50 protein-coding genes (1 of these 50 cut by a window edge) are annotated in these 50,635 nt (G+C 38.1%); all 50 read right to left on the bottom strand.

What is annotated here, in order from left to right; genetic code table 11:
• On the bottom strand, window positions 1-583 hold a 583-nt coding region (locus tag FG382_RS05120), incomplete at its 3' end, for a GntR family transcriptional regulator (protein ID WP_142537812.1).
• Between the two features lie 155 nt (window positions 584-738).
• Window positions 739-2,979 carry a DNA translocase FtsK gene (locus FG382_RS05115; RefSeq protein ID WP_280525882.1) on the bottom strand — a complete coding sequence of 747 codons (2,241 nt, stop codon included), beginning with the start codon at window positions 2,977-2,979 and terminating at the stop codon, window positions 739-741.
• A 215-nt stretch (window positions 2,980-3,194) separates the two neighbouring features.
• The gene (locus FG382_RS05110) at window positions 3,195-4,862 is read right to left on the bottom strand and encodes a ribonuclease J (RefSeq protein ID WP_142537810.1); all 1,668 of its coding nucleotides are present in this window, start codon (window positions 4,860-4,862) and stop codon (window positions 3,195-3,197) included.
• Between the two features lie 155 nt (window positions 4,863-5,017).
• Complete coding sequence (dapA, locus tag FG382_RS05105; RefSeq protein WP_142537809.1) at window positions 5,018-5,899, bottom strand: 4-hydroxy-tetrahydrodipicolinate synthase; 882 nt, start codon at window positions 5,897-5,899, stop codon at window positions 5,018-5,020.
• Window positions 5,900-5,904: 5 nt separating this feature from the next.
• Window positions 5,905-6,951 (bottom strand): aspartate-semialdehyde dehydrogenase, encoded by a 1,047-nt coding sequence (locus FG382_RS05100; protein WP_142537808.1) that lies wholly within the window; start codon window positions 6,949-6,951, stop codon window positions 5,905-5,907.
• Window positions 6,952-7,029: 78 nt separating this feature from the next.
• Window positions 7,030-7,617, bottom strand: coding sequence for a dipicolinate synthase subunit B (locus tag FG382_RS05095; RefSeq protein WP_142537807.1), 588 nt, complete (start codon window positions 7,615-7,617; stop codon window positions 7,030-7,032).
• Entirely contained in the window at window positions 7,601-8,419 is an 819-nt protein-coding gene (locus FG382_RS05090; protein WP_142537806.1) for an NAD(P)-dependent oxidoreductase, read from the bottom strand. The genes FG382_RS05095 and FG382_RS05090 overlap by 17 nt, the downstream gene beginning before the upstream one ends.
• Window positions 8,416-8,688, bottom strand: coding sequence for a YlmC/YmxH family sporulation protein (locus tag FG382_RS05085; protein WP_142537805.1), 273 nt, complete (start codon window positions 8,686-8,688; stop codon window positions 8,416-8,418). Before FG382_RS05085 ends, FG382_RS05090 begins: the two co-directional genes overlap by 4 nt.
• A 426-nt stretch (window positions 8,689-9,114) precedes the next feature.
• Window positions 9,115-10,350 (bottom strand): M16 family metallopeptidase, encoded by a 1,236-nt coding sequence (locus tag FG382_RS05080; RefSeq protein ID WP_142537804.1) that lies wholly within the window; start codon window positions 10,348-10,350, stop codon window positions 9,115-9,117.
• A gap of 108 nt (window positions 10,351-10,458) precedes the next feature.
• Window positions 10,459-12,579, bottom strand: a complete 2,121-nt coding sequence (gene pnp, locus FG382_RS05075) for a polyribonucleotide nucleotidyltransferase (RefSeq protein ID WP_142537803.1) — start codon at window positions 12,577-12,579, stop codon at window positions 10,459-10,461.
• A 298-nt stretch (window positions 12,580-12,877) separates the two neighbouring features.
• Window positions 12,878-13,147: a 30S ribosomal protein S15 gene (gene rpsO / locus FG382_RS05070; protein WP_053589935.1), complete on the bottom strand. Its 270-nt coding sequence runs from the start codon at window positions 13,145-13,147 to the stop codon at window positions 12,878-12,880.
• Between the two features lie 133 nt (window positions 13,148-13,280).
• A complete protein-coding gene (ribF, locus tag FG382_RS05065; RefSeq protein WP_142537802.1) occupies window positions 13,281-14,228 on the bottom strand; it encodes a riboflavin biosynthesis protein RibF in 948 nt (315 codons plus the stop codon).
• A gap of 14 nt (window positions 14,229-14,242) precedes the next feature.
• Window positions 14,243-15,151, bottom strand: a complete 909-nt coding sequence (gene truB / locus FG382_RS05060; RefSeq protein ID WP_142537801.1) for a tRNA pseudouridine(55) synthase TruB — start codon at window positions 15,149-15,151, stop codon at window positions 14,243-14,245.
• A 483-nt stretch (window positions 15,152-15,634) separates the two neighbouring features.
• On the bottom strand, window positions 15,635-15,979 hold the full coding sequence (rbfA, locus tag FG382_RS05055) for a 30S ribosome-binding factor RbfA (RefSeq protein ID WP_142537800.1): 345 nt from the start codon (window positions 15,977-15,979) through the stop codon (window positions 15,635-15,637).
• A gap of 22 nt (window positions 15,980-16,001) precedes the next feature.
• Window positions 16,002-16,280, bottom strand: coding sequence for a DUF503 domain-containing protein (locus FG382_RS05050; protein ID WP_142537799.1), 279 nt, complete (start codon window positions 16,278-16,280; stop codon window positions 16,002-16,004).
• The gene (gene infB / locus FG382_RS05045; protein WP_142537798.1) at window positions 16,280-18,520 is read right to left on the bottom strand and encodes a translation initiation factor IF-2; all 2,241 of its coding nucleotides are present in this window, start codon (window positions 18,518-18,520) and stop codon (window positions 16,280-16,282) included. The genes FG382_RS05050 and infB overlap by 1 nt, the downstream gene beginning before the upstream one ends.
• Before the next feature lie 4 nt (window positions 18,521-18,524).
• Complete coding sequence (locus tag FG382_RS05040) at window positions 18,525-18,845, bottom strand: YlxQ family RNA-binding protein (RefSeq protein ID WP_142537797.1); 321 nt, start codon at window positions 18,843-18,845, stop codon at window positions 18,525-18,527.
• Entirely contained in the window at window positions 18,842-19,120 is a 279-nt protein-coding gene (gene rnpM / locus FG382_RS05035; protein ID WP_142537796.1) for an RNase P modulator RnpM, read from the bottom strand. The genes FG382_RS05040 and rnpM overlap by 4 nt, the downstream gene beginning before the upstream one ends.
• Window positions 19,121-19,145: 25 nt before the next feature.
• Entirely contained in the window at window positions 19,146-20,276 is a 1,131-nt protein-coding gene (gene nusA, locus FG382_RS05030; protein WP_142537795.1) for a transcription termination factor NusA, read from the bottom strand.
• Window positions 20,277-20,298: 22 nt separating this feature from the next.
• On the bottom strand, window positions 20,299-20,778 hold the full coding sequence (gene rimP / locus FG382_RS05025) for a ribosome maturation factor RimP (protein ID WP_142537794.1): 480 nt from the start codon (window positions 20,776-20,778) through the stop codon (window positions 20,299-20,301).
• 326 nt (window positions 20,779-21,104) lie between these two features.
• Window positions 21,105-25,418 (bottom strand): PolC-type DNA polymerase III, encoded by a 4,314-nt coding sequence (locus FG382_RS05020; RefSeq protein ID WP_142537793.1) that lies wholly within the window; start codon window positions 25,416-25,418, stop codon window positions 21,105-21,107.
• Window positions 25,419-25,501: 83 nt separating this feature from the next.
• Window positions 25,502-26,761, bottom strand: a complete 1,260-nt coding sequence (rseP, locus tag FG382_RS05015; protein ID WP_142537792.1) for an RIP metalloprotease RseP — start codon at window positions 26,759-26,761, stop codon at window positions 25,502-25,504.
• A gap of 37 nt (window positions 26,762-26,798) precedes the next feature.
• Window positions 26,799-27,947: a 1-deoxy-D-xylulose-5-phosphate reductoisomerase gene (gene dxr / locus FG382_RS05010; RefSeq protein ID WP_142537791.1), complete on the bottom strand. Its 1,149-nt coding sequence runs from the start codon at window positions 27,945-27,947 to the stop codon at window positions 26,799-26,801.
• Window positions 27,948-27,961: 14 nt separating this feature from the next.
• Window positions 27,962-28,753 (bottom strand): phosphatidate cytidylyltransferase, encoded by a 792-nt coding sequence (locus FG382_RS05005; protein WP_142537790.1) that lies wholly within the window; start codon window positions 28,751-28,753, stop codon window positions 27,962-27,964.
• Entirely contained in the window at window positions 28,750-29,544 is a 795-nt protein-coding gene (locus FG382_RS05000; RefSeq protein ID WP_142537789.1) for an undecaprenyl pyrophosphate synthase, read from the bottom strand. The genes FG382_RS05005 and FG382_RS05000 overlap by 4 nt, the downstream gene beginning before the upstream one ends.
• A gap of 146 nt (window positions 29,545-29,690) precedes the next feature.
• A complete protein-coding gene (gene frr, locus FG382_RS04995; RefSeq protein WP_142537788.1) occupies window positions 29,691-30,248 on the bottom strand; it encodes a ribosome recycling factor in 558 nt (185 codons plus the stop codon).
• The gene (gene pyrH / locus FG382_RS04990; RefSeq protein WP_142537787.1) at window positions 30,248-30,973 is read right to left on the bottom strand and encodes a UMP kinase; all 726 of its coding nucleotides are present in this window, start codon (window positions 30,971-30,973) and stop codon (window positions 30,248-30,250) included. The genes frr and pyrH overlap by 1 nt, the downstream gene beginning before the upstream one ends.
• A 106-nt stretch (window positions 30,974-31,079) precedes the next feature.
• Window positions 31,080-31,964, bottom strand: a complete 885-nt coding sequence (tsf, locus tag FG382_RS04985; protein WP_142537786.1) for a translation elongation factor Ts — start codon at window positions 31,962-31,964, stop codon at window positions 31,080-31,082.
• Window positions 31,965-32,054: 90 nt separating this feature from the next.
• The gene (gene rpsB, locus FG382_RS04980; protein ID WP_093263113.1) at window positions 32,055-32,777 is read right to left on the bottom strand and encodes a 30S ribosomal protein S2; all 723 of its coding nucleotides are present in this window, start codon (window positions 32,775-32,777) and stop codon (window positions 32,055-32,057) included.
• Between the two features lie 157 nt (window positions 32,778-32,934).
• Window positions 32,935-33,417, bottom strand: coding sequence for a DUF6115 domain-containing protein (locus FG382_RS04975; RefSeq protein ID WP_142537785.1), 483 nt, complete (start codon window positions 33,415-33,417; stop codon window positions 32,935-32,937).
• A 9-nt stretch (window positions 33,418-33,426) separates the two neighbouring features.
• Window positions 33,427-33,729 (bottom strand): RNA polymerase subunit sigma, encoded by a 303-nt coding sequence (locus FG382_RS04970; protein ID WP_142537784.1) that lies wholly within the window; start codon window positions 33,727-33,729, stop codon window positions 33,427-33,429.
• Between the two features lie 637 nt (window positions 33,730-34,366).
• Window positions 34,367-35,140 carry a FliA/WhiG family RNA polymerase sigma factor gene (locus tag FG382_RS04960; protein WP_229677259.1) on the bottom strand — a complete coding sequence of 258 codons (774 nt, stop codon included), beginning with the start codon at window positions 35,138-35,140 and terminating at the stop codon, window positions 34,367-34,369.
• A 159-nt stretch (window positions 35,141-35,299) separates the two neighbouring features.
• The gene (locus FG382_RS04955; RefSeq protein ID WP_142537782.1) at window positions 35,300-35,797 is read right to left on the bottom strand and encodes a chemotaxis protein CheD; all 498 of its coding nucleotides are present in this window, start codon (window positions 35,795-35,797) and stop codon (window positions 35,300-35,302) included.
• A gap of 1 nt (window position 35,798) precedes the next feature.
• On the bottom strand, window positions 35,799-36,428 hold the full coding sequence (locus FG382_RS04950) for a chemotaxis protein CheC (protein WP_142537781.1): 630 nt from the start codon (window positions 36,426-36,428) through the stop codon (window positions 35,799-35,801).
• Between the two features lie 3 nt (window positions 36,429-36,431).
• Complete coding sequence (locus FG382_RS04945; RefSeq protein WP_142537780.1) at window positions 36,432-36,887, bottom strand: chemotaxis protein CheW; 456 nt, start codon at window positions 36,885-36,887, stop codon at window positions 36,432-36,434.
• A 256-nt stretch (window positions 36,888-37,143) separates the two neighbouring features.
• Entirely contained in the window at window positions 37,144-39,207 is a 2,064-nt protein-coding gene (locus tag FG382_RS04940; RefSeq protein ID WP_142537779.1) for a chemotaxis protein CheA, read from the bottom strand.
• Between the two features lie 14 nt (window positions 39,208-39,221).
• A complete protein-coding gene (locus tag FG382_RS04935) occupies window positions 39,222-40,328 on the bottom strand; it encodes a protein-glutamate methylesterase/protein-glutamine glutaminase (RefSeq protein WP_142537778.1) in 1,107 nt (368 codons plus the stop codon).
• Between the two features lie 4 nt (window positions 40,329-40,332).
• Window positions 40,333-41,199 carry a MinD/ParA family protein gene (locus FG382_RS04930; protein WP_142537777.1) on the bottom strand — a complete coding sequence of 289 codons (867 nt, stop codon included), beginning with the start codon at window positions 41,197-41,199 and terminating at the stop codon, window positions 40,333-40,335.
• Window positions 41,196-41,894, bottom strand: a complete 699-nt coding sequence (locus FG382_RS23505; protein ID WP_373287549.1) for a flagellar biosynthesis protein FlhF — start codon at window positions 41,892-41,894, stop codon at window positions 41,196-41,198. Before FG382_RS23505 ends, FG382_RS04930 begins: the two co-directional genes overlap by 4 nt.
• A gap of 44 nt (window positions 41,895-41,938) precedes the next feature.
• Window positions 41,939-42,298, bottom strand: a complete 360-nt coding sequence (locus tag FG382_RS23500; protein WP_373287550.1) for a hypothetical protein — start codon at window positions 42,296-42,298, stop codon at window positions 41,939-41,941.
• The gene (gene flhA / locus FG382_RS04920; protein WP_142537776.1) at window positions 42,295-44,328 is read right to left on the bottom strand and encodes a flagellar biosynthesis protein FlhA; all 2,034 of its coding nucleotides are present in this window, start codon (window positions 44,326-44,328) and stop codon (window positions 42,295-42,297) included. The genes FG382_RS23500 and flhA overlap by 4 nt, the downstream gene beginning before the upstream one ends.
• A 24-nt stretch (window positions 44,329-44,352) precedes the next feature.
• Complete coding sequence (flhB, locus tag FG382_RS04915) at window positions 44,353-45,438, bottom strand: flagellar biosynthesis protein FlhB (protein WP_142537775.1); 1,086 nt, start codon at window positions 45,436-45,438, stop codon at window positions 44,353-44,355.
• 1 nt (window position 45,439) lies between these two features.
• Window positions 45,440-46,216, bottom strand: coding sequence for a flagellar biosynthetic protein FliR (gene fliR / locus FG382_RS04910; protein WP_142537774.1), 777 nt, complete (start codon window positions 46,214-46,216; stop codon window positions 45,440-45,442).
• 4 nt (window positions 46,217-46,220) lie between these two features.
• Window positions 46,221-46,490 carry a flagellar biosynthesis protein FliQ gene (gene fliQ / locus FG382_RS04905; protein ID WP_093263173.1) on the bottom strand — a complete coding sequence of 90 codons (270 nt, stop codon included), beginning with the start codon at window positions 46,488-46,490 and terminating at the stop codon, window positions 46,221-46,223.
• A 12-nt stretch (window positions 46,491-46,502) separates the two neighbouring features.
• A complete protein-coding gene (gene fliP / locus FG382_RS04900; protein ID WP_142537773.1) occupies window positions 46,503-47,168 on the bottom strand; it encodes a flagellar type III secretion system pore protein FliP in 666 nt (221 codons plus the stop codon).
• Complete coding sequence (locus FG382_RS04895; RefSeq protein ID WP_194483515.1) at window positions 47,161-47,844, bottom strand: flagellar biosynthetic protein FliO; 684 nt, start codon at window positions 47,842-47,844, stop codon at window positions 47,161-47,163. Before FG382_RS04895 ends, fliP begins: the two co-directional genes overlap by 8 nt.
• 7 nt (window positions 47,845-47,851) lie before the next feature.
• Entirely contained in the window at window positions 47,852-48,214 is a 363-nt protein-coding gene (locus FG382_RS04890; RefSeq protein ID WP_142537771.1) for a response regulator, read from the bottom strand.
• Between the two features lie 19 nt (window positions 48,215-48,233).
• On the bottom strand, window positions 48,234-49,403 hold the full coding sequence (fliY, locus tag FG382_RS04885) for a flagellar motor switch phosphatase FliY (RefSeq protein ID WP_142537829.1): 1,170 nt from the start codon (window positions 49,401-49,403) through the stop codon (window positions 48,234-48,236).
• Complete coding sequence (fliM, locus tag FG382_RS04880) at window positions 49,396-50,394, bottom strand: flagellar motor switch protein FliM (protein ID WP_142537770.1); 999 nt, start codon at window positions 50,392-50,394, stop codon at window positions 49,396-49,398. Before fliM ends, fliY begins: the two co-directional genes overlap by 8 nt.
• A 31-nt stretch (window positions 50,395-50,425) precedes the next feature.
• Window positions 50,426-50,635 carry the 3' end of a flagellar basal body-associated protein FliL gene (fliL, locus tag FG382_RS04875; protein ID WP_142537769.1) on the bottom strand. 222 nt of this gene lie beyond the right edge of the window, so only the last 210 of its 432 coding nucleotides appear in the window; the start codon falls outside the window, past its right edge; it ends in the stop codon at window positions 50,426-50,428.

Below are 50,635 nucleotides of genomic sequence, written 5' to 3'. Positions count from 1 at the left end.
AAGCAACTTCATGGTATCCAACCGGGTCTATAAACGCGACCGCATGAGATACACGTATGTCTCCAGATTCCTCCAAAGCAGTAAAAATTGAGCCTTCTTCCCTAATGAGAAAATCATTAGGCAAGTAATTCTTTGGGACTTTGTCAACACAATACACAACTGGTTCTCCATTTGCGGTACGGACTCGTTCCATTGAAATAATCGATTGCTCTTCTTTACATTGAAAGCGCTTAATGTCTTCTTCAGTTGGAAGCGATTGCATAGAACTCAAATAAATAGTACCTGGTTCCATACCAACGCTCCTAATCATAGAGGAAACACTTGTAAGCTGTTCAATACCCGAAGTAAAAAAAGGCTTTGAATTGACAAATGTTCCTACTCCATGACGTCTGACAATGACATTTTCTTCTTCCAATAAACGTAGAGCTTCTCTTAAAGTTGCCCGACTTACACCGAGTGATTTGGCTAGTTCAAATTCAGAAGGAAGCTTTTCCTTTTCTTTGAATATGCCATTTTCAATGTCTTCTTTGATTCGATCAATCACTCGAAGGTATAAAGGACGATGATCTACTTTTATTGTCATATAAAAACACCACCATTTTTAGAGAGCAGACCTCTGATGTAAAACTTTCCTACTAATCAGTCATACTATAACACTTTAAAAGTTCAAAATAAATACTTTTATAAATATTTTTACTATTGACTTTACATAAAATTCATGTATTTGTAATGCTTTTGTCATATAGTGTCTTGATCTAAAGCGTTTTTCGAAATAAGCACTTGCCGCGGCTTACTTCCTTCATAAGGTCCTACGATTCCACCCATTTCAAGTTGATCGATGATTCTAGCCGCTCTAGAATAGCCCACTCTAAACCTTCTTTGAATAAGGGAAACCGACGCTGTCTGCATTTCTGTCACCAATTGTGCAGCCTCATCATACAGCTCATCTCTATCTACTTGTTCGTGTGATTCTTCCACTTCATCCGGAATCATTTCTTCCTGATAATTTGCTTTTTGTTGTTCAATGACAAAGTCCACCATACGTTCTACTTCTGCATCTGATAAATAAGCCCCTTGTACACGAACGGGTTTAGAGCTACCAGCCGGTAAAAATAGCATATCTCCTCGACCTAGCAGTTTTTCTGCTCCCCCCATATCCAGTATGGTGCGTGAATCGATTGCAGAAGACACAGCAAATGCAATACGAGAAGGAATATTTGCTTTAATAATCCCGGTAATAACGTCTACACTCGGTCTTTGTGTTGCGATGATCAAATGGATACCCGCTGCGCGTGCCATTTGAGCTAATCGCGTAATGGAATCTTCTACATCACTGGATGCAACCATCATTAAATCCGCTAACTCATCTACGATGACAACAATGTAGGGAAGCTTTGGATGTTTTTCCTCGTTTTCTTCGTTCCATTTATCAATATAATCATTATACCCTTCCATATTTCGTGTCCCGGTATGAGAGAACAGATCATATCGTCTTTCCATTTCCGAAACGATTTTTTTCAATGCTTGGGATGCTTTTCTCGGATCTGTAACTACTGGAGCAAGTAAATGCGGTATTCCATTGTATACATTTAACTCTACCATTTTGGGATCGATCATCATCATTTTTACTTCATGCGGTTTTGCACGCATCATAATACTCGTGATGATCCCATTAATGCACACACTTTTCCCACTACCAGTGGATCCTGCAACTAATAAATGGGGCATTTTATTTAACTGTGCAAGTACGGCTTGTCCTGTTACGTCTCGGCCGAATCCTATGAGTAGTTTTAAATTTGGTTTATTATTTTCTTCTGATTCAAGTACTTCTCGCAAGCTTACAATCGCTACTTCCGTGTTCGGCACTTCTATTCCAATAGCCGATTTACCTGGAATTGGCGCTTCAATACGAATATCTCTCGCAGCAAGTGCCAGCGCTAAATCATCATGTAAACTGACAATTCGGCTTACTTTTACCCCAACATCTGGTAGCACTTCATATTTTGTTACCGCAGGACCTAAATGCACTTCCGTTACTTTTGCTTTGACGCCAAAGCTTAAAAACGTCTTCTCTAATTTTTGTGCATTGGCGTGGAGCGCATTTAACTCCCCACTTTGATCATTATGTTCAGGTGCATCTAGCAGAGTGATTGGTGGCAATTGATAATCTTCGTTCTCTAATTCCTCTGCATCCATATTGATCTCGATTGGTTCGGTTACCTCTTCTGGTGGTTCTACTTTTTCTTCTTTTCGCACAATTCGTTCTGTAAAGGCAGAAATAATCGGCGCTGTAACTTGCTCTACCTCTTCTTGATCACGAATTTTCAAAATTTCCTCGTGCACAGTCACTGCTTCTTCTTGTACCTGTTCTTTCTTAGATCGTCGTGATGTCTTTTTAGCCGGTGCTGGTTTTTTCTTTTTCTTTCTATTTAGTAACTTTTCTCTTACTTTCGGTACTAACTCAACAGCCAACGGTACAAGCGCTTTGTCGCTCCATAATATAATTCCTATTAATAGCAACAGCCAGCCGGCAATCCTCGCTCCGGCGGAATCAAATAAAACATGAAACGAAGCAAACAAAATAGCACCTATTATGCCTCCTCCAAGTGAGCTCGTTTGGTTGGTAATACCTCCACTTTCCACAAGCACACGATAACTTTCCCGTAAAACTGAATTTGTCATTAATCCTTTCCCTTCAAATAATTGTTGGAAAAGAGCTAAGTGACTAAATAACAATAAACTACTTAATATAAAGCCGCTTCCCAATAATAGTCGGTGATTCCATGCGGGAAAATTTTGCTTCATCATAATGATAAGTGCATATACTATAAACATAAATGGTATGGCGATATGCCAGTTTCCAAATAGGAAATAACCCATGTAAGCGAGTCCGCGACCTACTAATCCATATTCAAAAAAGGCAATGATGGCTAGTCCTATAATGAGCAATCCGATAATTTCAAACATAAGTGGATGCATGGATTTTTTTTTCGGTGCTGCTTTTTTTGCTGGTTTTCTCTTCTGTTGTGCCAACAATATCACCTGCTTTCTTTAAAAAAATGTATAAGCGCTTTGACAGAACCCCAAGGGGTACTGTTCTTCTCCGACTTGAATAGATAAGCTTATTTTCTCTTCTCTCTTATAAAAAGGGATTTCCCTCCGTAATCGGAAAGGAAATCCCTCTATTATCCATATTAATATTCCATAATAATCGGGATGATCATTGGACGGCGTTTAGTTTGTTGGAATAAATATGAATTTAGCGTATCACGGATTTCTTGTTTTATGTTTGTCCATTCAAACGTTTCTTTATTCACATATTTCTCAACAATTGTTCGAACTAGTCGTGCCGACTCATCCATCAGTTCCTCTGATTCTCGTACATAGACGAAACCTCTTGAAAGAATTTCTGGACCAGACGCTATTTTCTTTTGCGCGCGGTTCAATGTAACGACTACGATAAAAATACCATCTTGGGAAAGAAGCTTACGGTCACGTAAAACGATATTTCCAACGTCTCCTATACCGATTCCATCAATTAGTACGTTACCTGCTTGTACTCTGCCGCTCATTCGCATTTTGCCGTTTTTATATTCGACAATATCCCCTTTATCGGCGATAAATATTTCGGATTTTGTCATACCAATGTCTTGCGCTACTTTCGAGTGAGCCATTAACATACGATACTCCCCTTGAATCGGGATAAAGTATTTTGGCTTCGTTAAGTTTAGCATCATTTTTAAATCTTCCTGGCTACCATGTCCAGATACATGAACATTTTTACTAGCCGTTAAAACTTTTGCACCTACTTTAGCGATTTGGTTCATCGTTTGGTACATGCCAACTTCCATTCCTGGTGAAGGAGTGAAAGTGATTAATACAGTGTCTGTGTCTTTAATTCTAATATCTTTGTGGTGTTTACGAATCATTTTTTCTAGCGCTTCTAACGGTTCTCCTTGATTGCCGGAGACGATGACAACAACGTTTTCATCTTCATGTTTGGAAATTTCTTTGATCGAAATAAGTGTGTCCTCTTGCACCGTGAAATAACCAAGATCCAATCCAATTTGGAAAGTATTTTCTAAAGTTTTTCCAGCAATCGCTACTTTTTTTCCGGTTTCAGCCGCTTTATCTAACACTTGCTGAATACGGATAAAATTAGATGCATATAAAGCTACTAGAATACGACCACGTGCAGCATGGAATGTTTCGGATAACTGGTTTTCAATTACAGCTTCAGAAGTTGTATATCCTGGTCTTTCCGCTTCTGTTGAATCAGATAAAAGAATAAATACTCCTTCTTCTCCTAATCCAGCGATTTTAGCGATATCCGGACGATACTTTCCTTTCGCTGATTGATCAAATTTAAATTCGCCTGTATGAACGATTGCACCTTCCGACGTATGAAAAACAATTCCAAGTGAATCTGGAATGCTATGTGTTGTGTGGAAGAATGTAACATGCGTACTTTGGAAATTCATACGGCTTTTATTTGTGACTTCGAAATATTTTACCGCTTGTTTCGTAGGTAATGCTTTAATATGCGTTTTTGCCAAAGCAATCGTCAATTTAGAACCATAGACAGGTGCTTGTACTTTTTGCAATAAATACGAAATGGATCCGATTGCATCTTCATGCCCATGCGTCAAGAAGATTCCTTTTACACGGTCCTTGTTCTCTTCTAAATACGTAATATCCGGAATGACGATATCAATTCCAAGCATTTCATTTTCAGGGAACATAAGCCCACTGTCTACTACAAATATTTCTTCATCTATTTCTACTACATACATTGCTTTTCCGATTTCTCCAACTCCACCGAGTGGGATAATGCGGATAAGCTCATTTTTTACTTTAACCAAATCTTTTCCTCCTATTATTAACCCGACCAACATCCACTAGATTTTATTATATCGAACGACGACGATTCACACAAATAAAAAAAAGACGGAAAGAAAAATAAAATGCCCCGAGCGAAGGGTACACTTTAACTTTCCTCAGTCTTTTTAGTAAAAAATTATTTATTTTTCAAGTATTCTTCCCAAATAAGGTCGTATGCTTTTTTCTCGTCCTCTGTCATTTCAACTAGTGGCAATCGAAGTGATCCTACTTCCACTCCTACTTTGGAAAGTGCATATTTCACTACTACTGGATTCGGATGTGCAAACAATCCGTTTATAACTGGTAAAATAGCTTGATGAATTTTAGCCGCTTTTTGATGTTCGCCGGCATGGAATGCTTGTATCATTTCTTGCATATCATCCCCAATTACGTGGGAAGCAACAGAAATAACTCCAACTCCTCCTAGAGCAAGCAGCGGTAGAGTTAACGCATCATCTCCACTATAAACCCGGAAACTTTCATCTGTACCAGCTATAATTTTTGTCATTTGATCTAAATTCCCACTCGCCTCTTTTGCGATTTGAATGGATGGAATTTTACTTAGAGCGATCATGGAATCCGCTTCTAAGTTGACGACCGAACGCCCTGGGATATTATAAACAACAATCGGTAATGTTGTCGCATTTGCAACTGCTTCAAAATGCGCAATCATTCCTCGTTGATTTGGTTTATTGTAATACGGTACAACGAGCATCAGCGCATCTACACCAAGCGCTTCTGCTTTTTGTGACAAGTCAATCGATGCTGCTGTATTATTACTTCCCGTCCCTGCAATAACTGGAACTCGTTTGTTTACTTTTTCTACTACAAACTTAAAGAGTTCTAACTTCTCATCCGTTGATAATGTTGGAGACTCTCCAGTTGTTCCACTAACAACGAGTGATTCCGTTCCAGTAGCTAATAAATGTTCGATTAACTTTTCGGTTGCAATAAAGTCAATGGAACCATCTTCTGAAAACGGTGTAACCATCGCTGTAGAAATATAACCTATATTCATTTTTCTTACACCTCTTTTAAAATACCTTCCTCGATTAATGCTTCTGCAATTTGAATGGAGTTAAGTGCTGCCCCTTTTAATAGATTATCAGACACGATCCACATGTGGAAGCCATTGCTATTAGAAGGATCCTTTCTTATACGTCCAACAAACACATCGTCTTTATCTGTTGCAAAATAAGGCATCGGATATTGCTGTTGTTCAGGCGCATCTTGCAAAGTGATACCCTTTGCATTCGATAGTAATTGTTTCAACTCATCCACTGTTACATCCTCTTTATCTATTTCGATATAAACAGATTCAGAATGACCCGTTACGACAGGTACCCTTACACAAGTCGCTGCAATCGATAGATTAGGAAGTGTCATGATCTTTTTCGTTTCATTCATCATTTTATGCTCTTCATAGGTAAATCCATCTTCCTCAAATACATCAATTTGTGGAATGACATTACCAGCGATTGGATAATGCTTCTCAGCACTTTTAACAGGTAAAATGGCTGGATTCGGCTTTTGTTCTTTTATCGCTTCACTTTGTGTTATTAACTCATCAATCGCCGCTGCTCCTGCTCCTGAAACTGCTTGGTAAGTGGAGACAATAACCTTACTTAGACCATATTCTTTACGAATAGGTTCAAGTGCGGCAACCATCTGAATAGTAGAACAATTTGGATTAGCAATAATCCCTTGATGCTCATGTAACGCTTGTTTGTTTACTTCCGGCACGACAAGTGGTGTGTCTTTATCCATTCGAAAAGCACTTGTATTGTCGACAACGATCGCCCCGCGACTAACTGCTTCTTTTGCAAGTGCTTTTGAAATAGAGCCACCTGCCGAGAAAAAGGCAATATCTACTCCTTCAAATGATGCTGGTGTTGCTTCCTCAAGCGTATATGTTAAACCATTAACCTCCACTTCTTTACCTGAAGAACGTTTGGAAGCTAAAAGCTTTAGCTTTGAATATGGAAAGCTTCTTTCTACTAACTTTTCGATAATTTTTTGACCGACAGCACCTGTCGCTCCTACTACTGCTACTGTGTAACCTTGTGACATAAAAGCTCTCCTCCTAAAATCAAAACATATTGGCGATATTGTATCATATTATACATGAAAATACATCTTTATTTATATTTATGATGAATACGTAATGAGTAAAGGCTGCAATTGTTTTTTCTGAATGGCATGCTCCACAGTAGGTACAATCCTTGTGAAATCAGCGATTAGCGAGTTTGGTTTCGAGTGAGGATTGTCTTGACCGAAAGGTATAAAATAAATATTTTTTGTCGATAAAAGTTTCATAATGTTCATACCATTTAATCCTAATGCATCGTTTGTGGAGATTCCAAGGACTACTGGTTTTCCATTTCGTAAGGTTGCTTTTGCCGCCATTAAAACAGGAGAATCTGTTTGTGCATTTGCCAGTTTACTAATTGAATTTCCAGTCATTGGCGCTATAACCATACAATCGAGCGGATTAGTCGGCCCAAAAGGCTCCGCTTCTACAATTTTGGAAATGACTTTACTGCCACTAGCTGCTTCAATTTTTTCAATCCATTCCTCTCCCGTTCCAAAACGGGTAGCTGCTGTTAATACAGAATACGTGATAATCGGCACGACGACCGCGCCTAAATCCGTAAACTGTTTAATCATTGGTATTACTTCCTCATACGTACAATGAGACGCAGTAATACCAAGACCTATTCTAAGATCCTTTACCACTAGATTTTTCCCCCTTCAAAAAAGCCAAATGATTTTGAACCGATTGGGCGATGAGTAAACCAGCATCTTGTGGAAAATACATGCCAGGTAAACTAGTCGCAAGCGCATAATTAGGCGGGATATTTTCCTCTGTATCGAGTAAACATCCAGGATTTGAGGCAAGATCAAAAACTTGTTTAAACAAGGACGCCTGTGTATTTTCTAGCCATTTGGATGGTATCGTATTGATCAAATAAGCTGACTTATTTTTTTGTTTCTCCAAAACATTATCTAGCGTTTCAATATCATAGCCATAACTTTTTGCTTCAAATAATTGATGCTCCGAGCGCACAGAAATGACCACTTTTGCACCTAAATGATGCAAAGCATGCGCAAGTCTTTTCCCTACTCTTCCGTAGCCTGTAATGATAAATTGCTTATTATAGATTGCTTGTTTTTCATGCGTATAAAAATAATTAGTAAATCCTTCGGCCGTCAAATTTGCATTATCCCAAATATACTGCTCATCTTCTAAATAGGAAAAAACTTCAATGTCTTTACGCTCTATCTCTTGCTCGATTTCCTTATTTTTTTTGCCGACAAATAGAACTTCACAGGAGGCTGGGAGGATAAAAGGACATTCCATTTTAAGTGGTTGAATCGGTAGGAATACAATGTGTGGTTCAAATTGATCGATTGCATTTTTTAGTTCATCATCCCACGTCATGGTGGCCACTAATTTTGTATTTAATTCGTTACTAATTGCAGTGTGAAAGTAGGATAAGCGTAGGTCAGTTCCAATAATGACACACTTTTTTTTCATGAGTAATCACTTGCATCACTGGAGGAGTCTGTTTCATTGAATAAAATACGATCTTTTCCAATAAGGATGATTTCTTTCCAAGCAATAAATTCTTTTTTCTTATTTGCTTTGTTCGCTTGGAAAAAAGATGTCGTCTTTTGAAATACTTCAAAGCCTTCTATTTTACCGGTTTTTGGATTAAAGAGTAGTTCTGTGTCCGCTAACTTCCCGTATCTCGCACCGTCTCTCACTTGTATCAACTCTTTTTCTGCCAGTTCCGAAAGTAACAATCATTTCCCTCCTTATTTCTTTCTATTTATGTATATGCGCATTTTTGAGCAAAGTGAATAAGAAATAAAGCAATCCGCCCTTTTCGTGTAACTTGATGTCTAAAGTTTAGCTGGTGAAGATTTGGTTACTCGTTTGAAAGTGGTGGTAAATAGTGTTAGAGGAATTGCTTACTGATCAGATCCACAATATTACGTATTTCCGTCTATTTGATCCAGAAAATGGCTAAGGACAACCAATTGGTCATTGTAAGCAACTAATTCTAGTCGGAAAGCAACCAATTCTTAAAACAACAAGTTTACTTGGTGTGAGACAGAGATGACAGCGGCTCCTTTTTGTGAACGTTGCGCATATGTACTTCAATGTTGCGAATACCGCACGTTATGTTGCGCATTTATCAAATCTACCCGTGAATAAAAAAACGCCGATCACGATTGATCGGCGTTTTTAGGCATGATAATAGATATTGCTGGCTTGTGTGAAAAGATTTCTTTCGCTAAATCCATGACAGACGTTAGCGTAACTTCATCTATTGTTTCACTTACTTCATCAAGTGAACGATGTTTTCCATATAATAACTCGTTTTTCCCATTGCGGCTCATCCGTGCATTGGTACTTTCCAAGCCCAATAACAAATTCCCTTTTAGTTGTTCTTTTGCACTGGATATTTCGGTTTCTGTTAATCCGTTCTGGATAATGGTTTGAATGGTATCGTTAATGGAAGTCTTCAATTCGTTTAATTGATTGCTAGAAGTGCCACCATAAATTGCAAGTATCCCTGTATCCTCATAGGAAGAATGATAGGAGTAAATGGAGTATGCGAGCCCTTTATCTTCTCGGATTTCTTGGAATAATCTAGAGGACATACTTCCGCCTAAAATATTATTAAGGATGACGAGACTATAAATATTGTCCGCCTTTACACCTAATCCTGGGTAAGCTAAACAAAGATGTGCTTGTTCTGTTTCTCTGCTATTTTGTGTAAAAATGGGTTTCATCACTGGAGTAGCAAAATCAGCATTGTCCTGTCGCTTCTCGTACGTAAATTGACCAAATAGCGATTCAATATATTCGGTGAGACCTTCTGGAATATTACCTGCTATGGAAATAACAACGTTTTCTGGAGTGTAGTGCTTTTCCATATATGATAAAATCATTTCTTTCGTAAAGCTATTCAGTGTTTCCTCTGTTCCTAAAATAGGTGCACCTAGTGGATGATCTCCGTACATTTCTTTCCATAAATACTCATGGACGATATCATCTGGTGTGTCTTCTACCATGTTTATTTCTTCTAAAACGACTTGGCGCTCTTTTTCAATTTCAATAGGGTCAAATACAGAATGAAAGAACATGTCTGCAAGTATCTCGACTGCATGTGATGCGTGATGGTCCAATACTTTTGCGTAATAACAAGTATTTTCTTTCGAGGTGAACGCATTAATATTTCCACCAATACGATCAAACTCTTCCGCTATTTGTTTGGCAGTTCTTTTTTTAGTTCCTTTGAACAACATATGTTCAATAAAATGTGTTAAACCGTTCTCTTCTGGAAGTTCAAACCTAGAACCAGCTTGCACCCAAATTCCAACTGCTACGGAACGCACATGAGGAATTTGTTCTGCAACAATTCGAAGCCCGTTATTACAAGTAATTTTCTTTATCAATATTACACCTCTGTCTATGTTATTCATTAAGTTATTCATGTATTAAAAAAAGTTGCCGTAGTTAATAAATGCTACGGTCAACCTATTTTATCACAATGAACTATTTATTTATTGCTGTTCTTTTTGCTCTTCACGTTCTTTTTCTTCTTTTAATACAACTTTACGTGATAAGTTTACGCGACCTTGATTGTCAATTTCGATTACTTTTACTAGAAGTTCGTCTCCTAGCTTAAGAACATCTTCTACATTTTTCGTACGTTCTTCTTGAATTTCTGAAATGTGTAAGAGACCATCTTTTCCGTTGAATATTTCTACGAAAGCACCAAATTTTTCAATTCGTTTAACTTTTCCTAAATAATATTCGCCTACTTGGGCTACTCGAACGATATCTTCAATGATTTGTTTTGCACGTGCAATCATTTCTTCATCTGGAGATGCAATGTAAATTGTACCATCTTGTTCTGTATCAATTTTTACGCCAGTTTCATCGATGATTTTATTGATCTGTTTACCACCAGGTCCGATTACATCACGGATTTTGTCTGGATTGATTTTGATCATTGTAATTTTTGGTGCATATTTAGATAATTTCTCACGTGGCTCTTTAATTGTTGCAAGCATGCTTTCTAAAATCTGCATACGACCAATTTTCGCTTGTTCTAATGCTTCTTCTAAAATGGCTTTAGATAACCCGTCGATTTTAATGTCCATTTGAAGTGCTGTAATCCCTTTAGAAGTACCAGCAACTTTAAAGTCCATATCTCCTAGGTGATCTTCCATCCCCTGAATATCGGTTAAAATCGTGTAATTTTCGCCTTTTTTTACTAGACCCATTGCAATACCTGCAACAGGAGCTTTTAGTGGAACCCCAGCATCCATCATCGCAAGTGTTGATGCACAAATACTTGCTTGAGATGTTGAACCATTCGATTCTAATACTTCTGCTACTAAACGAAGTGTATATGGGAAATCTGATTCGTTTGGAATTACTGCCTCTAATGCACGCTCACCAAGGGCACCATGTCCGATTTCACGACGACCTGGAGCACGAATTGGACCCGTTTCCCCAACGCTGAACTGCGGGAAATTGTAATGATGCATGAAACGTTTTGTTTCTTCTAAACCAAGACCGTCGATAATTTGCACATCGCCAAGTGGCCCTAAAGTACAAATACTCAATGCTTGTGTTTGTCCACGCGTAAATAAGCCTGAACCATGTGTTCTAGGTAAAATGCCAACTTCAGAAGAAAGCGGACGAATTTCTGCTACTCCACGACCATCTGGACGTACTTTTTCTTCTGTGATCAATCGGCGAACTTCTTCTTTCACCATTGCATCTAAAATTTCTTTTACTTGTTTTAACGTTGCTTCATCTGCTTCTTTTTCTGTATATTGCTCTAATACTTCATTTTTTACTTCTGTAATAGCATCTTCGCGTGCATGTTTTTCTTGTACTTGAATAGCTTGTACAAGTTTTGTTTCGCAAATGCCTTTTACTTCTTCAAAAAGCTCTTTGTCTAGCTCAAAAAGAGGAATTTCTTTTTTCTCTTTTCCTATTTCAGCGACTACTTGTTCTTGGAACTCAATCAATTTAATGATTTCGCTATGACCGAACATAATTGCTTCTAATACGACTTCTTCTGAAACTTCTTTTGCTCCAGCTTCTACCATATTAATCGCGTCTTTTGTTCCCGCAACCGTTAAATCGAGCGTACTTTTTTCCATTTGTTCAACCGTTGGATTAATAATGAATTCTTCCCCTATTAATCCCACTTGAACACCTGCAATTGGTCCATCAAATGGAATGTCTGACACACTAAGTGCTAAAGAAGAACCTAGCATAGCTGCCATCTCAGATGAGCAGTTTTGATCAACGGACATAACGATGGAGATTACTTGTACTTCATTACGGAAACCATCTGGAAATAATGGTCGAATTGGACGGTCGATTAAACGACTAGTTAAGATCGCTCTTTCAGAGGGACGTCCTTCACGTTTAATAAATCCACCAGGAATTTTACCAACAGCGTATAATTTTTCCTCATAATTCACTGTTAATGGGAAGAAATCTAAATTTTTCGGTTGTTTAGAAGCTGTTGCAACAGATAATACACTTGTATCCCCGTATCTAACTAGTACTGCTCCATTTGCTTGCTTTGCAAGTTGTCCAATTTCTACTGATAGCGGACGCCCTGCCCATTCGTACGTAAACACTTTCTTTTCACTCATTTAATCAAAACTCCTCTCAACTTCAAAACTGCTTGAAATAGCGTATATAAAAGTTATATGTATCATAAGTAGTGTATCAAAAAAACTCAAACTATGCGAAGTATTTTACGCACAAGCACCTATGTTAGCGGAATACATGCTAAGCTATCGACATTTTGTCGTAACGGCTGTATAACTTACTTCCTATAGGAGCCTTTCACAAGTAAAAAGGTGTGATTTACCCATCCACACAGCACAAGTTTATAGTTTCATAGACAAAAGAAAAAGCGGGATAAATCCCGCTTTCTTAGGTGGTATCTTATCGACGTAAACCAAGTTTTGCGATTAGCTCACGGTAACGTTGTACTTCGTTTTCACGTAAGTATTTTAACAAGTTACGGCGACGTCCAACCATTTTGAATAGACCACGACGTGAGTGGTGATCTTTCTTGTGTGTACGTAAATGTTCGTTTAAAGAATTGATTTCTTCAGTAAGGATTGCGATTTGAATATCTGCAGATCCTGTATCGCTTTCGTGAGTTCTGAACTCAGCGATCAATTCGTTTTTACGTTCTTGAGTAATTGCCATGTTTGTTTCCTCCTAAAATTCATAATATCCCCTGTTCCTGAGCAATCGTTGGAGAATCGAAAAAGCCAAGGAAAGGTTGAGTACAATTTTGTACTTTTACAGAATAACATATTATTTTATACGAAGCAACAAATTATGCTTGCCCAAAATAATCGATTGCTACTAATTTATCCTTTGTAATTTGTGCCTTTAATTCATCTATCCCGTTGAATTTTTGCTCCGAGCGAATTCGCTTATACCAATGTACGACAACTTCTTCTCCGTAAATAGATTGATTAAAATCAAAAATATGTACTTCAATCGACAGCCTTTTTTCATCGGGATTATTAAAAGTCGGCTTATATCCAACATTACAAACTCCATAATACCATTTTTCTTGGACGCGAATTTTTACTGCGTAAACTCCAGTTGCGGGTGTAAATTGCCCTTCCGTCGGTTGGATGTTCGCTGTTGGAAAGTCGATTGTTCTCCCTCGTTTATCACCATGAACAACAACCCCTGATAACATAAAAGGTCGTCCTAGTAATTCTTTTACGTTTTCCATATTTCCTGCTTTTAGCTCTTCTCTTATTCTAGTAGAGCTAATTTTCTCTCCGGATAGTTCTTGTTTGCCGACGACAGTGACGGTATATTTACCCTCTGAAAGCTGTTCCATGTCCTCCATCGTTCCTTTTCCAAATGCTCCAAATGAAAAATCAAAGCCCGCAGTAACATGCTTCACATTTGCTTGTTTGATAAACGATTCAATGAACTCAGCAGGAGTAAGTCTCGCGAAGTCAGATGTAAAACGCACAACGAAAACCGCATCTACTTGCAGCTCTTTTAAAACTTCTATTTTTTGCTCAAGAGGGGTTATATAAAAAATTTGTTCTTTCCTGCCACCAAGAACTAACGATGGATGAGGATCGAAAGTCATGACTGCCGTTTTAATATTTCGCTCTTTTCCTTTATATAAAGCTTCTTGGATAACCGCCTGATGACCAGTATGTACTCCGTCAAAGAAGCCAATAGCTAAAGCATAGGCATCATTTGTTTCGTTTTTAAATAAATGGTTCGGGTAAGATACGTGATATACTTCCATATTAATCTCCTTTTTTAAGCTGAAAACATTTTTTCTGGTTTCATCATACCATCTTTTGTTGGATGTTTAATATAAATAGCAATCGGATTAGCATTTAATGTGTAGATAATTTTATCATTCATTTCTAATAATGGATGAGATTCTACTACTTGACCGTTTGTAATACTCTTTTTAGTATCATCTGTTATTTCTATGGATGGCCAATGTCCCAAGGCCTCTTTTAACGGTAAAATAGCATGATCAAGTAGATTATTTTCGATCGCTTGTTGTACTTCTTGGAGAGTTAAGCATTGTTCTCTCGTAAAATTTCCTGATGTTGTTCGGACTAATGAAGCCATATGGGCTGGATAACCAAGTAACTCTCCAATTTGTACGGCAAGTGTACGAATATATGTCCCTTTGCTGCATCCTATTTCAATTGTGAACGTGACATTTTCTCCAGAAAATTCTTCTTGTTCATCTAGCAAGATCAGCTTGTAAATCGTTACTTGTCTACTCGGACGTTCTACTTCTTTTCCTTCTCTTGCATATTCATATAGTTTTTTACCGTTCACCTTCACGGCGGAAAACATAGGAGGAGTTTGAGTGATTTCACCAGTCAGCTGTTTAAGAACTTCTAAAATTTGTGCTTTGGAAAAGTGTTTGTCTTCCTTATTTTGTTCGATTATTTCTCCGTCTGCATCCTCAGTAGAAGTAGATGAACCAATAGAAACGGTTGCTATATATGTCTTCCCTTCGTTCATAATATATTCCGATACCTTAGTTGCTTGCCCTAAACAAATAGGCAGCACACCTTCTACACTAGGATCTAATGTTCCTGTATGACCGATTCGTTTCATTTTTAATAGTTTGCGTAGTTTAAATACACAATCGTGAGAAGTCATTCCTTTTTCTTTCCATAACGGAAGTATACCTTCGTACATATCGTTCACCTCTTAGATCAATAATAATATCAAATTCGTTATAGTGCGTAACATAAAGTGACCACGAGCCTTCGCGCTTGCCGTACCTTGCATGAGCCAACTCGTACTGCGCCCGAGTGGGTCTCATGACTTCGGCTCATGCGGCCCGGCGCGCTACGGCATAAGTTGCCATTTTCTAAAAAGGTGTCGTCTAATTTAAGCAATTGTAAGCTGCTACACAATTAATTAAACGCTTATTCACACTTATGTGTGCTAAGTTCGAGAGACGATACTAAATAGCTGGCGAGTTCTTGTGGATTGTAGCGAAAGGGCGGCGACTCCAGCGGGAATAGCGTTAGCCGAAGACCCCGTAGTGCAGCGAGGAGGCTAAGGCAACGCCCGCGGAATGCGTCCGCACTGTAGTGGAAATCCCAATTATATCTAATTATGCTCAATAAAGAACAAAGAAGCCTGCTTGTTGTTTTAAGCAGACTTCTTTGTTTTTTACTCTTCAGATGACTTGTTAATCTGTCTTAGTAAATCATCTATTCGATTACCATAAGCTGCAGACTCGTCAAATTCAAATAAAAGTTCAGGCGTGATACGTAATCTAATACGTTGTCCGATTTCCGAACGGATAAATCCTTTTGCTTTTTCTAAAGCTTTTAACGTATCATCTTTGTTTCCATCAAGGACAGTTACATAAATTGTCGCTTGCTGTAAATCACCTGTTACTGCAACATCCGTTACCGTAACAAATCCGATACGAGGATCTTTTAGTTTTCGACCAATAATATCGCCTAACTCTTTTTTCATTTGTTCCGCAACTCGGTTAGCGCGCATCGACATGATGGCTACACCTCATTTTCTATCATAAATGTTCTTGTCTTATATCAATGCATTCCCATTCCGGAAAAGATTCTAAATGGTTGATCGCATGTGTAAGCTCCCGCTTTGCAGCATCCTTCCCAGACGCCACACATACAATCCCAATAGTCGTCCGTTGCCATACATCTTGATGATCAATTTCCGAAATAGAAACATTGAACTTTTGTTTCGTGCGAGAGAGCGTTCGTTGAAGAACTGCTCTTTTTTCTTTCAAGGAATGTGCAGTAGGAATGAGAAAATCACACTCTGCATATACAATCATTATCGTTTAATCTCTTCCATAACGTATGCTTCGATAATGTCGCCTTCTTTTATATCATTGAAGTTTTTAATCGTAATACCACATTCGTATCCTTTAGCCACTTCTTTTGCATCGTCCTTGAAACGTTTTAATGTATCTAATTCCCCTTCAAAAATAACGATAGAGTCACGGATAATACGAACACCGCTATCTCTTGTAATTTTACCGTCAATTACATAAGAACCAGCAATCGTTCCAACTTTCGATACTTTAAATGTTTCACGAACTTCTGCTTGACCAATAATTTTCTCTTGGAATTCAGGATCAAGTAATCCTTTCATCGCAAATTCAATTTCTTCGATTACTTTATAAATAACGCGGTGTAAACGAATATCTACACCTTCTTGGTCTGCTGCACGTTTAGCATTTGTATCTGGACGTACATTGAATCCGATGACGATTGCGTTAGAAGCAGCTGCAAGCGTAATATCTGATTCAGTAATAGCTCCTGCACCAGTGTGAATGATTCGAACATTTACACCTTCTACTTCAATTTTCATAAGAGAAGCAGCCATTGCTTCCACTGTACCTTGTACGTCTGCTTTTACGATTAAGTTAAGCTCTTTCATTTCCCCTTGTTTCATTTGATCAAATAAATTGTCTAATGTCACACGAGCTTTTTCAGAGCGTTGGTTAACTTGCGCATGAGAAGCACGTGTTTCCCCAACTTGTCGAGCAGTTTTCTCGTCTTCAAACACGACAAAACGGTCTCCTGCTTGTGGTACTTCATTTAACCCCGTAATTTCTACCGGTGTAGATGGACCTGCTGATTTAACACGACGTCCTAAATCATTTACCATTGCACGTACACGCCCATATGCATGACCTACAACAATCGGATCTCCAACATTAAGTGTTCCATCTTGTACTAATAGTGTTGCAACTGACCCTCTACCTTTATCAAGTTGAGCTTCAATAACTGAACCTATTGCAAGACGTTTTGGATTTGCAGTTAGTTCTCCAACTTCAGATACTAATAATACCATTTCCAGTAGATTATCAATTCCTTCGCCTTTTAAAGCAGAAATCGGAACGAAAATCGTTTCCCCGCCCCATGCTTCAGGAACTAAACCATGTTCAGTTAGCTCTTGCATTACACGGTCTGGGTTTGCAGCTGGTTTATCCATTTTGTTTACTGCAACGATAATTGGTACTTCCGCAGCTTTGGCGTGATTGATCGCTTCAACTGTTTGTGGCATAACCCCATCATCAGCTGCAACTACAAGAATCGTAATATCCGTTATTTTTGCTCCACGTGCACGCATTGTTGTAAACGCAGCATGTCCTGGTGTATCTAGGAATGTAATTTTTTTGCCGTTTTCTACTACTTGGTAGGCACCGATATGTTGTGTAATACCACCTGCTTCACCAGCCGTAACTTTCGTATGACGGATGGAGTCTAGTAAAGTTGTTTTCCCGTGGTCAACATGTCCCATAATAGTTACAACTGGTGGACGTTCTGATAAGTTTGCTGTGTCTTCTTCAGAATTTTCGAAGTGTACTTCTAAATCAGTAATATCGATTTTAATTTCTTCTTCTACTTCTACCCCGTAGTCTGCACAAATTAACTCAATTGCATCCTTATCCAATTCTTGGTTAATGGTTGCCATTACACCAAGTAAAAATAATTTTTTAATAATTTCAGCTGGTTCACGACCAAGTTTTTTCGCTAACTCCATTACTGTTAATGACTCAGTAAATGTAATTTTTTCAGGAAGTTCTCTTTCTTTCCTTGGAACTGGTGGTTGAACAGGCGTTGTTGGGCCTTTTCTTCTTTTTTGGAATTTTTGGCCTGGTCTGTTTTGTCCACCCGGTCTATTTTGGCCGCCTGGTCGGTTATTCCCGCCTGGGCGATTATTGTTATTAAAAGGTTTTTTATCTTTTGATTGGTTGTTTGAGCCTTGACTAGCATTCCCTTGAGATGGTCTTGCTGCTCCTTGGTTTGCCGGTCTTGATTGGTTTTGGTTTGCTGGTCTTGATTGTGATTGGCCAGCTGGTTTTGCTTGTGATTGATTTTGAGCTGGTTTGCTAGGTTTAGCTGTAGACTTTTTATAAATACCGTCTAGTTTTTGGACAGCATCTCCTTCAAGCATAGCCATATGATTCTTCACTTGAATATTAAGCTTTCCTAGTTGCTCTATAACTTCTTTACTCGATTTATCTATTTGTTTCGCGTATTCATGAACTCTGATTTTAGTCATTCGCTCACCCCCGGTTATATTCGTTGAGAAGGCCGGACAGTTTTTTAGCGAAACCGTCATCCATAATGGCTATTGCCACCCTGGCCTCTTTTCCCGTCGCATGTCCGAGATCGTGCCGGTCTCCAAAGACATGCAGCTCAACGTTAAAAGATGCACATTTATCATTCAATTTTTTCGCTGTATTGCCAGAAGCATCAGATGCTAAAATGACAAGTTTAGCTTTTTTGCTTCTAATTTCTTTGACGACTAACTCTTCACCAGATATCGTTTTTCTTGCGCGAGTTGCAAGTCCAAGTAGTTGGGTAATCTGCTGCTCTATCGTCATTTTAGTTTTTCTCTTTCAATGATCACGATCAATTCATCATATATTTCATTTGGAATTGTAGCTTCTAAATGATTGGCTAGCGAATTTTTCTTTTTCGCTTGGTTTACCGCTTCGATCGTTTTAGATACGTATGCGCCACGACCTGATTTTTTTCCAGTCAAATCGACCGTAACTTCGCCTTCTTTTGAACGAACGATGCGAATCATTTCCTTTTTCGGGAACATTTCACCAGTAGCAACACATTTACGTAATGGTATTTTCTTTTGAATCGCCATACAAGCTCACCATCCTTGCTTATTCTTACTCTTCGTCTTTATAAAAATCGAAGTCATCCATCTCATCATCGAAGCTTTCTAAAACAACTTCGGGAGAGTTTTCATTCGGATAAATCCCTAATTCTCTTGCATCTGTTTCGCTTTTAATATCAATTTTCCAGCCTGTTAATTTGGCTGCAAGTCTAGCATTTTGGCCTCTTTTTCCAATTGCAAGAGAAAGTTGATAATCTGGAACAACGACTGTAGTAGATTTCTCTTCTTCGTTCACTTGTACATCCAATACTTTGGAAGGACTAAGTGCATTAGCAACGAAAACTACTGGATCTTCTGACCATTCTACAATGTCGATTTTTTCTCCACTTAACTCATTTACAATCGTTTGTACTCGAGCACCTTTTGCCCCAACACAAGAACCTACTGGATCGATTTCTTCGTTATGCGCATAAACGGATATTTTAGAGCGATCTCCTGCTTCACGTGCAATCGATTTGATCTCAACGATACCTTCGAAGATTTCTGGAACTTCCATTTCAAACAAGCGGCGAAGGAAGCCCGGGTGTGTTCTTGAAACAAACACTTGAGGTCCTCTAGAAGTTCGTTCCACTTTCGTAATATACACTTTAATACGATCATGTGGACGATACGTTTCCGTTTGAATTTGTTCATTTGCAGGAAGCACTGCTTCTACTTTACCTAAACCAACGTAAATATTACGTGCATCTAAACGCTCAACGATCCCATTGACAATATCGTCTTCACGATCTACATATTCTTCGTAAATAAGCCCTCGTTCCGCTTCGCGTACACGTTGTGTTACAACTTGTTTCGCAGTTTGAGCGGCAATACGACCAAAATTACGAGGAGTCACTTCTTCTTCCACGACATCCCCAATAGTATAATGTGGATTGATCGCTCTTGCGTCCTCTAGTGAAATTTGTAAGCGATCATCTGTTACTTCTTCCACTACATCTTTACGAGAATAAACAAGCATCGTTCCCACTGCCAAATTAATATCTACACGCACATTTTGCGCTTGGTTAAAGTTTCGTTTATACGCAGTTACTAATGCTGCTTCGATTGCTTCAATCAGCACATCTCTTGCAATTCCTTTTTGTTTTTCGAGCGCTGTTAACGCATCTAATAGATCACTACTCATAGCTATCACTCCTCAATATACATTATGCAGAGAAATCGATTGCTAAACGAGCAAGCGCAATTTTCTCTTTATCAATTTGAATTTTTACTCTTCTAGTTTTCACACGAACCTCTATTAATGCGCCTTCTTCTACTGAAAAGGAAAGTAATGTCCCTTCAAATTCCTTTGCACCATTTATAGGTTCATACGTTTTAATGAAAACATATTTTCCGACTGCCGCGATAAAATCAGCGTCTTTTTTAAGCGGTCTCTCTGCTCCTGGTGAAGAAACTTCTAAGAAATAGTTTTCCTTAATCGGGTCGACAACATCTAATGTTTCACTTAGTTTTTCACTAACTTGAGCACATTGTTCAATATCTATACCACCAGTCGGTGTATCTATATAGATTCGTAAAAACCAATCGCGACCTTCTTTTACATATTCAATGTCAATAAGCTCTAGGTTCAACTCTTGTAAAATAGGCGTTACAAGGTTCTCAATTTCACTGGTAATATTACTCATATAAGCCTCCTACACCACAATGATTTTCTATATAACAACAGAAAAGAGCGGGAAATCCCACTCTTTCGTCACAGAACTATGAAACATTGGTAGTTTTATATTACCATACATCCTGCTTTCATGCAAATTGTGAAGAAATGCGCAAGCACCTACGTCTGCTCCGACGGGCAAATGGAGATGTGGTAGGTCTGCAAAGTGCGCCACATCCTGTGGCAAAGCAGACATGACCCGCATCGTGCGGGCCCAGGAGGCAGCTCCTAAGCCACCACAAGCGATTTGGTTTGTGACGACCTTTGCGCAGGAGTAGCTAAGCTTATGTTATTGACTCAAAACAACGATAACTGATTAGCTTCTGGAAGACCTTCTAAACAGCCCATTAAATCCATATATTCAATAATCGTTTTAGAAACTCGCCCTCTTTGCTGCAAGTCCTCTTTCGACAAAAATTCACCATCTAGTCTTGCTTTGGTGATTTGGATCGCAACGTTTGTTCCAAGACCAGGAATCGCATTAAAAGGTGGAATAAGCGTGTTTCCTTCAATTGTAAACTCTGCTGCTTTAGATTTGTATAAATCTACTTTTTGCATTTTAATGCCGCGCTCCGACATTTCCAGTGCAATTTCAAGTACAGTAAGTAAACTTTTTTCTTTTGGAGCGGCATCGAGTCCTTTAGCGTTGATTTCATCTAATTTTGCTCGCATTGTTTGCGATCCATTCACCATGGAGATTAAGTCGAAATCAGAAGCTCGAACCGTAAAGTACGCTGCATAATATAGTATCGGAAAATGTACTTTAAAATATGCGATACGAACTGCCATTAATACATAAGCAGCGGCATGGGCTTTCGGGAACATATACTTGATCTTTTTACAGGATTCAATATACCAATTAGCTACACCTTTTGCTTTCATTTCCGATTCGAACTCTGGTGTTAACCCTTTCCCTTTTCGAACCGATTCCATTATTTTAAATGCTAACGAAGGTTCCAGACCTTGATAGATCAAATAAACCATAATGTCATCCCGACAACCAATTACATCGGATAATTGACATGTTCCATCTTGGATAAGTTCCTGTGCATTTCCAAGCCATACATCGGTTCCATGAGAAAGGCCCGATATTTGGACAAGTTCTGAGAACGTCGATGGTTTCGTCTCTTCTAACATTTGCCGAACGAATCGTGTACCGAACTCCGGAATACCTAGTGTGCCAGTTTTACAATCTATTTGCTCTTCAGTTACACCTAATGATTCAGTTCCGCTAAATATTTTCATCACTTCTGGATCATCCGTAGGAATCGTTTTCGGATCAATTCCAGATAAATCTTGAAGCATCCGAATAACCGTTGGATCATCGTGCCCTAGAATATCGAGCTTCAATAAATTATCATGGATAGAGTGGAAGTCGAAATGGGTTGTTTTCCATTCAGAATCTTGCGCATCTGCTGGGAATTGAATTGGTGAGAAATCAAAAATATCCATATAATCGGGAACTACAATAATTCCCCCTGGATGCTGACCAGTCGTTCGCTTCACTCCAGTACAGCCTTGCACTAACCGATCGATTTCTGCTCCTCGCATCGTTAAATTATTGTCATTCATATACCCTCGAACATATCCGTAAGCCGTTTTTTCCGCAACTGTTCCGATTGTACCTGCCCGGAAGACATAATCTTCTCCGAAAAGCTCTTTCGTGTAGTTATGAGCTACTGGTTGATACTCACCGCTGAAATTCAAATCGATATCTGGAACTTTATCTCCTTTAAATCCAAGGAATGTTTCGAACGGAATATCCTGACCATCTTTAACATACGGTGTATCACATTTTTCACAAGACTTATTCGGCAAGTCAAACCCAGAACCGACGGAACCATCTTGGAAAAACTCCGAATGCTGACATTTCGGACAAACATAATGCGGTGGTAACGGATTTACTTCCGTAATTTCAGTCAATGTAGCGACCAATGAAGATCCAACCGATCCACGAGAACCAACCAAGTATCCATCATCAAGTGATTTTTTCACCAGTTTATGTGAAATTAAATAAATAACCGCAAATCCATGTCCAATAATCGAAGTTAGTTCCTTCTCTATACGAGCCTCTACGATCTCAGGTAATTCTTCTCCATAAATCTCTTTAGCTTTGGAATAAGTTAATGATCTAACCTCATCATCTGCTCCTTCAATTTTCGGAGTATATAAATCATCTTTAATCGGTTTAATCTCTTCAATCGAATCTGCAATCTTATTTGGGTTCGTAATGACAATTTCTTTCGCCAATTCATCTCCAAGGAATGAAAATGCATCTAGCATTTCATTTGTCGTACGAAAATGCACTTTAGGCAGCTTATGACGATTCAATGGATTCGCCCCGCCTTGAGAGTTTATTAAAATCTTTCTGAAAATCGCGTCATTTTCATGCAAGTAATGAACATTACCCGTTGCTACTACTGGGAGGTTTAGCTTTTTACCTAGTTTAATCATCTTACGGATAATATCTTCCAAATTCCATTCATCACGCACGAGCTCAAGTTCTAATAAGTGACTATACACTTCTTTTGGATGTATTTCTAAGTAGTCATAGAACTTTGCAATTTCCTCCACTTGCTCCAACGGTTTTTGCATGAGCCCCTCAAAAACTTCTCCTTTATCACAGCCCGAGCCAATGATTAATCCTCCTCGATGCTTTTGTAATACGGATCGTTTAATTCTTGGTACACGATAAAATGTCGTCGTATGCGAAAGCGAAACTAATTTAAATAAGTTTTTAAGTCCTTCGTCATTCACTGCTAAAATCGTACAATGAGACGGTCTTGCTCTTTTATAGGAATCCCCTTGTCCAATATGCTTGTTGAAATCATCATGATATTCGATATCTTTTTCTTCTGCTTCCTTCAATAAATGAAGGAGTAAATAACCCGTTGCTTCACAGTCAAATATAGCTCGGTGGGCTTGTGTTAACTCAATGTTAAATTTCTTCGCCAGAGAACCGAGTCGATGAGTTTTAAGCTCCGGATGTAAAAATCTTGCCAGCTCCAACGTATCAATAACAGGATGTGTGAAATGATCAATGCCGCAACGACGATAGCCCTCATATAAAAAGCCCATATCAAATGAGGCGTTATGAGCAACAATAATTCCGTCACCAATGAATTCATAAAAATCTTTAATAACATCTTCAATCTCCGGCGCATTTTGAACCATCTCATCCGTTATTCCGGTTAACTCAATAGTTGTAGCGGAAAGAGCATGATGCGGATTTGCAAAGCGTTCAAATTTATCAATGATATTTCCGTTTTTCATTTTGACTGCAGCAAGCTCGATTATTTTATCGTATGTTGCCGATAAACCAGTCGTCTCTACGTCAAAAACAATATACGTGGCATCTTCGAGTCGGGTATGTTGTTCATCATAAGCAATCGGAACACCGTCATGCACTAGATTGGCTTCTAGTCCATATAAAATTTTGATGCCATTCTTTTTACCGGCTGCATATGCTTCCGGAAACGATTGAACGTTTGCATGGTCGGTAATAGCAATCGCCTTATGTCCCCATTTTGCTGCTTGGGACACGATAGAAGAAACAGAGGACACTGCATCCATTGCACTCATCGGGGAGTGCATATGTAACTCTACTCGTTTTTCAGTTGCCGTATCGTGTCGCACTACAGGATTTATCTCTGACATATCTTGAGCCATTATAATTAGATCTCGAACGAATGTGTCATTTTGTACAGATCCTCTTACTTTTATCCACATTCCTTTTTGAAGGCGAGACATCATCTGTGCATCTTCTTTATCACGCGAGAACATCTTTACAAGAATCGAATCTGTATAGTCCGTTACTTTTGCTGTTAGAAGCGAGCGTCCACTTCGCAACTCTTTTACTTCAACGTCAAATACAAAACCTTCGATCGTTACTCTTCTCTCTTCGTCTTGAATCGTTCGTATTTCTAAAATTGGTTCTTCTTTCTTCAGCGGAACACCTAGCTGGAAAGGTCCATCTGCAACGTTGTCTCCAGCTTCTTGACGATTTTGTTCTCGGTTTTGCAAGTCTAACAATGCTTTTTTCCCGAGCGCCTCTTCTTCTATTCGTCGCTGCTCCAAAAATGCCATCTGTGCTTCAGCTACCGCTTCCGTGTTTTCTACTACCCGAAAATCAATCCCTACTTTCGGAAACCCAAAACTCTCGTAAATAGAACTGATCATCTCTATATATTTCTTTTTGAATGTACGTAACTCTAAATCATTCCCACATGTTAGTTGAATCATTTGGCCATTCCACACTGGCTCTTGCTTTTCTAGACAATCTTTTAGTGGCGGTGACATGTCACTTAATTCTTTTAGTACGCTTGTCCAATATTGTTTTACTAATTCATCGGTCACGTCTGTATGATCACTCGAAATCGTTAAAATAACATTCGCTATGCCTGCAAACTTTTCTTGCAAGCGAGTTTGTAAAATAGTGTATATATTAATTGGCAAAATAGTTGGTAATTGAATTTGGAATTGCCACTTTCTTATTTTTTTATGCACTGTAAATCTATTAATGGATGCATGTTCAAAATATTTGACGAAAGAATCCTCTGTTAATTCGAGCTGTTGCAGCAATAAGTGCATTCTCATTTTACCATCTTGCATAGTGATTCCCTCCTTCACTAACCTATAACAGAAAAAGAAAGGAAAGTTCATGGATCAGAACTTTCCCTTCTTCCAGTTCTTCTTTAGAAGAAAAACCTTTGTATATCATTCCACGTGACGACGACCATTAATACCATTAAAAGCATGATTCCCACAAAGTGAACCATTCCTTCTTTTTGTTTATCGACTGGTTTTCCTCGAATTGCTTCAAAGAGGAAAAATAATAATCGACCACCATCTAATGCAGGGAGTGGCAATAAGTTCATGATTCCTAAGTTAATACTTAGTAGCGCTGCCCAGTACATTAAATTAAACACGCCATATTGCGCAACTTCCTCTGTTGCTTTATATATTCCAACAGGACCTGATAAATCATCGATTGAGAAGTTACCTGAAATTAATGTGCCTAATAAAATAAATATTCGTTTGGTCGTTTCATATGTTTGCTCCGCTCCATATGGTATAGCTTTCAATGGATTTTTTTCAACTGGGCTCACATATTGAACTCCAATTTGACCAACTTTTTCTTTGCCCACCACGACTTCATTTGGAGTCATAGACAATTCTAATGTTTTGCCATTTCGATCAATCGTAAAGTTCATATTTTCATTAGGACTAACCTTTACTTCTTCTGAGAACTCATCCCATGTACTAATAGGATTTCCGTTAATTGCTGTTACTAGATCCCCGTCTTTCATCCCTGCCTGTGCTGCTGGGCTATCTGCTACTACTGTAGTGATAACGGGTTCGTATGTCGGAACCCCTTGAAACAAACCGAGCAATAAAAAAATGAAAAACGCCAATATAAAGTTAAAGAGCGGACCTGCAAAAATAGCCATTGATCTTTGTCCTACTGTTTTGGATCCAAATTGTCGATCATATGGAGCAATAAACGTTTCTTTCCCATTCTCATTGATCACAGCATTTCTAGCTACTTTATATCTAACTAATCGTTCCTCTTCATCGTACCCTTCGATGAACATTTCCTTCATCAAATCCGACTTCTCTACCTCTAAAAAAAGCATGTCCGGAAATTGTTTATTTTGATTTAGAACGATTTGGTCGATTTCATTGTCATTATTTACTCGAATCCCTAATCTATATCCGGGTTGAAGTTCGACAGAATCCAAATCTTCTCCTGCCATCCGAACATACCCACCTATCGGTAATAGACGAAGCGTATAAAGTGTTTCACCTTTTGTCATAGCAAAAATCTTCGGACCCATTCCAATCGCAAACTCACGCACCATTATTCCTGCTTTTTTCGCAAAAATAAAATGCCCTAGCTCATGAAAAAATACAATACTACCAAAAATTATTATAAACGCAATGGCTGTCTCCATTATATCCCACCTTCATTGTGTTCCAGCATTTCATGCATTATTTTAACATGTTTCGTACGGTTTTTCTCGTTTGGGCATCTACATGTAAGATAGTTTCTAAATCTGGACTTGAAATGTTCACATGTGCATCCATTGCTCGCTCTATTAGCTCATCAATCGTTAAAAAGCCAATCTTCTCCTGTAAAAATAAAGCTACCGCTGCTTCATTTGCCGCATTTAAAACAGTTGTCATCGTTCCGCCTGCTCGCCCTGCGTCAATTGCAAGCTTTAATGCATAATAACGATTATAATCCATTTCTTCAAAATGTAGCTTACCTATTTCCGCTAAATTCAATCGCTTTGCATGCGGACGCGGCAATCTATCTGGGTAAGAAAGGGCATATTGAATTGGCACTCTCATATCAGGAGTTCCTAGCTGAGCGATCACACTCGTATCTTCAAATTCAACCATGGAGTGAATAATACTTTCTCTATGTAACAATACTTCTATATCATCATAAGAAATATCAAATAGAACACGCGCTTCGATGACTTCTAATCCTTTATTCATCATCGTAGCTGAATCTATCGTAATTTTAGAGCCCATTGACCAGTTAGGATGATTTAACGCATCTTTTACCGTCACATTTTTTAGCTCTTCTCTTGTCCGGTCTCGAAAGCTTCCCCCAGAGGCCGTAATGATTAACTTGGCAATCTCTGATCTTTTTTCTCCGTTCATTGCTTGAAAAAGAGCAGAATGTTCACTATCTACAGGTAAAATAGGAACATTATATTCTTTTGCGGCTTGCATCACGAGATGACCAGCTGTTACCAGTGTTTCTTTGTTCGCAATTGCAATCGTTATTCCTTTTTTGATAGCTTCCAGTGTCGGATTCAACCCAACACTTCCAAGGACAGCATTCACTAACACATCGGCATTTGTATGCGCAGCAACTTGTACTAATCCTGCGTCTCCGTACACGAATTCTACGTGAGAAAATTCGCTTTGTAATTGACTCGCATCTTCTTCATTTATAACAGATACTAATTGCACAGGAAATTCACGCAAGATTTTTCTTGTCTCTGCGATATTTTTTCCGACTGAAAATGCAACCAGCTGAAACTGCTCCGAATGCTCTCTTATAATATCTAATGTTTGAATACCTATTGAACCGGTAGCCCCTAATAAACTTATTCTTTTTCGCATGAAATTATGTCTCCTTAGATGAAATGTAAAAAGTGTAGTAATGGTAAGACGAATAATAGACTATCAAAACGGTCTAAAATACCGCCATGTCCAGGTAAAATCTTACCAGAATCTTTTACATTATAATGCCTTTTGATCGCTGACTCTACTAAATCACCTAGCTGCCCAAAAATAGATGCAGCAATCGTAATTCCAATTAATATAAGATAAGAATCCGTAAGCGGGCTTATAAAGTGCATGATAAATGCTGCTATTATTGCCCATATAATACCGCCGATAAACCCTTCTATCGTTTTATTTGGTGAGATCTCTGGCCATAATTTACGCTTTCCAAGTTTTCTACCTGTAAAATAGGCACCAGAATCTGTTGCCCAAACTACAATAAGCGCAAATATTAAATATGCTAATCCGGCATCTCTTGTCTCTATAAAATAGTAAAATCCAATTCCTACGTATAAAGTTCCTAATAACATAAATGCCGCATCATCGAACGTAAATCGATTTTTCACGAGTACTGTATAGATTAGGAGCAGAAAAACAACGACAAAAACCCATTCGATTTTGGAATGCCCCGTCATAGCAAACACATCATCCGCAATAGACGATGGCAATAAAAGCACAAATAAAAGGAGCAAAGAAATAGCCCCCGCAAATGAAAATATTGGTAACTCTTTCATTCGTAACAACTCATACACGCCTATTGCAGCCAAAATATATATAAGTGCAGTAAAAATAGATCCACCTAACCAAACAATAGGAAGAAAAAGTGCTGCTGCAATAACACCCGTAATTATACGTACCTTCAATTCCCTTCTCCCTCCTTCAATCCACCATATCTCCTATTTCGTTTTTGATAATTTTCAATCGCATCCATTAAACACGATTCATCAAAATCCGGCCATAAAGTGTCTGTAAACCAAAATTCCGTGTAAGCAAGCTGCCAGAGCATAAAATTACTTAAGCGCACTTCTCCGCTCGTACGAATAAGCAAATCTGGTTCACTTAAATTCTTTGTCATTAAGTGATTGCTTAATAACGCCTCTGAAATCTCTTCTAACGCAACATTACCTTCTTGTACATCACGAGCAATTTTACTGACTGCTTGAACAATTTCATCTCTGCTTCCATAATTCAAGGCAAAGTTTAATATTAACCCATCGTTAGTGGCTGTTTGGTCTATTGCTTTTTGTACAGCTCTTTTCGTATGCTCAGGCAATGATTCTATATTACCCATCATTTGTACTTGTACATTTTGCTCAATTAACTCCGGTAAATACGTGCCTAAAAATTCCTCGGGCAAGCGCATCAAAAACTCCACTTCCATTTTAGGCCTTTTCCAATTTTCAGTAGAAAAAGCGTATAAAGTTAACACTTTTATACCAACTTCATTGGCAAACCTAGTTATTTTCTTTACAGTCTTCATGCCCTCGTGATGACCAGCTATGCGGGGTAGTGCTCGCTTTTTAGCCCATCTACCATTTCCGTCCATAATAATTGCAATATGGCCCGGCAATTGTTCTTGTTGGGCATTTTCTTTTCGTTTTCCTAACGGAATACTTATCGATTTTTCACTTTTACGGATAAGTTTATTTAACATTCAAAAAACCCCCACCTTACTAACTAGGAACATATATGACCTATCATATCAAATATAACGCAATATAAAAAGGCGTCCCTACTCTAAAGGACGCCTTTTCCAAACAAAAAGTTCAAACAATTATTTGGATGCATTACTAAATTAGCTTATACTTCTAGAATTTCTTTTTCTTTATCCTTCGTAATTGCATCGATTTTATCAATATTTGAATCCGTAAGTTTTTGGATTTCTTCTGTGTAGTTTCTTAAGTCGTCTTCTGTAATGTCCCCAGATTTTTCGAGTTTCTTAAGATCATCGTTTCCATCACGACGAACATTACGAATATTCACTTTTGCTTCTTCTGCTTCTTTTTTCACTTGTTTTACTAATTCTTTACGGCGTTCTTCTGTAAGAGCAGGAATTGCAAGACGAATGATTGAACCGTCATTCGTAGGTGTAATACCTATATCCGACTTTAAAATTGCCTTTTCAATCTCTCCAAGAATTGACTTATCATAAGGCTGAATCGTGATCAAACGAGCCTCTGGAGTCGAAATACCTGCCATTTGATTAATTGGGGTTGGTGCACCATAATAATCAATTGAAATTTTGTCAAGCAAAGATGCATTTGCACGACCAGCTCGGATAGAAGCAAGTTCTCTCGTGTATACTTGAATCGTTTTAGCCATTTTATCTTTCGTTTGCTCAATTACTTGTTTCGGCATTATGAATTCCTCCTAACGACTGTACCAATCGCTTCTCCAAGTACAGCCCTTTTAATATTTCCATTTTCCATAACTGAGAATACAATAAGTGCGATATCATTGTCCATACATAATGTAGATGCAGTAGAATCCATCACTTGTAAACCTTGTTGAATTACTTCGATAAAGGATAATTCATCGTATTTAATAGCTGTAGTATCGGTTTTTGGATCTGCAGAATATACACCGTCCACATTATTTTTAGCCATTAGGATAACATCCGCTTCTATTTCTGCTGCACGTAAAGCAGCAGTTGTATCAGTAGAGAAGTATGGATTTCCTGTTCCAGCTGCGAATATAACTACACGCTTTTTTTCTAAATGACGAATTGCTCGTCGTCGTATGTACGGCTCTGCAACTTGACGCATTTCGATGGAAGTTTGAACACGAGTCTCAATCCCGCATTTTTCAAGTGAATCTTGTAGTGCAAGTGAATTCATAACCGTAGCAAGCATACCCATATAATCTGCAGTTGCACGATCCATGCCCATTTCGCTTCCTACTTTTCCACGCCAAATATTGCCCCCACCTACTACAACAGCAACTTCGACGCCTAATTCTACTACTTCTTTTACTTGCTCTGCTACAGACTTGATAATTTGAGGTGATAGTCCGAAACCTTGCTCTCCAGCTAATGCTTCGCCACTTAATTTTAAAACGATTCTTTTGTATTGTGGTGTGCTCATAGGTATCCTCCATCTCTTTTCTTGAAAAATAGGGAACACTAATTGCGTGTTCCCTAAAAGTATTGTCTATTTAGCGAAAATACTTATCGTATTTTCCACATTCAAATTAGTTACCTTTTACTTGGTTCATTACTTCTTCAGCGAAGTTATCTTCACGTTTTTCGATTCCTTCACCAACAGCATAGCGAGTGAATGAAACTAGTTTACCACCAGTTGATTCAACGAATACGCCTACTTTTTGATCAGGGTTTTTAACGAAAGATTGATCTAATAAGCAAACTTCTTCGAAATATTTGCCAAGACGACCTTCTACCATTTTCGCAACGATATTTTCTGGTTTACCTTCGTTTAATGCTTGTTCAGTTAATACTTTACGCTCACGCTCTACTTCATCAGCAGATACTGCGTCACGAGAGATGTGTGCAGGGTTAAGTGCTGCAACGTGCATTGCAACATCTTTAGCTGCTTGCTCGTCAGTTGAACCTTCAAGTACAGTTAAAACACCAATGCGTCCACCCATGTGTAGGTAAGGACCGAATGCATCTGCATCTGTTTTAGTTTCTACTACAAAACGGCGAAGTGTAATTTTTTCTCCGATTTTTGCAACTGCGTTAGAAATAGCGTTTTCTACTGTTACACCTTCTTCAAGTGTAGAAGCTAAAGCTTCCTCTACTGAAGCTGGTTCAGTTGCTAATAAATGTGTAGCAACTTGTTGTACTAATTGTTGGAAAGCTTCGTTTTTTGCAACGAAATCTGTTTCTGCATTCATTTCTAAAAGTACAGCTTTGTTTCCATCAATTTGGATGTAAGTAGTACCTTCAGCTGCAATACGGTCAGCTTTTTTAGCTGCAGAAGAAAGACCTTTTTCACGTAAAAAGTCGATTGCTGCTTCTAAATTACCTTCTGTTTGTACTAAAGCTTTTTTACAATCCATCATACCTGCGCCAGTTTTTTCACGCAATTCTTTTACCATTTGTGCTGTAACTGCCATTTAAAATTCCTCCTAGTACGAATAAATTCATCTTCTCAAAAAAAGGTGATAAGAGGTTTGGCCGCTTATCACCTGTTAACTACATGTGTCTTACTCAGCAGCAACTTCAGCTGGAGTTACTTCTTCGTCTTCACCTTGTCTTGCTTCAAGTAATGCATCCGCCATCTTAGCTGTTAATAATTTAACCGCACGAATTGCGTCGTCATTTGCAGGAATTACATAGTCGATTTCATCTGGATCACAGTTTGTATCAACGATTCCTACTAATGGAATGTTCAGTTTACGAGCTTCCGCAACAGCAATACGCTCTTTGCGTGGGTCAACTACGAACATTACATCTGGAATAGCTTTCATATCACGGATACCGCCTAAGAATTTAACAAGACGTTCGTGTTCTTTTTTAAGTTGAACTACTTCTTTTTTAGGAAGTACATCGAATGTACCGTCTTCTTCCATTTTTTCAATCGCTTTTAGACGAGCTACACGTTTTTGAATAGTACCGAAGTTTGTTAAAGTACCACCTAACCAACGTTGGTTGATGTAGTAGTTACCTGAACGTTCAGCTTCTTCTTTAATAGCTTCTTGCGCTTGTTTTTTAGTTCCAACGAATAGAACTTTTCCACCGTCTTGACCTACTTGACGCATGAAATCGTAAGCTTCTTCTAATTTTTTCACCGTTTTTTGAAGATCGATGATGTAGATTCCGTTACGCTCAACAAAAATGTATTTTTTCATTTTTGGGTTCCAACGGCGAGTTTGGTGTCCAAAGTGTACACCAGCCTCAAGTAATTGTTTCATTGAGATTACTGACATGATAATTCCTCCTGGTTTGGTTTAGTCTTCCGCAGTCATCATTTTTCTTTAGCTACTCTTTTATTTTATAAAAGAGCACCTGCTAAATCCATCCGAACTGCGTGTGTATTCATACCGTATTGTAATATACCATACATATTTCATACTTTCAACTATTTTAATGCTTAAACTTTAAGAAAAGCTCTACTTCTGTTTTACCAATTTGAAGCTTTTGGGCAATTTCATCGATGCTTTTTCCCTCATCAGCATAAAAAAAGACTTTTTCTTTTATCGTAACCGGTTCCTTTTTTTCTGTTACCGATGCTGTTTTTAAATAGCTATTTGCGGCAAGTTGTTTGGATACAAATGCTTTTGGAACCTCAAAAACTGGGCTTTCTTCTATTTTACTTTCTTTTTGCTCAACCTGTTCTGTTGTTGCTGCCACAACGCGATCTGTTTGATTTAATTCTCGCAACAGACGATCATTTTCGTCTTTAATTTCGGCAATATATGCACTGAAGGAGTCTTCAATCTCGGCTAAGATTTGCTCTTGCTTTTGCTCCATGTTGTTGAATTTAGTTAGTTTTGCATGTAATAAAGCAATGAAGTAAAAGCTGATTAATTGAAGTAAAAATAATATGACTAGAATAATTGACGTCATTGCCTGCTCCTATCCACTAAAATCCACAAAATTCCCTTTAAAAGGATGTTTTGCCTCTTTCATTTCTTGTTCTTTTTTTTCTCGTTTTTTTCTTTCTTGCTCTGCTTGTTCTTTTTCTTTGTTTTCTAAATCCGCTTCTGCTGTCTTGTTCGATTCTAAAACCGTTTCTCTATTTTTTTCCAGTTGTCTTTCAGAAGCAGCTTGTGCATTCGCCTGGTTCACCGCACTTTGCTGTTGCATTTGTTCTGCGACTTTCCCAGCATCAAATGTTTTCGGAATAGCAATTTGGAGTTCTACACCTTTTAAACTCAACGGACTGCCTCCTTCAACGACTTAAGATAAAGTATTTAGTTGATTAATTAGTAGCATTCTAAAAAAATAGTGCATTATACAGTTATATCATTAGAGACTGCTAGATATTAGATAATCAACATCGTCGTCCTAAATCTCCATTACGTTGGATCTTAGGGAAACTGCGCGGTAAGATACTAAGATGTCCGCCATGATTTCCGCTCCAGGCGGACGCTTTCCGTGGGGCGAGCGGTGAGCCTCCTCCTCCACTAACGCTACGTGCGGGGTCTCACCTGTCTCGCTAATCCCACAGGAGTCGTCGCCTTACACTCCAATCAATAGAACCTACTAATAATCTCTATAAAGTAAGTCTTATTCCATTAATTTTGGGTTTTTCCTATAGAAAAACAATATAGTACTAGATTTAGTGCATCATTTCTTAGTAATGAGCGGACTCTACTGGATTGTAGCGAAAGGGTGGCGACTCCAGCCGGAATAGCTTGAGCTGAAGACCCTGGACTGAGCGTAGAGAAGGAAGCGGCTGAAGCCAAGCCGGCGGAAAGCGTCCACCCTGTAGCAGAAATCCAAGCGTCCACTTCATTTAACTCACTACCGCACAGTTTTCCTAAACTGTAAGCAATCAACTATCATTTTTTTCTTAGACATTCGTCATTTCACTAGCAAGTAGCTTTCGAAGTTTAAAGAGTGCTTTTGAATGGATTTGTGAGATTCTCGATGTCGATAGTCCGAGCATTTCGCCAATTACCGTTAAAGTTAACTCTTCTGTATAGAATAGGCTCAGCACTAATTGCTCGTTTTCGTTTAATTGCTGAATTTTGCCGGCAAGATCACGAAGTAATTCTTCTTTCACCATCTGCTGCTCCGGTGTTTTTTGGGCATCATCTCTAATCACAAAAGACTTTGAATCCGCTTCTTCATTATCTTGTAATTGCTCATCAATAGACAATACGTTAGAAAAAAAATGTTCTTGAACTGTTTGATAAACATCGTCTACCGGCATTTCGACAAAATCTGCTATTTCTTCTGCGGATGCATGCCTTAATAATCGTTGTTCGAGCTCTTCAATTTTAGATTCTAACTTCTTCGCCTTTTCGCGAGAAGATCTTGGAAGCCAATCCTCTTTTCTTAGACCATCGATAATTGCTCCGCGCACCCGAAAAGAAGCATACGTATCAAATTTTAACTCTCTTGAGTAGTCGAATTTATTAAGCGCATCAAATAAGCCCATCATACCTAGGCTTTTCAGTTCGTCTCTTGATATATTTTTGGGGATGCTTGCACCAATACGCTGAACATGATAGGTAACTAGGGGCGTATACTTGCGTATAAGTAAATCTCCGGCCTCTGAATCTTTAGATTCTATCCATTTTTTCCAAAGGAGTTCTTCCTCTGTCGAATTGTCTTTTGCCACTATTACACCCCTTTTCAATATATCTGATGAATATGTATATTATAACAAATTTCTACACAAAAAGGGGAGTCGAAAACATCGACATCCCCTACTTTCCTTGTTCGTTTAACATAGATTTGACATTTTTCTTGCTTTCCTTAGGAGAACGCTCTGCTTCATCTAAATATCTTTTACTCCTTGGTTTACCGTTCGAATATTTAATAGTTTCGTCATGGGATTAAATTCAATTGTTCTCCCGCTACTTCCACCTGTATCTTCCGCAACAATTGGTATGGAAAACTTTTTTAAATATTCCTTCACCGCTTCCACATTGCGAGGACCAATTCGCATGGTGTCTTTACCAGAAGTGAATTGGAACATTTGCGCACCACCCGCTATTTTAGCGCGTAATCTAAAAGGTTGTACCCCTTCTAATTTAAGCTGCTCTATCATAGCAGGTATACCAGTATCAGCAAATTTGGCTATATTAATCGTTTCAGTTCTACCTAAGCTAGAATCTGGGAGCATTACATGAACTAATCCAGCTATTTGTGACCTTTCATCATACAAGACGACCCCTACACATGAGCCCAGACCAGAAGTGCGTATCGTGTCTGGAGCTTTCACTGTATTCATATCCGCAATCCCAACTTTAACTACTTGACCTTGTCCAATCATATTACTGTAATCCTAAAGCAGTGAAAATAGCTTCAAATGAATCAGGGTCAGGCAGCAAGAAGAAATGTCCTTTCACACTACCACCATTCGTTGTATTTTCCTCAGTAATCGCAGTATCAATCACAATAACATAATCACTAATATGAGAAACTTCTACTAATCCAAAACTAACAATAGCTCCAACCATATCTACACTTAAAGCAGGTACGGACGGATAAATTCGAAGACTCGTAAAATCAGATAATGCAGATAGATAGGATCCAGAAAGAATATTACCCAATTCTTGCATAGCCGAGGCTCCTAACTCAGAAACTTCACCGTTTTGAAAATCCACAGTACTATCTTGAACTAACGATTGAATGAAGTGGTTAGCCTGCTCTACAGGTAACACAAAAAACATACTTCCCGTCACATCTCCATCAATTCGAAGATAGATACCTGCGACTACGTTTTCAGCTCCCCCTGCTAAATCCATCATATCGTCGAAAGATACCATCTCAACCTTAGGAACAGTCATCTCTATTTTTTTATTCAATAATGTTGATAGTGCCGTCGCTGCATGGGCAGCACCAATATTTCCTATTTCCTTTAAAACATCTAAATGGATCGAGGTGATATTTTTTTTATACATGTATTAAACACCTGACTTTATGGGATTTAATACGAGATGCATATGGAGCAATATTAATAAACGACTGTCCAGTTTAGCGACACCAGCGATATAATCTTCTTCAAATCCGCCAACTACTTCTGGTTGTGGCTCAATCGAATCTGTGGGAATGTCTAACACATCATTTGCTGAATCTACAATTACACCTACGTTCATCTCTTCTAACGTAATAATGATAATTCTAGAGGCTTCATTTAAGTTACTTTCTCCAAGTCCAAGACGATTTCTTAGATCTATTATTGGTGTTACCACCCCTCTTAAATTGATGACCCCTTTTACATAAGATGGTGTTTTAGGCACTCTTGTAATATGCGTCAGTTTTTCGATTCCTTGTACATGTGTGACCGGAATAACATATTCCTTATCTGCCAATTGAAAAACAACTACTTTTAAATTTGGAACATCTACAGCTTCTGTCATATAGTTTCGCATCCTTCCAGAAAGATCAATTACGCCTCGGGGTAATTGCGTCCAGAGGCTTTATCTTCGTTCAGCAGGTGTTTGAACACCCGCTGAACAGTAAACAAAATCACATTCTTCTCCCGAAGATAAAGTAAAACTTCAATCAGTGGGTGTTTTTCGACGCACAGGACGTGCTAGTGGGGACGTTGCGACACGGACGTCGCGCTTTTAGCCCCCGTCATCCCCCACTGATTGTTAAATGCGGGATAAACTCTTATATTATCAATGCATTACAATCTACGATTAATGCCACTTTACCGTTTCCTAAAATAGTTGCTCCTGAAATAGCAAAGACACTAGTCAAGTATGCTCCTAACGATTTCAATACAACTTCTTGCTGGCCGATAAACGAATCCACAACAAGTCCAGCTAATTTGTCCCCTTTTCGGACTAGGACAACTGAATGGAATTCATCTTTTGTGCTTTCTCTTGGTACATCAAACACATCTTCCAAAAATACTAAAGGCACTACTTTTCCTCGGAAATCGATTACTTTTTGATTGTGTGCATTTAATATATCAGATGAACGAATTATGGCTGTTTCAATAATTGAGGAAAGTGGAATTGCATATATCTCTTCTCCTAGTTCCACTAACATGACAGAAATAATAGACAATGTTAATGGTAATTGGATAGAAAATAAGGATCCTTTCCCTTCTGTTGAAGAGATCTCTATCGTTCCACCTAGCGATTCAATCGTTGTTTTTACTACGTCTAATCCAACGCCTCGCCCAGATACATCTGAAATGACATCCGCTGTAGAAAAACCAGAAGACAAAATAAGTTCTGCCACTTGTTTATCTGTTAAAGTCAAAGCAACTTCTTCACTTACAATACCTCTAGAAATAGCTTTCTTCAGCACTTTTTCCCGATTAATACCTGCTCCATCATCCTCAATTTCGATAAAGACATGATTCCCGCTGTGGTATGCTCGGAGTACAACTGTACCTTCTTCAGGCTTTCCTTTTGATTTTCTCACTTCCGGGCTTTCAATCCCATGATCAAGTGAATTCCGAATAAGATGGACAAGTGGGTCTCCAATTTCATCAATTACTGTACGATCTAATTCTGTTTCTGCTCCAATAACTTCTAAGTTAATCTTTTTATTTAAATCCCTAGCTAATTGTCTTACCATTCGTGGGAAGCGGTTAAATACTGTTTCCACCGGTACCATACGCATATTTAAAATGATATTTTGTAGATCTCCTGTGATTCTAGACATCCGTTCAACAGTCTCATCTAATTCAGCGTTTCGAAGATCCTCTGAAATGGACTGTAATCGACCGCGATCAATCACTAACTCTTCAAATAAATTCATCAGAACATCTAGACGTTCAATATTTACCCGTATTGTTTTGCTGCTAGTAGAGGCATTTCCTTTTGTAGCAGAGGATTTTTCTTTTTTCTCTGACTTCACTTCGGTAGTCTCAATCGTTTGTTCAGGAGTTTCAGCAGCTACTTGCTCCACTTCCTCTGCTTTGCTTAATTCATCCTGTTGACGAGTTTTTAATTGCTCTAAAGTTACAGCATGGACAACCACTTCCGTCACTTCAGAAACTTTCATTAGTTTCTTTTGCACGTCATCTTTTGGTTCATTAGTCACTAAGGCAATATAGAAAACTTCATCAAAATCTTCCTCTTCCAACTTTTCCACGGAAGGCGAGGATTTTATAACATCTCCCATTTTCTCCAATAGTTCAAAAACCATATACACACGCGCTGCTTTTAGCAAACAATCTTCTCGTAATTTAACGGAAATTTCATATGTATGATAATCCTGCTCCAATGATTGTTGGATGACAGTTAATTCGTAATCATCATAGTTTAACCAATTTTGTAAGTTAGAAGAATCCACAGCTACACTTTCTTCAATTGTAGTCGCTGCAACTGGTGCTTCTTCTCCTGTTTCTATTGCATGCAGTTTTTGTACTGTCTCTGCAACATCTAATTTCCCGTTGCCACCTGCCGCAATATCTAAGACCATTTCTTCCAACTGGTCTACCGCTGTAAATACAACATCCAGTAAATCAGCTGTTACATGCAAACGATTATTTCTTATTTCGTCTAGTACGTTTTCCATTTTATGTGTAAGATTTGCAATATCCTCGTATCCCATTGTAGCAGACATACCTTTTAACGTATGCGCTGAACGAAAGACTTCATTTACGATAGCGATATCTTCTGGATTTTTTTCCAATTCTAATAAGTGTTCATTACAAGCTTGTAAATGTTCTTTGCTCTCTTCGATAAACATTTCTAAATATTGACTTGTATCCATTTCTCAACACCCCTTTAAGGTAAATATTGTATGATAGCTTTTGCGATATTTTCTAAATCGACTATTTCGTTTACGGCTTTCGTTTCTACTGCTGCTTTTGGCATCCCATATACGATGCATGTGTCCGCCGATTCAGCAATGGCTACGACATGACCGTTTTTCTTCAGTTCTACGAGACCTTTGGAACCATCTGATCCCATTCCTGTCATAATAACAGCAATTTTATCGAAATCATTATAGTGACTATTATCCTCGAATAAGACATCAACTGACGGTCTATGTCCTGCTCTAGGCGCCTCTTCGTTATCTAAAACAATGCAGTATGTACTACCAACTTTTTGGATTTTCATATGATAGCCGCCAGGAGCAATATAGGCCTGACCATTGCGAATGATATCTCCATTTTCCGCTTCTTTTACTTCTATTTCAGCTAATTGATTGAGTCTTTCAGCTAAAGATTTCGTAAATCCAGCAGGCATATGCTGCACAATGAGCACGGGAGCTTGCATGTTTTTTGGAAGCTTTGTAATTACTTCCTGCAATGCTCTTGGACCTCCTGTAGAGGTGCCGATCAATACCATTTTTTTAGTCGTTTTACTCCAATTGGAAACTCTTTTTGTACTAACTAAGTTGCTCGCTACCGATTTTCTATCTAGTAATTTGGGCGTTGTTCTCGGAAGTTTAGTAGTTTCTTTGTTCAATTTACTAATGGTGACATGTGCAGCATTCTCTACTTTCGCTACTAGTTCATCTTTAATTTTATGTAAATCTAATGAAATCGTCCCACTCGGTTTTGCGACAAAGTCTACTGCCCCATATGCCATAGCCTGTAATGTAATTTCGGTCCCTCTTTGCGTAGTGCTAGATAACATGATAACCGCAACTGGAGTTTCTGCCATAATTCGTTTTAACGCATCTAGCCCATTCATCTCAGGCATCTCCACGTCTAGCGTAACAACATCAGGTTTTAAAGCTTTTATTTTTTGAATAGCATCCTTCCCATTACGTGCAATTCCAACCACTTCTATTACATTACTATCTTTGAAAAAGTCACCTATCAACTTACGCATAAATGCAGAGTCATCAACAATTAATAATTTCTTTTTTGGTAAAAGAACCACTCGCTCATGACCTCCTTGAAAATAAATTTTTCAACCGAGAGATGAATGTACTTTGGTGTGGAATATCTGTTTCTTCTACTTCCATCTTAGTAAAACTATTAACCATTTGTTTAAGCTTTTTGGTAATGGCGGCATTTGGATATAAAATGGAAAAAGGAACTTGTTCTTTTACGGACATACGTACAACTGGATCTTCAGGCAATGAACCAAGCACAACAATTTCTTTTGATAGAAATTTAGACATCGCAAGTTTTAACCTAGCTGTCGTATCAACCCCTTCTTCTTCCGAGAATGCTCGATTGCAAAGCAAAAAGAAGTTTTTATCTGGATCTTTGAAATAGATAAATTTCATCATCGAATAGGCATCTGTTATGGATGTGGGTTCTGCAGTAGTAATGACAATAATATCATCCACAGAAACTAGTAAATCCAAGGTTTGACTTGTTGCACCAGCACCCATATCAAACACGATGTAATCATAATGTTTTTGTAAATATTCAAACGCTTCGATCAGGCGATTGAACATTTTTTCATTCCACTCCATCACTCCTGAAAGGCCAGAACCTCCGGAAATATACTGTAGGTTATTCGGCCCTTCAAACATGACTTCTTCAAGGGTTTTTTCTCCGACTAAATAGTCCTTCAAATTAGTAGGAACTGTTTTTCCAAGCAGTATATGAATATTCCCCATACCGATGTCCATATCTATTAGTACTACTTTTTTCCCTATCTCACTTAAGGTGGTCGTGAAATTCATCGAAAAATTACTTTTCCCAACGCCACCTTTTCCACTGACAACCGCAATAGATCGACCTAGCTTTTGCTGACTTTGAAGCATTCGCAGCCTTAACTCTTCAGCTTGATCTCTCATAACGAGTCCCCTTTAATAAATAAATTAAGTAATTCCTCTAGACTAGTTTCCATGATATCCTCGGGGACTTCTTGACCATCCGTATAGTAAGCAAGTCCCTTCTTATATTTAACCATTAAATTAATAATGGAGCCAATAGAATTTGTTTCATCTACTTTTGTAAAAATAAATTTTTCAATCGGAAATTCCTTGAATTGCTCAATAATCACTTCCATATCCCTCTGTTTAGAAGTAGAAGATAGCACAAGAAATGTTTCTGTATTCTCTTTTAAATCAATTAACTCTTGTAAGTCTTCTACAAATTTCGCTTCTTTGTAATTTCTTCCTGCTGTATCGATAAATACTACATCTAATGCTTCGAATTTCTGCATTGCTTGTTGCAAGTCCTGTTCGTTATAAACAATTTCAATTGGTGCTTGTAATAGTCCTGCATAGGTCTTTAATTGTTCAATTGCTGCAATTCGATATGTATCTGTCGTAATAAATCCCACTTTTTTCTTTTTTTCCAATACAGCACGAGCAGCCATTTTCGCTATGGTAGTTGTTTTTCCGACTCCAGTCGGCCCTAGCACGTTGATATATTTCTTCTTATAGGAAATACCGCCAAATGGAAATGCCTCAAGCTGAGATTTCAAGTAATCTTTCGCCAATTTTTGCTGCATTTCTAGGGAAATATGGTTCTCGTTTTTTTTCATATGCACGAAAAGCTCATCACTGATCGATGTGATAAGCTCTTCTGCTAGTTCTTGCTCCTTGAATGATGAATAAGAGCTTCCAGTTCATCCGGATAAGTCCTATTCGGTTGTTGACGCCCTATCGTCTTAACCATTTGTTTTAAGTCTTCTAATTCTTTTTTGATCGCAATTGAATGAAGATCTTCTTGTACTTGTTGAATGGCCGGCTTTTCTAGGCTAGGCTCTGGACTTTCCATTGAATCCATTCCCGCTAATACTTCAATCGATTTCTTTTTAAACAAACCTAAAAAACCTTTCGAATAGACTACCTTAGAACTTAAAATGACTGCCTCTTCTCCCAATTCTTTTCGGATTAGTTTCATCGCCTCAGGCATCGTATCAGCCGTATATTTTTTCATTTTCACTCTACATTCACCACCCCAACACTTTGTACCTCAATAGATGACTCTAGTTCGTTGTAAGAAAGAATCGGTATTTGAGGGAAATATCGTTCTGTCATTTGTCGCAAGTACATGCGTACCGCAGGAGAACATAGAACAATTGGTGATTGCTCCATTAAAGAAGCTCGTTCTATTTCCCTTGCCATGGATTCTAAAATGGCTTGTGAATCATTTGGATCTATAGATAGATAGTTCCCATGTTCTGTTTGCTGAATACTATCCGCTATTAATTTTTCTACTCTTCCTGAAACGGTTAGCACTTTTAAAACATGATTATTCCCTGCATATTGCGTTGTTATTTGTTTTGCTAATGACTGTCTCGCATACTCGGTTAATATATCGACATCGGACGTCATTTTTGAATAATCGGCAAGTGTTTCAAAAATGATCGGCAAGTTTCGTATGGACACATGCTCACGCAATAAATTCCCTAAAACTTTTTGAATTTCTCCAACAGTTAAAGGTGTAGGCGTAAGTTCATCCACAAGGATTGGGTACGTTTCTCTAATATGGTCAATTAACTGTTTCGTTTCTTGACGACCCAGCAATTCATGTGCATTGTTTCGAATAATTTCCGTCATATGTGTGGATACAACACTTGGTGGATCTACAACTGTATAACCAAGTATTTCGGCTTCCTCTTTTACCGACTCTGTTATCCATTTTGCTGGTAATCCAAAAGAAGGTTCAATTGTATCAATACCCTCAATCGAATCATCATCTCCGGGACTCATGGCTAAATAGTGATCAAGTAATAGTTCTCCTCTTGCCATCTCGTTTCCTTTAATTTTAATCCGATATTCATTTGGTTGTAGCTGAATATTATCTCGAATACGAACGACCGGAATAACCACTCCAAGTTCAAGTGCTAACTGTCTACGAATCATGACTACCCGATCGAGTAAATCGCCGCCCTGTGCCGTATCTACTAACGGGATCAGTCCATAACCGAATTCAAATTCGATCGGATCCACATTTAATAGATTAATAACATTTTCAGGGCTTTTCATCGTATCGGTTGCAACTTCCTCTTCATATTCTTCGATTTCATCTGGACTTTCTTTCGTACTTTTCGACATCATATAAGCCCCTACTGCAAGTGCAATCGAAACTGGAAATGTGAGTATTATTCCAATAGGAGTAATAATACCAAGCAAAGCTATCGTAGCAGCTGCAACGTATAAAAGTTTTGGCTGATTAAATAATTGCCCCGTAATGTCTCCACCTAAATTACCTTTAGACGCTGCTCTTGTAACTACAATACCAGTCGCTGTAGAGATTAATAACGCTGGAATTTGCGAAACAAGACCATCCCCAACAGTTAAGGTAGAAAAAAGAACTGCTGCTTCAGCAAAAGGAAGACCAAATTGAACAACACCAATGATAATCCCAACCAAAAGGTTAATAATGACAATAATTATTCCAGCTATTGCATCCCCTTTTACGAATTTGGTAGCACCATCCATTGCTCCGTAAAAGTCAGCTTCTCCACTAACTTTTTCACGTCTTTCTCTTGCCTCTTTTTCAGAAATCATCCCAGCATTTAAATCAGCGTCAATACTCATTTGTTTACCAGGCATAGCATCTAGCGTAAAACGAGCGGCAACTTCAGATACTCGTTCCGCCCCTTTAGTAATTACAATGAAATTGATAATAACTAAAATAGCAAATACTACTAAACCAACTAATATATTACCTCCCGTTACAAACGTACCGAAAGTTTCAACTACTGTCCCCGCGTCCCCTTCCGCTAAAATCGCTCTTGTAGTGGATACGTTCAATGCGAGTCTAAACAAAGTTACAAGTAATACGACCGTAGGAAAAACGGAAAACTGTAAAGCCTCTTGCATATTCATAGCAGTCATTAATATCAATAAAGCTATGGTAATATTGACTATTATCAGAAAACTTATCAACCAATGAGGAAGAGGTATTACTAGCATAGCCACAATGGAAATTACAGCTGCTAAAACGGATATATCGCGGATTTGCATATACTTCCACCTCAATCTTTGCCTTTAAATTTTTTGTTTAATTCGATATACATAAGCTAGCACTTCAGCGATCGCCTTAAAAAATTCATCTGGAATTCGTTGACCAATTTCTACTTGGTCAAACATCGCTCTGGCAAGTGGCCTATTTTCTACCATCACTACATCGTTTTCTTTTGCAATCAGCTTAATCTTTTGAGCAATAAGATCTGCTCCTTTAGCAACAACTATAGGGGCATCCATCAATTCATCATCGTACTTTAATGCAATGGCAAAATGCGTAGGGTTTGTAATAACCACATCCGCGGTAGGGACTTCTTGCATCATACGTCGCATAGCCATTTCCCTTTGCCTTTGTCTTATACGAGATTTAATGATTGGATCTCCCTCTGAGTTTTTATGTTCATCTTTAATGTCCTGCTTCGACATTTTTAAGTTTTTTTCGTAGTCAAATCGTTGATAAAAGAAATCTAATATCGATATAAATAACAACACGACAGATGCCGCTATTCCCATCATCCCCGTTAACCAGCCGACGGTCGATAATGTATCCCAAGCTGTTTTAAAGGACAAGGACAATACTTGTTCTAAATTCATCCATAAAATAAGCGTTGTTACCGAACCGATAAACGAAATTTTCAATATTGATTTCAATAGCTCGATAATTGCTTTAAGAGAAAAAATACGTTTTAATCCTTTAATCGGATCAATCTTTTTTAGATCAAACTTGAGTGGTTCCGTTGTAAAAAGCAATCCAAATTGAAAAAAGTTTGCAGCGATTGCAGCCACTACAGCTACTAGCATAATCGGCAGTAAGATAACTGCCATTTCCATTAATAAATCCTTATAAATCTCAATGGACGTCTCAATGGTCAATGTTTCAACTAACATATATTTGGTAAACGTCACATCAAAAAAAGAAAAAATTTCTGATCGTAAAAATCCCGAAAAGAAAAATAAAAACAAAAAAACGGCAAGTAACACGATCGCACTTGTAACATCTTGGCTTTTTAATACTTGTCCTTTTTTACGCGAATCTTGCCTCTTTTTAGGGGTCGCTTTTTCTGTTTTTTCTCCAGCAAAAAACTGTAAATCTAATTGGAGTCTGAACATATTAGCCACCTCCTAAAATAATCATTAAATCGCGCATACTGACGACCATAATTTCAAACATTTTCTGAACAACTGCCATTAAAACACCCATCATAACGAGCAGTACTAAGAAACTAACTCCTATTTTAATAGGAAACCCTATTACAAAAATATTTAACTGAGGAACGGTTCTTGCCGTGATACCTAAAGCAATATCTACTAAAAAAAGAGTTGCAACAATTGGAATCGACATTTGAAAGGCTACCGCAAAAATACCCGCAAATGTTCTCATGATAAACTCCACATAATTTTCTTGTCCAAATGCTGGCCACATAAGCTCCATCGGGATAAATTGATAGCTATAAAAAACACCATCTAACAATAAATGATGACCATTTAGAGCAAGCAGCAAAAGAAGTGCTAAGGTATTCAAAAATTGACCGACTAAAGGACTTTGCGCACCAGTTTGTGGATCAATAACATTCGCAATAGCAAACCCCATCTGAAAGTCGATAAACCCTCCAGCGATTTGTACAGCGGACATAATGATATAAGCGAGTAATCCAATAAACAAGCCTACCATTACTTCTTTTATAATTAATAAAAGATAATCCCCATTCACATCAAATGGTTCTACATCCATCGTATAATACATCATCCACGATAGGACAACCGCAAGAGCAATCCGGTGCGATGCAGGTATCGTACGATGGGAAAAAAGAGGCAAAATGACGAAAAAGGCAGAAACTCTTGCAATGATTAGTAATAATACAGTTAAACTAGGTATAATTTCTTCCATGTTCTCAACCAATGTATCGTATTAAATTTTCAAATATATCAGCAGCATAAGATGTCACCTGCGATAACATCCAAGGCCCGAAAAAAACGATGGCAACTAAAACAGCTACAATTTTTGGAACAAAAGCAAGAGTTTGTTCTTGGATTTGTGTAGTTGCCTGAAAAATACTTACCGCAAGACCAGTTATTAAAGCGACCAAAAGAAGAGGACCTGATGCCAGAAGAATGACCCAAATTGCTCTTTCTGCAATTGAAATTACCATTTCATTATTCATAACAATCAGCTCCTAAAAACTTTGTAAAATGGATTTCATGACTAAATACCAACCATCCACTAATACAAACAATAATATTTTAAACGGCAATGAGATCATAACAGGTGGTAACATCATCATACCCATCGACATTAATACACTGGCAACAATCATATCAATTACTAAAAAGGGAATAAATATCATAAACCCTATTTGAAAGGCTGTCTTAATCTCACTTAGAGCAAATGCAGGAACCATAACTGTTAGCGGGATATCCTCAATCGTTTCTGGTCGTTCTGCCTCTGTATAACGTAAAAATAATTCTAAATCTTTTTGCCTCGTATGCTTGCTCATAAACGCTTTAAATGGACCACTTGCATTTTCATACGCCTGCTCTAACGTTATCTCTTCATTGAAAAGAGGAGTTAAAGCCTCTTCATTTACTTGCTGGAATGTGGGCGCCATGATGAAAAATGTTAAAAATAACGCCAGACCAACAATCACCTGGTTCGGAGGCATTTGCTGGGTGGCAAGCGCCGTTCGAACAAAGGACAGAATAATAACGATTCGAGCAAAGCTTGTCATTAATATTAAAATGCTTGGTGCCAAAGATAAAACCGTCAGCAATAGCATTAACTTGATTGAAGTAGAGACATTTGACGGATCACTGTCCGAAAAGAACTGGACAAAATCATTCATTTTTTTCGCTCTCCTTTGCCTTCCAATCCTTTAATACATCACTACGGTCTTTTTTTATTTCTCGCAACTTTTTTTGAAACGTTTCGTTAAATGATGGATTTTTTTGCTCATTATTTTTTGACTTAGAAGATACATTTTCTTTCATACGATGAACTAGCTCGGATATGTATGGAACTGTTTTCCCGATATCTTGTTTTTCTTCGTATATTTTCGTTAGCTTCTCTATTTCTTCTGGATCCTCTATTTCTTTTAATAAAGTAATATCTTCTCCAATACCAACTAAAAATAGAGAATTGCCAACTTGTAATAACTGAACAGACTTACCTTGACTGACGCCAACCCCACCTAGATTTTGTATAAGCTGATTATGTTGAAAGGTTTTATTTCTACTATTTACAAACTTTAATAGGCCAAACAGCAATAACACGACGAATAATAAAGCGAAAATCATTTTTACATAATCCCAGACAGTAACAGACACTGGATTCGTTGAAGCTTCTTCATTTACTTCTTGGTCTTCGTTTGAAGCAGGCTTTTCCTCTTTGCTCTCTGTCTTGGATTTGTTGTTATAAAACTCCTCTATGCTTTCATTCGGATTCACTGCTGCATGCGCACCTTGATCGAATAGTAAAAATAGGGTGGAGATGATACAAAATACGAGGGTGAATTTCCTCATCATTGTATTACCCGATTGCTTTGGAAATTGCTTCAATTACTCTGTCTGCTTGGAAAGGTTTTACGATAAAATCTTTTGCACCAGCTTGAATAGCATCAATAACCATTGCTTGTTGTCCCATAGCGGAACACATAATAATAACTGCATTTGGATCTTTTGCTTTAATTTCTTTTAATGCAGCAATTCCATCCATTTCAGGCATTGTAATATCCATCGTTACCAAATCTGGTTTAAGTTCAGCATATTTCTCAATTGCTTGTACCCCGTCTCCAGCTTCTCCAACTACTTCAAACCCGTTTTTAGACAAAATATCTTTGATCATCATGCGCATAAATGCAGCATCGTCTACTACTAAAATTCTTTTGGACATAGTATGTCTCCCCCATTACTTATTGTAAATTGTTAATACGATCTGCTTGGCTTAGAATATCCGTAATTCGAACACCGAAGTTTTCATCGATTACTACGACTTCCCCTTTAGCAATATGTCTATTATTTACTAAAATATCAACTGGTTCTCCAGCCAATTTGTCTAGTTCAATAATAGAGCCACTTGTTAGTTCCAGAATGTCCTTCACTGTTCTTTTAGTACGACCTAATTCTACTGTTACTTGTAGAGGTATATCAAGTAGTAAATTTAAATTTCTCGATTCATTTTGTGATAGACTTGGTGTCTCAAAACTAGCAAATTGTGCTTGCTGCACTTCTACCTGTGGCTGTACATGACGCGGTTGAGTAAATTGCATTGGCGGTTGCTCTTGTACTTGCTGGCGCGCTTGCCCTGTTTGTGCCACCGGATTTTGTGTTTGTGTTGGAGTAGTTTCTACTCTTTCTTCCATGATCGTTGCAGCGGCTTCTTGTTCCTCTTCTTCTCCCATTAACGATTGTACGATGTTCAATCCGAATTCAAGCGGAAGTAACTGCATAATATTCGAGTCGATTAATTCGCCAATTTTTAAGCGGAACGATACTTTTATCAACATTTCATCGTTTGGAATGGCATCCGTTCCTTCATCGGCCAATAAATTCATCAAATCAATAGAAGGTGGTGAAATATCCACTTTTTTATTGAACACAGTCGACATAGATGTCGCAGCTGAGCCCATCATTTGATTCATCGCTTCTTGCACTGCACTTAACTGAATTTCACTAAGCTCTGGCTTTGGATCAATCCCATCTCCACCAAGCATTAAATCTGCAATGATAGTAGCATCTGATTGTTTAATGACAAGAAGATTCATCCCGGTGAGTCCAGCTGTATAATGAACCTGAACTGCTACGTATGGTTGTGGAAATTCCTCTTTAAGTTTCGAGCGATTAATCATGCTAATATTTGGTGTCGTTATTTCTACTTTTTGCCCTAAAAGAGCAGACAATGCAGTAGCCGAACTACCAAAAGAAATATTTCCGATTTCTCCTAAAGTGTCTTGGGCAAAATCATCCAAATAATCTCCTATTTGAACATCATGAGTAGCTTGTTTACTGTTTTTCTCCTCTTCCAATGTTGTTCCTCTTAGGAGGGCCTCAATTTCTTCTTGGGAGAGCATATCATCACTCATCATCTTCCTCTCCTCCTTTCAATGTTTCCATGACTTGTACAGCCATCCGATTTTTAAGTTTACCCGGTTGCGCTTTAAACTTTGGCATATCCCCAACTTTAACGGTTAAAGGATCATCTATTTTTGCATTTAACTGAATAACATCTCCTAATTGTAAGTACAACAAGTCTTCAATAGAAATATTAGTAGATCCTATTTCTGCTACTATTGGTATTTCTGCTGATTTAACACGTTTTTCAAGTACTTTTAACTGCTCAGGAGATACTTCTTTTTTGTTTGTTTGCATCCAATAACGCACCGATAAGTTAGGTACGATTGGTTCTAAAACAACATGCGGTATACAAATATTAATCATTCCACTTGTTTCTCCAATAATCGTATTAAAGGATATAACAACTACTGTTTCGTTTGGCGAAATCATCTGTAAAAATTGTGGGTTGACTTCGAGCTCTGTAAGAATTGGGTCAATATCTGCAATATTGGTCCAAGCCTCTCTTAGATTATCAAACGAACGTTCAAATAGATTCGTCATTATTTTCGTTTCAATCTCTGTTAAGTTATATGTCTTTGTATGTGTTTCACCTCGACCACCCATTAAAAGATCCAACATCGTGTAAGCGATATTCGGATTAATCTCCATTAAAATATTTCCTTCTAATGGGGGAACTTCAAACACATTGATCAACGTCATATGTGGCACCGAACGAATAAATTCTTCGAACGGAATCTGATCCACAGATACGACAGAAATTTGGACGTACGATCTTAATTGGGCAGAAAAAAATGTTGTTAATAAACGAGCAAAATTTTCATGAATTCGCGTTAAACTACGAATTTGATCTTTTGAGAAACGAAGTGCTCGCTTAAAGTCATATACTCTGACTTTTTTAGCTTCCTGCTCACTTTTCATCTCATCTGCTGTCATTTCGCCTGTTGAAAGAGCACTTAACAACGCATCTATTTCCGATTGAGATAATATATCTCCTGCCAATCTGCCCACCTCCATTCAAAAAAATAGTACATTACTGAATTATATAAGAAGTAATATAAACTTGCTGCACTTCTCCTTCATCCATTAACTCATTAATTTTCGTTTTTAAGGATGATTGAAAATTTGCTTTTCCTTGCTTTCCTTCTAAATCTTCTGGTGTCATTTCAGAAAGCTCTGTAATAACAATATTTTTCACTTGGAAATCTCTTTTCATTAGTTCTTCTGCTGCTTTTGGATTATC

The sequence above is a fragment of the Psychrobacillus lasiicapitis genome, from assembly GCF_006861795.1.
GTDB lineage: Bacteria > Bacillota > Bacilli > Bacillales_A > Planococcaceae > Psychrobacillus > Psychrobacillus lasiicapitis.
This window is presented reverse-complemented; position numbering and strand designations above follow the sequence as displayed.

Bases quoted from the DNA above. Each gene is read 5' to 3' on its own strand.
- FG382_RS05115 (WP_280525882.1), bottom strand. From the start codon at position 2,979: ATGCATCCACTTATGTTTGAAATTATCGGATTGCTCATTATAGGACTA.
- dapA (WP_142537809.1), bottom strand. From the start codon at position 5,899: ATGAATATAGGTTATATTTCTACAGCGATGGTTACACCGTTTTCAGAA.
- FG382_RS05100 (WP_142537808.1), bottom strand. From the start codon at position 6,951: ATGTCACAAGGTTACACAGTAGCAGTAGTAGGAGCGACAGGTGCTGTC.
- FG382_RS05090 (WP_142537806.1), bottom strand. From the start codon at position 8,419: ATGAAAAAAAAGTGTGTCATTATTGGAACTGACCTACGCTTATCCTAC.
- pnp (WP_142537803.1), bottom strand. From the start codon at position 12,579: ATGAGTGAAAAGAAAGTGTTTACGTACGAATGGGCAGGGCGTCCGCTA.
- rpsO (WP_053589935.1), bottom strand. From the start codon at position 13,147: ATGGCAATTACTCAAGAACGTAAAAACGAATTGATCGCTGAGTTCAGA.
- ribF (WP_142537802.1), bottom strand. From the start codon at position 14,228: ATGGAAGTATATCACGTATCTTACCCGAACCATTTATTTAAAAACGAA.
- truB (WP_142537801.1), bottom strand. From the start codon at position 15,151: ATGTACGAAGGTATACTTCCGTTATGGAAAGAAAAAGGAATGACTTCT.
- rbfA (WP_142537800.1), bottom strand. From the start codon at position 15,979: ATGTCGATGCGCGCTAACCGAGTTGCGGAACAAATGAAAAAAGAGTTA.
- FG382_RS05050 (WP_142537799.1), bottom strand. From the start codon at position 16,280: ATGATTGTATATGCAGAGTGTGATTTTCTCATTCCTACTGCACATTCC.
- infB (WP_142537798.1), bottom strand. From the start codon at position 18,520: ATGACTAAAATCAGAGTTCATGAATACGCGAAACAAATAGATAAATCG.
- FG382_RS05040 (WP_142537797.1), bottom strand. From the start codon at position 18,845: ATGACGATAGAGCAGCAGATTACCCAACTACTTGGACTTGCAACTCGC.
- rnpM (WP_142537796.1), bottom strand. From the start codon at position 19,120: ATGGCGATTCAAAAGAAAATACCATTACGTAAATGTGTTGCTACTGGT.
- nusA (WP_142537795.1), bottom strand. From the start codon at position 20,276: ATGAGTAGTGATCTATTAGATGCGTTAACAGCGCTCGAAAAACAAAAA.
- rimP (WP_142537794.1), bottom strand. From the start codon at position 20,778: ATGAGTAATATTACCAGTGAAATTGAGAACCTTGTAACGCCTATTTTA.
- FG382_RS05020 (WP_142537793.1), bottom strand. From the start codon at position 25,418: ATGCAAGATGGTAAAATGAGAATGCACTTATTGCTGCAACAGCTCGAA.
- rseP (WP_142537792.1), bottom strand. From the start codon at position 26,761: ATGGAGACAGCCATTGCGTTTATAATAATTTTTGGTAGTATTGTATTT.
- dxr (WP_142537791.1), bottom strand. From the start codon at position 27,947: ATGCGAAAAAGAATAAGTTTATTAGGGGCTACCGGTTCAATAGGTATT.
- FG382_RS05000 (WP_142537789.1), bottom strand. From the start codon at position 29,544: ATGTTAAATAAACTTATCCGTAAAAGTGAAAAATCGATAAGTATTCCG.
- frr (WP_142537788.1), bottom strand. From the start codon at position 30,248: ATGCCGAAACAAGTAATTGAGCAAACGAAAGATAAAATGGCTAAAACG.
- pyrH (WP_142537787.1), bottom strand. From the start codon at position 30,973: ATGAGCACACCACAATACAAAAGAATCGTTTTAAAATTAAGTGGCGAA.
- tsf (WP_142537786.1), bottom strand. From the start codon at position 31,964: ATGGCAGTTACAGCACAAATGGTAAAAGAATTGCGTGAAAAAACTGGC.
- rpsB (WP_093263113.1), bottom strand. From the start codon at position 32,777: ATGTCAGTAATCTCAATGAAACAATTACTTGAGGCTGGTGTACACTTT.
- FG382_RS04975 (WP_142537785.1), bottom strand. From the start codon at position 33,417: ATGACGTCAATTATTCTAGTCATATTATTTTTACTTCAATTAATCAGC.
- FG382_RS04955 (WP_142537782.1), bottom strand. From the start codon at position 35,797: ATGATTGGACAAGGTCAAGTAGTTAAAGTTGGGATTGCGGATATGAAT.
- FG382_RS04950 (WP_142537781.1), bottom strand. From the start codon at position 36,428: ATGTATAAAAAAAATATCACCTCGATCCATTTAGATGTTTTAAAGGAA.
- FG382_RS04945 (WP_142537780.1), bottom strand. From the start codon at position 36,887: ATGACAGAAGCTGTAGATGTTCCAAATTTAAAAGTAGTTGTTTTTCAA.
- FG382_RS04940 (WP_142537779.1), bottom strand. From the start codon at position 39,207: ATGGATACAAGTCAATATTTAGAAATGTTTATCGAAGAGAGCAAAGAA.
- FG382_RS04930 (WP_142537777.1), bottom strand. From the start codon at position 41,199: ATGAGAGATCAAGCTGAAGAGTTAAGGCTGCGAATGCTTCAAAGTCAG.
- FG382_RS23505 (WP_373287549.1), bottom strand. From the start codon at position 41,894: ATGAAAAAAAACGAGAACCATATTTCCCTAGAAATGCAGCAAAAATTG.
- flhA (WP_142537776.1), bottom strand. From the start codon at position 44,328: ATGCAAATCCGCGATATATCCGTTTTAGCAGCTGTAATTTCCATTGTG.
- flhB (WP_142537775.1), bottom strand. From the start codon at position 45,438: ATGTTCAGACTCCAATTAGATTTACAGTTTTTTGCTGGAGAAAAAACA.
- fliR (WP_142537774.1), bottom strand. From the start codon at position 46,216: ATGGAAGAAATTATACCTAGTTTAACTGTATTATTACTAATCATTGCA.
- fliQ (WP_093263173.1), bottom strand. From the start codon at position 46,490: ATGAATAATGAAATGGTAATTTCAATTGCAGAAAGAGCAATTTGGGTC.
- fliP (WP_142537773.1), bottom strand. From the start codon at position 47,168: ATGAATGATTTTGTCCAGTTCTTTTCGGACAGTGATCCGTCAAATGTC.
- FG382_RS04895 (WP_194483515.1), bottom strand. From the start codon at position 47,844: ATGAGGAAATTCACCCTCGTATTTTGTATCATCTCCACCCTATTTTTA.
- FG382_RS04890 (WP_142537771.1), bottom strand. From the start codon at position 48,214: ATGTCCAAAAGAATTTTAGTAGTAGACGATGCTGCATTTATGCGCATG.
- fliY (WP_142537829.1), bottom strand. From the start codon at position 49,403: ATGAGTGATGATATGCTCTCCCAAGAAGAAATTGAGGCCCTCCTAAGA.